Annotated in this window: 43 protein-coding genes (1 of these 43 only partly in view); 18 read left to right on the top strand and 25 right to left on the bottom strand. The window is 45.8% G+C overall.

Annotated features, from left to right (window positions below; all coding sequences use genetic code 11):
- Positions 1 to 99 precede the first annotated feature (99 nt).
- The 4 genes from QGP82_RS09960 to QGP82_RS09945 all read left to right on the top strand — a co-directional run bounded on the left by QGP82_RS09960 (position 100) and on the right by QGP82_RS09945 (position 4,607).
- Positions 100 to 2,598, top strand: a complete 2,499-nt coding sequence (locus tag QGP82_RS09960; protein WP_499058762.1) for a TonB-dependent siderophore receptor — start codon at positions 100 to 102, stop codon at positions 2,596 to 2,598.
- A gap of 85 nt (positions 2,599 to 2,683) precedes the next feature.
- Positions 2,684 to 3,640: an ABC transporter substrate-binding protein gene (locus QGP82_RS09955; RefSeq protein ID WP_499058761.1), complete on the top strand. Its 957-nt coding sequence runs from the start codon at positions 2,684 to 2,686 to the stop codon at positions 3,638 to 3,640.
- Between the two features lie 12 nt (positions 3,641 to 3,652).
- Positions 3,653 to 4,339 carry a class I SAM-dependent methyltransferase gene (locus tag QGP82_RS09950; RefSeq protein ID WP_499058759.1) on the top strand — a complete coding sequence of 229 codons (687 nt, stop codon included), beginning with the start codon at positions 3,653 to 3,655 and terminating at the stop codon, positions 4,337 to 4,339.
- A 79-nt stretch (positions 4,340 to 4,418) separates the two neighbouring features.
- Positions 4,419 to 4,607, top strand: a complete 189-nt coding sequence (locus QGP82_RS09945) for a hypothetical protein (RefSeq protein ID WP_499058756.1) — start codon at positions 4,419 to 4,421, stop codon at positions 4,605 to 4,607.
- Between the two features lie 45 nt (positions 4,608 to 4,652).
- On the opposite strand, the gene QGP82_RS09940 is transcribed toward QGP82_RS09945, so the two are convergent.
- The 5 genes from QGP82_RS09940 to QGP82_RS09920 form a co-directional block, all read right to left on the bottom strand.
- On the bottom strand, positions 4,653 to 5,423 hold the full coding sequence (locus QGP82_RS09940) for a 3-oxoacyl-ACP reductase (RefSeq protein ID WP_499058754.1): 771 nt from the start codon (positions 5,421 to 5,423) through the stop codon (positions 4,653 to 4,655).
- Positions 5,424 to 5,544: 121 nt separating this feature from the next.
- Complete coding sequence (locus QGP82_RS09935; RefSeq protein ID WP_499058753.1) at positions 5,545 to 6,144, bottom strand: class I SAM-dependent methyltransferase; 600 nt, start codon at positions 6,142 to 6,144, stop codon at positions 5,545 to 5,547.
- Positions 6,145 to 6,338: 194 nt separating this feature from the next.
- Entirely contained in the window at positions 6,339 to 6,716 is a 378-nt protein-coding gene (locus QGP82_RS09930; RefSeq protein ID WP_499058751.1) for a DUF2834 domain-containing protein, read from the bottom strand.
- Between the two features lie 270 nt (positions 6,717 to 6,986).
- Complete coding sequence (locus QGP82_RS09925) at positions 6,987 to 7,820, bottom strand: siderophore-interacting protein (protein ID WP_499058749.1); 834 nt, start codon at positions 7,818 to 7,820, stop codon at positions 6,987 to 6,989.
- 183 nt (positions 7,821 to 8,003) lie between these two features.
- The gene (locus QGP82_RS09920) at positions 8,004 to 8,711 is read right to left on the bottom strand and encodes a class I SAM-dependent methyltransferase (RefSeq protein WP_499058747.1); all 708 of its coding nucleotides are present in this window, start codon (positions 8,709 to 8,711) and stop codon (positions 8,004 to 8,006) included.
- Between the two features lie 485 nt (positions 8,712 to 9,196).
- On the opposite strand from QGP82_RS09920, the gene QGP82_RS09915 reads away from it, so the two are divergent.
- The 3 genes from QGP82_RS09915 to QGP82_RS09905 all read left to right on the top strand — a co-directional run bounded on the left by QGP82_RS09915 (position 9,197) and on the right by QGP82_RS09905 (position 11,939).
- Positions 9,197 to 9,550 (top strand): nucleotidyltransferase domain-containing protein, encoded by a 354-nt coding sequence (locus tag QGP82_RS09915; RefSeq protein ID WP_499058745.1) that lies wholly within the window; start codon positions 9,197 to 9,199, stop codon positions 9,548 to 9,550.
- A gap of 137 nt (positions 9,551 to 9,687) precedes the next feature.
- Positions 9,688 to 9,933, top strand: coding sequence for a hypothetical protein (locus QGP82_RS09910; protein WP_499058743.1), 246 nt, complete (start codon positions 9,688 to 9,690; stop codon positions 9,931 to 9,933).
- Between the two features lie 137 nt (positions 9,934 to 10,070).
- On the top strand, positions 10,071 to 11,939 hold the full coding sequence (locus QGP82_RS09905) for a S9 family peptidase (RefSeq protein ID WP_499058741.1): 1,869 nt from the start codon (positions 10,071 to 10,073) through the stop codon (positions 11,937 to 11,939).
- A 299-nt stretch (positions 11,940 to 12,238) separates the two neighbouring features.
- On the opposite strand, the gene QGP82_RS09900 is transcribed toward QGP82_RS09905, so the two are convergent.
- The 13 genes from QGP82_RS09900 to QGP82_RS09840 form a co-directional block, all read right to left on the bottom strand.
- Positions 12,239 to 14,569, bottom strand: a complete 2,331-nt coding sequence (locus tag QGP82_RS09900) for a PPC domain-containing protein (RefSeq protein WP_499058738.1) — start codon at positions 14,567 to 14,569, stop codon at positions 12,239 to 12,241.
- A gap of 63 nt (positions 14,570 to 14,632) precedes the next feature.
- Complete coding sequence (locus QGP82_RS09895; RefSeq protein ID WP_499058736.1) at positions 14,633 to 15,712, bottom strand: hypothetical protein; 1,080 nt, start codon at positions 15,710 to 15,712, stop codon at positions 14,633 to 14,635.
- 6 nt (positions 15,713 to 15,718) lie between these two features.
- Complete coding sequence (locus QGP82_RS09890) at positions 15,719 to 16,153, bottom strand: hypothetical protein (RefSeq protein WP_499058734.1); 435 nt, start codon at positions 16,151 to 16,153, stop codon at positions 15,719 to 15,721.
- 550 nt (positions 16,154 to 16,703) lie between these two features.
- Positions 16,704 to 17,033: a type II toxin-antitoxin system PemK/MazF family toxin gene (locus QGP82_RS09885; protein ID WP_499058732.1), complete on the bottom strand. Its 330-nt coding sequence runs from the start codon at positions 17,031 to 17,033 to the stop codon at positions 16,704 to 16,706.
- Positions 17,021 to 17,281 carry an AbrB/MazE/SpoVT family DNA-binding domain-containing protein gene (locus tag QGP82_RS09880; protein WP_163698888.1) on the bottom strand — a complete coding sequence of 87 codons (261 nt, stop codon included), beginning with the start codon at positions 17,279 to 17,281 and terminating at the stop codon, positions 17,021 to 17,023. Before QGP82_RS09880 ends, QGP82_RS09885 begins: the two co-directional genes overlap by 13 nt.
- Positions 17,282 to 17,397: 116 nt before the next feature.
- Entirely contained in the window at positions 17,398 to 17,730 is a 333-nt protein-coding gene (locus QGP82_RS09875; protein WP_499058730.1) for a DUF4291 family protein, read from the bottom strand.
- Positions 17,727 to 18,896, bottom strand: a complete 1,170-nt coding sequence (locus tag QGP82_RS09870) for a virulence factor (RefSeq protein ID WP_163698883.1) — start codon at positions 18,894 to 18,896, stop codon at positions 17,727 to 17,729. The genes QGP82_RS09875 and QGP82_RS09870 overlap by 4 nt, the downstream gene beginning before the upstream one ends.
- A 184-nt stretch (positions 18,897 to 19,080) precedes the next feature.
- The gene (locus QGP82_RS09865) at positions 19,081 to 19,404 is read right to left on the bottom strand and encodes a hypothetical protein (protein WP_499058727.1); all 324 of its coding nucleotides are present in this window, start codon (positions 19,402 to 19,404) and stop codon (positions 19,081 to 19,083) included.
- A gap of 42 nt (positions 19,405 to 19,446) precedes the next feature.
- A complete protein-coding gene (locus QGP82_RS09860; RefSeq protein ID WP_499058725.1) occupies positions 19,447 to 19,842 on the bottom strand; it encodes a bleomycin resistance family protein in 396 nt (131 codons plus the stop codon).
- Positions 19,843 to 20,096: 254 nt separating this feature from the next.
- Entirely contained in the window at positions 20,097 to 20,903 is an 807-nt protein-coding gene (locus tag QGP82_RS09855; protein WP_163664987.1) for an ABC transporter ATP-binding protein, read from the bottom strand.
- Positions 20,900 to 21,961, bottom strand: coding sequence for a FecCD family ABC transporter permease (locus QGP82_RS09850; RefSeq protein WP_499058723.1), 1,062 nt, complete (start codon positions 21,959 to 21,961; stop codon positions 20,900 to 20,902). Before QGP82_RS09850 ends, QGP82_RS09855 begins: the two co-directional genes overlap by 4 nt.
- 4 nt (positions 21,962 to 21,965) lie before the next feature.
- Positions 21,966 to 22,991 carry a FecCD family ABC transporter permease gene (locus tag QGP82_RS09845; protein WP_499058721.1) on the bottom strand — a complete coding sequence of 342 codons (1,026 nt, stop codon included), beginning with the start codon at positions 22,989 to 22,991 and terminating at the stop codon, positions 21,966 to 21,968.
- 5 nt (positions 22,992 to 22,996) lie between these two features.
- Positions 22,997 to 24,418 (bottom strand): energy transducer TonB, encoded by a 1,422-nt coding sequence (locus tag QGP82_RS09840; protein WP_499058719.1) that lies wholly within the window; start codon positions 24,416 to 24,418, stop codon positions 22,997 to 22,999.
- A 445-nt stretch (positions 24,419 to 24,863) separates the two neighbouring features.
- Here QGP82_RS09840 and QGP82_RS09835 point away from each other — a divergent pair, with 445 nt between their 5' ends.
- Together QGP82_RS09835 and QGP82_RS09830 are read left to right on the top strand one after the other, a co-directional pair.
- Positions 24,864 to 25,514: a MotA/TolQ/ExbB proton channel family protein gene (locus QGP82_RS09835; RefSeq protein ID WP_163664980.1), complete on the top strand. Its 651-nt coding sequence runs from the start codon at positions 24,864 to 24,866 to the stop codon at positions 25,512 to 25,514.
- Positions 25,501 to 25,935, top strand: coding sequence for an ExbD/TolR family protein (locus QGP82_RS09830; protein ID WP_163664978.1), 435 nt, complete (start codon positions 25,501 to 25,503; stop codon positions 25,933 to 25,935). The genes QGP82_RS09835 and QGP82_RS09830 overlap by 14 nt, the downstream gene beginning before the upstream one ends.
- Positions 25,936 to 26,074: 139 nt before the next feature.
- Here QGP82_RS09830 and QGP82_RS09825 read toward each other — a convergent pair whose 3' ends face one another.
- Positions 26,075 to 29,773, bottom strand: coding sequence for an NACHT domain-containing protein (locus QGP82_RS09825; RefSeq protein WP_499058716.1), 3,699 nt, complete (start codon positions 29,771 to 29,773; stop codon positions 26,075 to 26,077).
- 1,032 nt (positions 29,774 to 30,805) lie between these two features.
- Between QGP82_RS09825 and QGP82_RS09820 the strand changes: the two genes are divergently transcribed.
- From QGP82_RS09820 to QGP82_RS09795, 6 genes are all read left to right on the top strand, one after another.
- Positions 30,806 to 31,291, top strand: coding sequence for a GNAT family N-acetyltransferase (locus QGP82_RS09820; RefSeq protein ID WP_163664974.1), 486 nt, complete (start codon positions 30,806 to 30,808; stop codon positions 31,289 to 31,291).
- Between the two features lie 1,141 nt (positions 31,292 to 32,432).
- Positions 32,433 to 36,779, top strand: coding sequence for an amino acid adenylation domain-containing protein (locus tag QGP82_RS09815; protein ID WP_499058714.1), 4,347 nt, complete (start codon positions 32,433 to 32,435; stop codon positions 36,777 to 36,779).
- Positions 36,780 to 36,833: 54 nt separating this feature from the next.
- Positions 36,834 to 37,604, top strand: a complete 771-nt coding sequence (gene gntF, locus QGP82_RS09810) for a guanitoxin biosynthesis pre-guanitoxin forming N-methyltransferase GntF (RefSeq protein ID WP_499058712.1) — start codon at positions 36,834 to 36,836, stop codon at positions 37,602 to 37,604.
- A 229-nt stretch (positions 37,605 to 37,833) separates the two neighbouring features.
- Positions 37,834 to 40,560 carry an ATP-binding protein gene (locus tag QGP82_RS09805; protein WP_499058710.1) on the top strand — a complete coding sequence of 909 codons (2,727 nt, stop codon included), beginning with the start codon at positions 37,834 to 37,836 and terminating at the stop codon, positions 40,558 to 40,560.
- Between the two features lie 120 nt (positions 40,561 to 40,680).
- Positions 40,681 to 41,997: a hybrid sensor histidine kinase/response regulator gene (locus QGP82_RS09800; RefSeq protein ID WP_499058708.1), complete on the top strand. Its 1,317-nt coding sequence runs from the start codon at positions 40,681 to 40,683 to the stop codon at positions 41,995 to 41,997.
- A gap of 267 nt (positions 41,998 to 42,264) precedes the next feature.
- On the top strand, positions 42,265 to 43,566 hold the full coding sequence (locus tag QGP82_RS09795; protein WP_499058706.1) for a M74 family metallopeptidase: 1,302 nt from the start codon (positions 42,265 to 42,267) through the stop codon (positions 43,564 to 43,566).
- A gap of 20 nt (positions 43,567 to 43,586) precedes the next feature.
- Here QGP82_RS09795 and QGP82_RS09790 read toward each other — a convergent pair whose 3' ends face one another.
- The 5 genes from QGP82_RS09790 to QGP82_RS09770 form a co-directional block, all read right to left on the bottom strand.
- A complete protein-coding gene (locus QGP82_RS09790) occupies positions 43,587 to 44,066 on the bottom strand; it encodes a chemotaxis protein CheW (protein ID WP_499058704.1) in 480 nt (159 codons plus the stop codon).
- Between the two features lie 98 nt (positions 44,067 to 44,164).
- Positions 44,165 to 47,173, bottom strand: coding sequence for a hybrid sensor histidine kinase/response regulator (locus QGP82_RS09785; protein WP_499058701.1), 3,009 nt, complete (start codon positions 47,171 to 47,173; stop codon positions 44,165 to 44,167).
- An 87-nt stretch (positions 47,174 to 47,260) separates the two neighbouring features.
- Positions 47,261 to 50,893 (bottom strand): GAF domain-containing protein, encoded by a 3,633-nt coding sequence (locus QGP82_RS09780; RefSeq protein ID WP_499058699.1) that lies wholly within the window; start codon positions 50,891 to 50,893, stop codon positions 47,261 to 47,263.
- Between the two features lie 120 nt (positions 50,894 to 51,013).
- Entirely contained in the window at positions 51,014 to 51,559 is a 546-nt protein-coding gene (locus QGP82_RS09775; RefSeq protein WP_499058697.1) for a chemotaxis protein CheW, read from the bottom strand.
- Positions 51,560 to 51,728: 169 nt separating this feature from the next.
- Positions 51,729 to 52,655, bottom strand: coding sequence for a response regulator transcription factor (locus tag QGP82_RS09770; protein ID WP_499058694.1), 927 nt, complete (start codon positions 52,653 to 52,655; stop codon positions 51,729 to 51,731).
- Positions 52,656 to 53,267: 612 nt separating this feature from the next.
- Here QGP82_RS09770 and QGP82_RS09765 point away from each other — a divergent pair.
- Both QGP82_RS09765 and QGP82_RS09760 read left to right on the top strand, forming a co-directional pair.
- A complete protein-coding gene (locus QGP82_RS09765) occupies positions 53,268 to 53,882 on the top strand; it encodes a cysteine hydrolase family protein (protein ID WP_499058692.1) in 615 nt (204 codons plus the stop codon).
- Positions 53,876 to 55,261: a sensor histidine kinase gene (locus QGP82_RS09760; RefSeq protein WP_499058690.1), complete on the top strand. Its 1,386-nt coding sequence runs from the start codon at positions 53,876 to 53,878 to the stop codon at positions 55,259 to 55,261. The genes QGP82_RS09765 and QGP82_RS09760 overlap by 7 nt, the downstream gene beginning before the upstream one ends.
- Before the next feature lie 137 nt (positions 55,262 to 55,398).
- Here QGP82_RS09760 and QGP82_RS09755 read toward each other — a convergent pair whose 3' ends face one another.
- A complete protein-coding gene (locus QGP82_RS09755) occupies positions 55,399 to 56,712 on the bottom strand; it encodes a J domain-containing protein (RefSeq protein ID WP_163702654.1) in 1,314 nt (437 codons plus the stop codon).
- 833 nt (positions 56,713 to 57,545) lie between these two features.
- Here QGP82_RS09755 and QGP82_RS09750 point away from each other — a divergent pair.
- Positions 57,546 to 57,671, top strand: partial view of a BCCT family transporter gene (locus QGP82_RS09750; RefSeq protein WP_499058688.1) — the 5' portion only. 1,548 nt of this gene lie beyond the right edge of the window; the window shows 126 of its 1,674 coding nt (coding positions 1-126); its start codon is at positions 57,546 to 57,548; its stop codon lies beyond the right edge, outside the window.

Raw genomic sequence — 57,671 nt, 5'->3', positions numbered from 1 at the left:
AAAAATCCGTTTGCGACAACCTTAAATTTATCAAATCCCGTATCGTCAAGTTTATTAGGAATCTTTCTTGATTGACTTTAGATGTGTGGGTGTGAGGCTATGGGTAAACAGGCTATCGGGTATCGGATTGCGCCGCTCTTGGCGTTGAGTTTGGCACTGGTGGGCCAGTCAGCATGGGCTGAAGAGACTGTCCGACCCAATCATCTGCCAGATTCCTCCATAGTCCAAGGGGAGCGCTCCCTGGCTCAGGCATTCGTCCAGGTGATTGATGTCCAGGTAAATCCCATAGAGGTAGGGGTGGAGGTAGTTCTTAAAACCGCCGATGGGGCATTAGAGACTGCTGACACATCTGTTGTGGGCAATGCCCTGATTGCCGATATTCCCAACGCGGTGCTGGCCAATGGCGAAGCGTTTCAGGCGGTGGACCCGGCGGCGGGGATCGCTTTAGTTTCTGTCGATCCCACGGCGAACGGTCTGCGTGTCACCATTACAGGAGCTGCTGCCCCTCCCATGGCAGAAGTGCGGGTGGAGGAACAAGGACTCGTGCTAAGCATCGCTATAGGGGAGACAGCTGGTGATGATTCGCTGCGGCTGTTGGTGACGGGTGAGCAGGAACAAGACTATGGTGCCACCCAGGCCACCGTTGGCACCCGGACGGTAACGCCGATTCTGGAGGTGCCGCAATCAATTCAGGTGGTGCCTGAGCCTGTGCTCGAAGATCAAAATGCACTAACGCTTAATGATGCGCTCAGAAATGTTAGTGGTGTGCAGCCATCCTTTGCGTCAGCGCGTTCTCCCGTTACAGCTGTCGTTATTCGAGGGTTTAATGTCGATAACTTATTACTCAACGGGTTGAGAGACTCAACATTTACAGATTTGGGGATTGGGCTAACTAATGTTGAGCGAGTGGAAGTGCTTAAAGGTCCGGCTTCTGTATTGTACGGTTTAGGGGACTTAGGCGGCACGATCAATGTTGTTACTAAACAGCCGCTGAGGGAATCATTTTATGAACTAGAATACACCGTAGACAATTTTGGCCTGCATCGCCCTGCCATTGATCTGTCTGGTCCTTTGAATGCGGATCGAACCGTATTGTATCGGTTCAATGCGGCTGGCGAATTTGGCGAGAACTTTGTGGATTTTGAAGATATTGACTCTCGTCCTTTTGTTGCACCTGCGCTTACCTGGCAAATTGATGACGATACAACCTTGACGCTAGAAGCCAACTATTTGAGAAATAATACAACGGGGGATGCACCCTCTTTACCGGCTGTGGGCACGGTGATTGACAACCCCAATGGAGAGATTGATTTAGATGTCAACCTGGGGGAGCCTGATCTCACTGAAACTCAGGAACAGGTAACTCGTATTGGCTATCGTCTGGAGCATCAGCTGGATGCTCACTGGGCCATTCGCAGTGAGTTTAGCGGAGCCTTTTTCCGCGAGTTAACCAACACGATTGCCTTTCCTTTGGGCCTGCTGCCCGACCAGCGCACCCTACTACGAGCCCTGGTGGATGTGGATACTGACCGCGATAGCTATGTGCTAAACAACAGCGTCGTGGGAGGGTTTAATACTGGTTCCGTTGACCATCAGCTGCTGGTGGGGGTGGAGCTAGCCAGGGAAAATGTGACGGATCGATTGGTGGCTAATTTTCTAGATCCGATTGATATTTTTGATCCGGTGTATACCCCTGATAACGTTGGTTTTGAAGTACTGCGGCAAGATGTCTTTAGTCGTACCGATTCGTTGGGGATCTATGCCCAAGATCAGATTTCGTTTACGGATGATTTAATCCTGGTGCTGGGGGGGCGATTTGATATTGCTGGGGTGAGCAATGATGATGCGATCGCCCAAACCGATGAGTTTCAGCAGGATGAAGCCTTTAGCCCCCGCGTGGGTTTAGTCTATCAGCCCAGCGATGATGTCTCTCTCTATGGCAGCTATACCCGATCCTTTACCCCCCAGGCTGGACAAACCTTTACTGGAGACTCCTTTAGACCGGAGCGCGGTACCCAATATGAGCTGGGCGTTAAGGCAAATTTGCTACAGGATAAGCTGTTTGCGAATCTTGCCTTCTTTGATCTAACTCGCACCAATGTACTCACTAACGATCCAGATAACTCGCTGTTTCAAATTCAAACTGGGGAACAGCGTAGTCGAGGCATTGAGCTAGACGTGCAAGGCGAAATCTTACCCGGCTGGAATGTGATCGCCAGCTATGCACTAACGGATGCTGAAATCACCGAAGATGAAGTTTTTGAAGAGGGAAACACTCTCTTTAATGTGCCGCGTCATGGGGGCAGTTTATGGACAGTGTATGAGCTACAGCAGGGTTCCCTTGAAGGATTAGGCTTTGGCTTGGGACTATTCTTTGTTGGAGAGCGAGACGGAGATCTCGACAACACCTTCGAGCTACCGTCCTATGTCCGTTCCGATGCGCTGGTGTACTATCAGCGCGATCGATTTCGAGCCCAACTTAATGTTCAAAACTTGTTTGATATTGACTTTTTTGAGGCATCTCGCAGCGGTAATGACCTAGAAATTATTCCAGGTCAGCCCTTGACCGTATCGGCAAAAGTGTCATGGCAGTTCTGATGATGGGTCTGGAGAGACGTTGCATGCAACGTCTGTACATCCAATAGAGAAACCTAATTAATTTTGTTTACTAAGGGTTTTATCAATGCGCAAGCACCTAAAGCGTTTTATCTGGCCAGTGCTGATTGGTTTGACATGCTTAATTACAATCGCCTGTCGGCCTGATGTGTCTTCTGCGCCCGTCGCTAACTGTCGGCCAGTTCAGCATGCCATGGGAGAAACCTGTGTTCCCCGGACTCCTGAACGGATTGTGACGCTGACGATGCCTGCTTTGGCCAACCTGATTGCCCTGGGGATTCAACCAGTGGGAACGGCTACCTATAATGCCTTTTACGGGATTACGGTGCAGCCCTATCTACAAGACAAAGTAGATGGAATTGACTGGGTTGGCAGTAATGATCAGCCCAATTTAGAAAAGCTGATACAGCTTAACCCTGATCTGATCCTGGGTATTAAAAAGCAACATGAACCCATTTATGACAAACTGTCTCAGATTGCCCCAACGGTATTGTTTGAGCTGGGCGATCGCAGCCAATGGCAACAGCTTGTATTAGACCTTGGTGCGGTCCTAGATCAGAGGCCCGCCGCAGAACAACTCTTGCAGGTCTATGGCAAGCGCGTTAGTGAGTTACGAGAACAGCTAGGGGAAAAAGGTCTACAGCAGGAGATCTCCATCGCCTATGTGATGGGAGGTGATATCTATTCGGAAGCAACTAACTCTTTCTCAGGCAGTATTTTGGCCGATGTGGGTCTACGTCGGCCACCAGCTCAAGCGAGCGTCGATCCAGATAATGGCAGGCTGATTTTCTCGCAAGAGCGGATTGACACCATTGATGGGGATGTGTTGTTTGTCCCTAAAAGTGGCAACCAGCTGGACCAAGACCAAGACGCATTTATGCAAAAACCGCTTTGGCAAACCCTAAAGGCGGTGCAGCAAGGGCGAGTGTATCGAGTCAATCTTTGGGATTGGACAGGTTTGGACATTCTGGCTGCCCATGAGGTGCTGAATGATTTATTCAAATATTTGGTGATTGAGGAGTAGACGAGTATTGTTATGGCAAATTATTCCCCAGGGATCAGAGACAATTCTGGACAGCTCTTGTCACATCTTTATAACTATCTGCTCGCTGTTTCTTTGCGCGAGTCTCAAATTTTGACCCAACTGCGCCAGGAGACCGCCCAACAGCCCATGGGTGGTATGCAAATCTCCCCTTACCAGGGTCAATTTATGGCCCTACTGCTGCGGCTGATGGGGGCTAAAAAAGTGTTGGAAATTGGTACGTTTACCGGCTATAGTGCCCTGTGGATGGCGCTGGCGTTGCCTTCAGATGGCACCCTCACAGCCTGTGATGTGAATGAAGACTATGGTGCGATCGCACACCGCTACTGGCAAACTGCAGGTGTTGCCGACAAAATCACGCTTCACCTTGCCCCAGCCCTCGATACCTTAGACAATCTCTTGGCCACAGGGCAAGCAGATACGTTTGACTTTGTTTTTATAGATGCTGACAAGGTCAACTACGGTTACTATTACGAAAAATCTTTAGATTTGCTTAGACCCGGCGGACTCATCGCTATTGATAATGTCCTCTGGTCTGGGGCAATAGCCGATCCAACCATCACCGATCCCGATACGCTGGCGCTGCGGAGTCTTAACCAAGCCCTGTATCAGGATGACCGCATTGAGCTAAGTTTGCTGCCCATAGCGGATGGATTAACCCTGGCACTTAAGCGTTTTTAGGCAAATGCTCTAGGAGTCACGAGGACAGGGAGATGAGGAGACGCGGAAAACACGTCAGGCGGGCTTCAAGGAGGCTCGCTTGGCCTTAGTCCGGTCTAGTGAAGAAGACCATCCCCACTTTGGGAGTACCTTTGGTGGGGTGGATGAGGCCGGTGCCCAATTACTCAATAGTGCCATTGCCAAAGGCATGGGTACGACTACCCAGGTCCACGGAGTAGGGGATGGAGCCCCATGGATTGCGGCTCAAATGAAGACTCAATTCGCTTAACAGGGCACCTACCTCGTCGATTTCTATATGTGTATGGAGCCATTCTTATGGCATTGTCAGACCGCCATCCACAGCAATTGATTGGCCTGTGATCGCATTACTCCAGTCAGAGGCAAACAACAACACAGATTGGGCAAACTCTTCGACTGAAATTGTCTGGCGCAGTGGCGTATTTTTCGCCACCAGCTCAAACACCTCATCCGTTGTAGCGCTGCTAGCGTCTGTTGTGCGCAGTAGGCCGCCTGCAATTAGGTTTACTCGAATACCGTACTGCCCCAGTTCTGCGGCAAGGTTGCGGGTTAAGCCTACTAGACCAGCCTTGGCTGTGGTGTAGTCGTAGTAGGTAACAACTGGGTTATAGACCAGGTTGGTTGAGATATTAATTACCTTGCCAAAGTGCTGGGCTTTCATAGACGGCACCACCGCCCGCACCACATTGAAAACACCTTTTACGGTTCCCTCAATTTGTTGAGAAAAGTTATCCCATTGAACTGTTTCAATACTTGTATACGGCGCTGTTGGATCAAACTTATAGGTAGGTAGGGCATTGTTGACAACTACATCAACCCTGCCATAAGTCTTAATTACCTGCGTCACCATAGCTTCCACCTCTGATGAGACCGTAACGTCGGCCTGATGGGCAAAGGCTCTGCCCCCTTGCCCGATAATAGAATCTACTACCTGGCTAGCTTGATCAACACTCTTCAAATAGTTCACACAGACAGCAGCCCCCTCATGGGCCAAAACTTGAGCAATACTAGCACCCACACCACGACTGGCCCCTGTGACAATGGCAACTTTGTTTTTGAGCAGCATAAAAATAAATATAAACTATGGAAATTGTTAGCTATGTACTTGACACATTTAGAGGTCTCTTATTAATCACCTTAGCTGATTGTTTAATAACGAAGCTGTTGTTAAACAATCAGCCGAGAAATTAAGAGGGTTTACTAAAAATAGTTAGAACCACTGGGTCAGGCCCTAACAGATGTTGATGTCTAATGCATTCTAATCCCACTTGCATACCCATTTTCTGACGTTTTTCTCGACTGTAGAACCTCATCTCACCATGCCAGATCTTAGTTAATGAATGATTTGCCAGATCCACTAGATAAAACATGCCACCTGGTCGCAGCACTCGATAAACCTCAGCTAAGACTCGCTCAGGATCAGGATAATGGAGAAAGCTAATTGTATTGAAAACTGCATCAAATTGGTCATCGACAAAACGCAATGGAGCAGCATTCCCCTGTACAAAAATCAGACGGGGCCGATGGCGGTTAGAACGACGTGCCTGGCGCAACATTTCAGCGGAAAAGTCCAGTCCCGTGCCTTGCAAGCCAGGATATTTGGCCGCCATACGATTGAGCAAACGCCCAGTACCACAGCCAATATCAAGGACATTGGCTTGTTCAGGCAATTCAACATAGTCTAACAGCCGTTTATGGATAGCCTGATAAAACACTGAGGTAAAAATGAAATCATAGAACGGTGCCCAATAGTCAAATAATTGTTGTTTCTTGTTTGACACATTCATGAGCTGACCTGATTTTGATTTCACGTAAAATCTTAGCGTGAGTCCTTGATGATGGGCATATCTCCAAAAACAACGGCGTTGCTGATCCTCGGGATGATTCCATCTGAGAAATTCTGATACACTGCATTAGCAGATCGGTTCATCCTCTAAATCAGCCATGGCCAAACGGCTGCTGAAGTCACTTTTGGGCGTTACTAAGCCTTTGCTTCAACAGGCTCTAGCGATTCTGCCAGTTTTCGTTCTCGCACAAACATGAAAAGGCTAAAGCCAAAGGCGAAGGAAATGGCGAAAATGAGAGCGATGTAGATACCCCAAAATTTTAGCTTGAGGCGTCGGCCTTCAGTCACCATCAAGGCAATAGCTAGCACGAGCACAATAGTGAGGTCTGCTGCAATAAAGCTAGAGGCTGCATTTGCCCACACTTGTTCAATAAACGTGGGCAAATCAAAAGGCAGAGAGTCTACAGAATCCTTAGTTGCTGTTATAAACTGCGTCAGGAAATAACCTGGCCAAATAATGCCAGCCACGGTCATTACAGCATAAATTGCTTGTCGAACACGGTTCCAAAACATTGACAATTAACCAAATCAGTACTCTTTAGTATTGATACCAGATATGCCCTGGCCGATAGCCATCTCCTTCCCCAGGTTAGCGACAGCTACTTTATCGATGCCCAAGCTGCATTGCAGGAACATCTGGACAATCGAAACCCAGACCAAACCAGACCCTAGTCCCTTTAAGCGATGAAACCCATTCTGCTGAAGATGTTGCTATCTGCTCGCGGTCCTTACTGACCGAGCACGCTGGAATGCGCTCGGAAAGAAGAAAAATGATGTCACCACTTAAAGGGGTAACATCTTCTGAAAATTTGTTTTCAGATTCCACAAAATCTGAATAAACCAGGGTGCCCCTGCATCAATTTGCTTATCTATTCTGTGCTGTTCTTCAGTGCGATCAAACTTCCAGTAACTACTGATGTACACGTTTTCTGATTCAATATTGCGTGAATCTTTCATGTACTGCCTGATTCTCTTCATGCTTTCAAATTCACAAGCCACCCAAACATAAGGCTCTCCATCTTTCCAGGGAAGAGATTTTATGGCATGTAACAGAGCATCGGGGTTTTCACCAGGTTTATCACTGACAACCCACTTCACATCAATACCGTTAGGCACCTTAAGGGATTGTTTGTCCGCTTCACTGGGCACCTCAACGACAGCATAACCCTGGGCCTGACTTGGCAGTAGTTCTAAATTGCAACATAATGCGGGTAACCCTGACATATCACTCGCCAGCAAAAACCAGTCAGACTTGTAGTTAACTAGCTTTGTGGGACCAGGCCCCCCCATAAGTATCTTGTCACCGGGCTTGGTTGATTCAGCCCATCTGGCCGCTGGACCACTTTTAGAACCATGTAAAGAAAATTCAATCCCTAATTCGTTGTCTGCTCGATTAAAGGTACGTACAGTATAGGTGCGTTTTAGATGCTTTTCCTGCGCCCGGTTTTTATCACCTATGGCTTGACCATCGTCAGAAAATAACAGCTTTACATAGCCACTCTCGTAATTTTCAGGAAAATCGGCCAAGTCATCCCCTGTAAAGATGACTCTCTGCATGTGGGGAGTGATTTTTAGAGTTTTTTTTACAACTATTGTTCGATAATCTGGCCCAGCCATAGGTCTATTTAAAAGAGATTCTACATTTATAAATATTATCACTTCCTTTCTCAATTGAGAAGTGTTCTCAATAACGAAATAAATAATTGATAATCATTGATAATATTAAGTCTCAATCCCCATGCTCCCAAGTTGGGTTGATTCAAATATTTAACAGGTCTGATGGGGTAATAGTGAGCTTTATCATTCTGCCTTATGTGCACTGAGGAGTAGCGAACCCGCTTTGCAGTAGGCTCGATAGTTATCATAGTCTGGAAAGTATGGAGACGGCGTAAAGTCACTGGCAGCCGTCTGAGTGGGAAGGGGAACGTGGCGATAGGCTGCATTTGCCCAACCAGCCGATGACAGTAGCGTCTGCCACTCCGCTGCTGATAGGTTATGTACCGTAATTGGTAACGCGTCAACCCAATACGTTGCAGCTGGATTTCCCTGGTAGAGGTCAATCACAAGACCTAGTCGACCGCCGGGCATTGCTATGCGCAGCCATTCTTTCAAAGTTTCGAGCGGTTGGGGCGTGTAGTAAATAGATTCCACAGAGACAATATGGGAAAACTTGTCATTCTCAAATGGAGTGTTGGCACTGTCTGCGGTTAAAAAACTTATATGCGGTAGGGTACGGCGTGAGGATGCGATCTCAATCATCTCAGTGGACAAGTCGATCCCGACCCCAAGGGCAATGTGAGGGCCAATCAGCTTATTAAGGACCCAGCCGATGCCACAGCCTGCATCAAGGACAACAGAGCTATCAGAGATCACAAAATCCTCCAGTAGCTGCTGAGTGGCAAAGAGATGACCGGCAGCCATAGCGTCACCTCGGCCCGCGTCGGCCCACTGATCAAATTCAGAGGCAACATCACGACTACTGGAGAATGTATTCTGTTTTGATGTCATAGTCTCGAAATCTTCACCTATTCAGTTTCTTTAGCAGGCGCAAAGGAAGCTGTACGCCATTATATACGAGAGCAGAGGGGAAATCACTCAAGTGGTCAGTCTAAGCCGAGAGGTTGATATAGGTCGACCACCCTTAGGGTTACCACACTTTCTCTTATGAGATCGATTTATCTCATAACGCTCTGGATTGAATGGTTTGGGGTTGAAACAGACGCTCGACAGCATGACTATCTTGGTATTTTTTTCTGCACGACCCTGATCGTTAGAAAAGTCAGACACCACCCGCTCATGCGGGTGGTGTCTGACTACCAATCTGTCCGATTTTGAGGGGCTGTGGTTTGTAGGGACCAGCAACAGTCAACATGCGAGCGTAGGGTTTACGGATCATGTCTGTCAATACTCACCACTAAGTCTACTCCGATGCCAAGATTGGGTAAAACTCTTTACTATTAAGTTTGTACTGGTTCAGCATAGTAAACGTCTCTATGACAGACGAGTTAATTGAGATCGCAATCAACCTCCAAAAACAACACTATCCAGATGCAGAGATTATCTTTTTAGCGGGCTCTATCATTCGTGGTGAAGCTACCGCCACTTCGGATCTTGATCTTGTTGTTGTCTTTCAACAGCTTCCTGCGGCATATCGAGAATCTTTTCAGTTTGAAGGCTGGCCCGTCGAAGCATTTGTCCATGATCCTGAAACGCTGAGGTACTTTTTCTTTGAGGTCGATAGCCCCACAGGGATACCTTCTTTGCCCGCTATGGTGAGTGAAGGAATCGAGATACCCCAGCCGAGCGAGCTATCCAGAGAGCTGAAGCAGCTAGCGGACGATATTTAGATGACGGCGGTCCACCGGTCTGGGACAAAGACGCCATCGATAGGTCACGCTATGCCATTACAGAGCTGATCGATGATATTCGAGCACCGTGCTCAAGGGCAGAACTGATAGCTTCTGGTACTTAGCTATATGATGCGGTGGCAAATCATTATCTGCGTAGTCGGAATCTCTGGTCTGCCACAGGCAAGACAATTCCCAAACGATTGCAGCAAGTTTCCCCTCAGTTTGCTGCTCAGTTTGAAGACAGCTTTGCAGCTCTCTTTGCCCATGGAGAGACTGATCAGCTTATAGGGGTAGTAGAGAATATGCTAATGCCAGAGGGTGGTTGGTTATTTGAGGGGTATAAACTTGTTGCCCCTGTTTCCTGGAAAAAACCTATCTAACCCCTATCTAAACAGGTTATTGGCTCTAAACCATAGAGTACACCGTCATCAAAATCAGCTAGCTACCCTGACAATCTCCAGAAAGCAACCCATAAGGCAAGATAGAAAAGCAAACATAACTTGAAACCACGGTCACGATGAGCCTACCGCCCCTGATTCCGCGCGCCACTCTGTTTGGAAACCCCCAGCGCACCAGTCCACGCCTGTCCCCGGATGGCAAATACCTGGCGTATATTGCGCCGGATGCCAATAACGTTCTACAAGTGTGGCTACAGGAACCAGGCGGCGATGATCGTCAGCTCACCCAGGATAAAAAACGCGGTATTCGGTCATATTTTTGGACATACCAGGAAAATCAGTTAATTTATCTGCAAGATGCCGATGGTGATGAAAACTTCCATCTTTATTTGGTGGATGTCACCACTAGCATGGTCCGTGACCTCACCCCCTTCCAGGGCGTTAAAGCTAACCCTATCGAACTAGATCCTGACTTTCCCGACCGAGCTCTAGTCAGCCTTAACCTGAAGGATCGTCAGAAGTTCGACGTTTACAGCATCAATCTCACCACGGGTGCAGTGGAGTTTGACACCGATAATCCTGGCAATATCGTAAGCTGGACCGCCGACCATCAGTTCCAGATCCGTGCAGCCACGGCAGCCACCCCCGATGGCGGCTCCGAACTGCTTTATCGCGCTACTGCCGATGATGCCTGGGAGAGTCTGCGCCGCTGGGGACCAGATGACGAGGGCGGTGCCGTTGGATTCTCTAAAGATGGCAACACTCTTTACGTTGTGGGCACCCACGATGCCAATGCCCAACGCTTTATTGCCCTCGATCTAGCGGCTCGTACTGAAACTGTGATTGCCGCAGACCCCCAGTACGACATTAGTAATATCGTCACCCACCCCACTGAGCACACCATCCAGGCCGTTTCTGTCTATAAAGCCAAGGAAGAATGGACGGTACTTGACGAGGCTATTCGAGGAGATTTTGAGGCCTTGGCCCAAGTGCGTCCCGGTCAGTTTGTCATTAGCTCACGCACTACAGCCGATGATATATGGCTGGTGGCTTATCTCACTGACGATGGTCCGGTATACTACTATCGCTATGATCGTAATCGTAAAGACGCCACCTACCTATTTAGTAACCAGCCCAAACTAGAAGATCTGGCCCTGGCGTCGATGGAACCCATCGAATACCAGGCTCGCGACGGTCTCACCATCCACGGCTATTTGACCTTGCCGGTGGGCATCGAAGCTAAAAATCTACCCACGGTGCTGTTTGTCCATGGCGGTCCTTGGGTGCGGGATATGTGGGGCCTAAACCCGCCTGTACAGTGGTTGGCAAATCGAGGCTACGCTGTCCTACAGGTGAACTTCCGAGGGTCCAATGGCTATGGCAAAGACTTTCTTAACGCGGGCAATCGCCAGTGGGGCAAAACCATGCACGACGATCTGATCGATGCCGTAGATTGGCTTTGTAACCAGGGCATTGCCGACCGTACTAAAGTGGCGATTATGGGCGGTTCCTACGGTGGCTATGCCACCCTGGCGGGGTTAACCTTTACCCCAGATGTGTTTGCCTGCGGTGTAGATATTGTCGGCCCATCCAATTTGATCACCCTAATTCGCAGCGTGCCCCCCTATTGGCAACCGATGATGGCCATGTTTGCCCATCGTGTGGGCGATATTGAAACCGAAGAAGAGATGCTCAAAGAGCGATCTCCCTTGTTTTTTGTGGACCGCATCGAGAAGCCTTTGCTCATTGGTCAGGGTGCTAACGACCCTCGCGTTAAAGAAGCGGAAAGTGAACAGATTGTTGAGGCCATGCATAGGGCTGGCAAGCCGGTTGAATACGTCCTGTATACCGACGAAGGTCACGGGTTTGCGCGCCCAGAAAACCGCTTGCACTTCTATGGCATCGTGGAGGCGTTTCTGGCGAAATATATCGGTGGTCGTGCCGAATCTGCCGCTGAAGTTGAGGGACACTGCGGCGTGGTGAAATAGCGGGCTAGGGAGATCGGTGCCAGGGAGACTCGGAGAATGTCAGCAATGATTATCTGTATGTCTCCCCAGCACTTTTATCCTTTATCCCTTCACTGACCTTATCCCAAGGCTTAAGCTTGACAGACCACGAGGTTAGCAGACCATTTAGGGCAGTTCTGGTCTTATGCTAAGGGCAATTACCAAGAAAGTGGCTGTTTAACGTTGAGCTGAGCAGCGGCCAATATTTTTGCATCAATGCTTGGATTGTAAATTCCGTCCGCTCCTGCGCTATGTTATGGGACCTTACTCTGGACAAGCACTTAAGGCTCAATTCTTAATCCGATTTTATAGGTTGAAGAAGCCTGACCACCTATTACATCTATTGTGTATGTACCATCTTTAGGAAGGTTTCCTGCCCAAGACGTTGAGCTATTTTGCTGATTGGTAAGTTGAGCACCATTTGGAGCAGTAACAGCTAATCGAACTTGTTGCGAAGAAGAGTTCATTAAGATTGCTGTATTTTGACCTGCGGAAGCTGAAAATGTATATCGATCAATGCTGGATGCGGCTAAATTACCTTCTATCTGAGTTTCAATAGCCCCTGCAGGAAATTGAACAGCTCCCCTATCAAAAATTTTGGGCGATGAAAATGAACTAGACTCGCTAGCATTTCTATCAATTTGGGTTGGCTCTCCAACTTCTGCTCCAGTGAAATAATTTGATAGAAAATCTTTAAAGAGTTCGGCTTTCTGTCGACTCAAGAAAGATGCCACTTGAATGGAGGTTTTACTAGTATTTTCTCTTTTTTTCTTAATCGCATCAGCACATGCTTGAGTCTTTACAACATTCAGAGTTTCCTCATCATAGTCAACATAAACTGGGTATAACTGAACTGGATAAGCACTTAAATCACTAGGCAATGGATCCCCACATACGTCTTTTGGAAAACTTTCGCTGAAAAATGGATTCTCTACCTCAGATAACTCTGGATCTAATTCTGGTTCTACTAGAGGAGGAGAACCAGAATTGGATGATGGATTTGATGAAGGCTCAGGTGGGGTCGGGAAAGATTCAGAGTTTTCTTTGACTGCGGCTCCAATTGAAGCAGTGACTACATATACTAAGAATAAGAACCCCAAGCTTAGAGGAAAAAAGAATTTGGAAAGCCATATTGCTCGTCCAAGAAAACCAGACATATCAGCTAGTGTAGGGTCAGAATTCTTCTTCAGCTTATTGAGTAAAAAATCTGTTTTTGAAGAATTTACCGAGCGCTGTTTCGCTGCTTCTGGTAGAAGGTTGCTTATACTAGTACGATAGAATACTGATTTTTGAGTGGCTAACCAAGGAATAAACCTTGAAAGATACATACTTTCTTGTGGACGTTCTGGTGTCACAGGAGTATTGACAAGTGACATATCTTTCTTGTCCGAAGACTCCTTACGGAGGTTAGCTTCCTCGGTTTTGAGTTTTTCTATGGCAGTGATTTCTTTATCCTCAAAATCAGCGACAAAACTCATCAATGCTTGAGCAGAGAACTTCTGCCTTTCTTGGCTACTATCATCCTTCAGCCATATCATTAAATCACGTTCAATATCTGTCAGCTTACGTTTCTTAGTATCGAGCCATACAGGATATTTTTGGCCATCGATTTCTATAGTCCGCTCTCCATCCTTCAATACTGAACGCTGAACCAGATAAACTTCTGATAGAACGTTCATTAAAGCCTTATTTTCTTGCTGTGATGACAAACCTATGAGGTCTTTAAGATGAGAAGAAAGTGCTTGGAAATCTTGCTTGATTAACTCTGCTATTGCTGTTGCAACAATTTTTCGAACCTTTTTATGTCTTTCGTATTTAAAGATCTCTAGTAATCTGGAAAAAGCTGTCTCAACACTAATTTTCTCATCGCTTTCTGAGAAATCACCATAGGAGATTTTGCAGTATGTAAGAGCAACAGTTAACAACAGAGATTCTCGTTTATCCAACTTTCCAAGAGTAGCAATTTCTGTATATTCAGTTTTGCAATCTGAGCGCCATTCCTCAAGTAGAGATAATACTTCAGCTGCGTTAAACCCGTATGCTAATGCTAAACTTTCAGCCACTGGTGGGATCAAATCAGCATCTTGAACTATTGTGATTAAGAAATCACGAACTGTTGAGAGATGACGATTAATAAAGAAGGGAATTGTGTAGGTCTTGAATCGATCTCTAACTAAACGATTTTTATCTTCCGAGAGTTCTTCAAAGAGCTTATAAAGTTCTTCTGAAAGTTGATTTGGGAAATCATATAATGATGCATAAGCCACGGTTATGGCCAAAGTCGAGCGGATATAGTCTGCGGGCTCTTCGCTATTCTTCTTGGCTTTGTCTTTGAGCAAGAAAGAAATAAACTTGCTTATTCGTGTTTCTGTTTGCCAATTCTCTAGTACTGAAAACAGCTCTTTATCTAAGTCTAAATTAGGCTGGCTCTTTAAAACAATGGTTTGGTAATCTTGATCACGCCACGCAGCTATTGATCTCGCTGCAACCGCTTGCACCTCAATTTCTGAACTAGCTGCAAGCTCTAGTAATTTGTCTTCTACTGCTTCCCGCGAACCTAATCGTGAAATTAATCCTACTCCACTAATAGTTTCACTAATAGATTGACGCATTTTGTCCCGTCTGAGGGATGAGCCATAAAGCTCTCCACTATATTGATTAGTTGTTGCTTTTACTCAATAGACGAGAACAGGCAGAGCCGCAAGAATTTGTCTTCTATGACTTTTCCAAGCAATCTTGAGACATGTAAAGCGTTGTTTAGGAAAACGTAGTTTAACAAGCGTTTTTTGATCATCAGTGTCAATAAATTCAAAATAGCTACGCAAATTATCCAAATCACAATAGTCTAAGGCTTTTAGGTTAGCATCTCTATTTTTCCAAACATTAGTCACTAAAATTTCGATAGCGGCAAAAAATTGATCATCAAATAACCCATCAAAAAAACTTAAACTTATTGCCAGAAGTTGCTCTCTTTGGTTGAGCTGATTGTAATACCAAGTATTCAAAGCATCTTCATGAGAGAGCTGATTGATTAATTTATCATTATCGCTGACATCATTTTCTGTTAGGTCATGCCACCATGATTGACAAGAATCGGGTAAACGCCACGCGGCAAATGGAAGATCTGTTGTAACAATAACAAAGTGCCTTTTCTGGGCAATTGCTTGCTGTAACTTAGGTAGTGTGTAACTAAGAAAATTTTGTGGTGCAGCCTGATTAAGAATTAAGATTTTACGTAGTTCAGATTCTTCAACTTCATATTGAATAGAACCAGAATCTGAGCTGATATACCATTCCTTTGTAACTACCTTCTTGCCCCTTGGTTGTAGCTGTATTGCCATCAAGGCTGCTACATGTCTAGCCAAAGTCGATTTATCGACATTGATACCATCACCTAAAACTAAGAAGTTTTGCTGTTCTAAAGTAGTTAGTAATTTACTAGTAATTTGGGGACTTTGAAAAGTTGGGGGGCTAAATAATTTAAGATCAGGCTCAAAGAAATTGACCTCTCTATTAAATTTATTGACTACTGTCTGATAGCCGATTTGGGTAAAGTTATCTATACTGACATCACCTTTGATATTACTGTCAGAGATAGCAGTTTGAGAGACACTTCTATTAGGAGTCTCATTTTCTGTATCATCATTCAGGATATTTGTACCATTATTGGTATTTTCTTTGTCAGGATTTGCTTTTTCAGAATCTTTTACAGTTTTATCTTCAGTTCTGACTGTATTAGGATTTCGATTAACCATGAATATTTATCCCTCCTGGGTTGCATCTGAAATTCTTATGTCACCTTCTACGTTAACGTTACTAATAAGCGACTGTTTAGTTATCGACTGTTGGTCAATTTTTACTTGTTTGACTCTTTGAAGGATTATGTTCTTTGCTTGCGCATACTCAATCATGACCTGCTTAGCTGCTTCATCCGACTGAACAGTGTTCATAACTAGTTGTGCTTGTTCGGCAAGACTCGCATCTTCTTGAAAGACTTCTAGAATTTCTCCCTCAAGGACCTCAGGTTCCATCGCACCTGGAAGTTTATTCTTTTTTATGATTTTCCCCCACAGTGCCTGTCTGAGCTGTGAGGTTAATTCAGAAGCTGACTTACCTAAGGCTTTTCCTCCTTCTTTAGATGCTTCTTTCAAAATGAGTGCAAGTGTTGTACCGGCAAGAATTTCTAATGGTTCCATATTTCAATTTTGTTTTCAATAAAAGACTCTGAAAACCTTAATAATCTTTTGGCTATTCGAAGGCCTACTGTTGTAGTTTTGGCCAAACTGTTCTATTAACTGCTAAATTCTATCGCTCTTCACTCTGTATAGTTAGTTGTTTAAGACTTTGAAAGTATCTGGGGGCTTACAAAATTTCCAATATCGAATATGACGTGGACACAACAGTTTATAGATAGCACCTTGTAATTGAGTTTAAAGCAGCGTACTGCTTAGTTGGTTATCTAGCAGGTACCCTGGGGGGTACTTAGGAGATTAATTGTCAAGACCCTTTGACTTAATATCAGTTCACAAACTGATCATTCATATTACGAACTTTTGGCTAAATTCCATTAACCGTCATCATAAAGTATTCGTTCCCGACGACGAGTTTGTAGAGGTTGTAGATCATCGATGGTGCGCCATCAGGTTTGCAACATAACGGCTTGGGCTTCAGCAGATGAGGATATGATTATTTTGCATCATAATCTAAATTTATTCTCCGTTCCGTTGCAAGCCCTTGTTAGGCAACCTATTCAGCAAACATTTCAGCCAAGATATCAAGAAGCATTTTTTGCTCATCTTGACTGATTCGGCCAAGCTTTTTGACCAATCGATTTTTATCTACTGTACGGATTTGATCCAAAACAATTTGCCCATTTTTGCCCTGAAATTGACAGACAAGACGAGTGGGATATTGCTTACCTTTTGTAGTCATTGGCGCAATGATAACCGTAGCGATATAGCGGTTCATCTCATCCGGTGAGATAACAACACAGGGTCGCGTTTTCTGAATTTCACTACCAACAGTGGGGTCTAGGTTGACCAGAAAAACATCGAAACGTTTGACTACCATTCCCATTCAGATTGATCCCAATCAGTAGTGCTGACATCATCTAGAAGTGCATCATCTTGATTCTTAGCCATTGCTGCAAAAGCCTCATCCCATCCGGCACGCCAACAGTGTGCTGTGCGAATAGTCAGACAATCACCCTGTACTTCAATCTCAACGTCTTCATGAATACCGCTTTGCTCTAAGAGAAGCTTAGGAATGCGAACGCCTTGAGAGTTACCAATTTTGACGATCCGAGTTCTGATAACTGTGCCCATAGTTTAGATACTTGCGAACACGAACATGTAATTACATCGTAATCACAGGTCAAGGGACTGTCAAGCAGTGCGAAATTGACCTCGTCTGCCTCAGGGCGTATTTATGTGGCGTTTGTTTACGCCAGAGTTGACAAACCGAGTTTCCCCGCAACGTCTCCATTCGTTACAGGGTAAGCAAACTCAGTGGGCGTGAACAGCCGATCGTAATCGCGGGACTTCGCATGTGAACGTTGTTCGGCAACAAAGCCAGAAATATCTTGAATATCAGGTATCCATTCGCGAGCGTATTTTGCAATCACATCACCGCGTAAGCCCAGTTGAATTGGACGATCTTTCCTACTAATGGATTCAAGACTTAGAGCAATTTCACAAATAAAAGATTCAACATCTTCATTTTCTATCCTGCGACATAATTCTCGATATTCATTACGAGCATCGACCTTAATCATGCCTCCATTCCCTGGGTCAGCCGCATCCACATGGGCAGTTGGGTATCGCCACCGTCCTCAATGCGTTCCAGGGCTGTTGCCATCTCCACCCGCACATCAAATTCAGATTCTTGACCCACGGCCTGGCGCAGGGGCTCAATCACCGTTTGATCGCCCAGCTCGGTCATAAATCGAGCCGCCCGCCAACGGACTAATTTAGACTCATCGGTCAGCACCTCAGCCATCGTCGCCAGGGCACTGGCATCGCCAATATCACTCAGGGCATCCCCGGCGATTCGACGGACCATAGCTGACGGATCCTGCCGCACCACACGGCACAGGGGGGCAACCGCAATCTCTAGAGTACTGGCCCCCAAAAGGGCCGCTGCCCAACGGCGAATAGCGCTTTTCTCATCATCGAGTACTGCTACTACGGCGGCAAAGTTATCGGTGGTCACATCAAGCTGCTGTAGTGCCTTTAACCGCTTTTTCCAGTCAGGATCGTTCAACTCAGCCACAAGCATCTGTTGCTGAGCCGCGTGGTCAGGGGACTGAGCTATGGCGCTAACGGCGGCGGCTTCAATCCGGGCCAGTTCTTCAGGGTCAAACAAACTATCGATTTCATCGGCCACCAGCTGAGCCACTTGCTCAGGCTCACCGGCTGGGGCCTGATAGGGGTCCCAGCGTCGTTCCATTACATAGTCAGCGCCCGTTTCACTGATGGCCCTTTGGAGTGACTGACTAAAGCGGTCGGGTAATGCAACTCGGGCCTGTTGTCCATCTGTTGCGGTGGCCTTGACCTGTATCGGAATGCCGCGAAACATCTGGACTGCCACTTCGAGCATGCCTAAATTTGAGCTGGTGGCCTGATTGTTAACTGGCTGTGCCGGTTCAGCCACCTGGGTCAGGAGCTTCGCATCCGCATTGTCGGCTATACCAATCGCCTTAGCTGCTTTTGCCAAAATGGATTGCCAGTCTGAGCTGCCCTGGCGGGTAAGGGTGATAAAGTCCTGGACTGCAAAGACAGACTTCACTCCCTCAATGGTGAGCAGTTGTTGAATGACTGCAGGGGTATCGGGTACGGTGCTGCCCTTGTCTAGGGTTAGGGCTTTGGGGCTAATGGTCCCATCCAGGTTGAGCTTGATGCAGTTGGGGCTGGGGGTGGTTTCGATGGAGAGCAGTTGCATGGTCTTAATGGTACTGGGCTCAGTTAACCATATTAAATATATCGATGGAGACCATGGGGTTGCTGGCCTAGATCATCAGCGAGATAGTGCATGGCTAAGGGGACTGCACAAGAATAAAGACCCAGGGTGGGGCTGTAGATGGGTGGATAAGTGATGGGGTAATGGTGTTTCCAGATGGCTCTATTTATAACGCTTGAATCTCTTTTTTTATAGCTGTTAAGAATGTTGGCACTATCTCATGGACCCACTGGGGTTCGCGGTGTCGGATCATCAACCAAAACAAGTTTTTAACATCCCAGAATGTGGCATCTAGAAGACCGGGTTCTTTGCGATCGCGCTTAAAATGCCAGTGTACAGAATTGGGATATTTCTTACGTGAGTAACCGCCCACATGGGAGATGTACATGCCCACAGTCTCTGCCGCTTTTTCTAAAACCCCATGCATTTCATCCGTAGAGATACCCTCCGGTAGCTCTACGTAATAGTCATCTGATTTTTTACGCTTCATGCTGAAACCTCGTTCCCTTAATCCTAGCTACGACGCACTGAGCTACTGACTGACCCGAAACACATGACCATCGGGATGTCTTAGGTGACATTCCCTGGCTTTCCAAGGCATATCTTCGGGAGGAAAAACAACCTCAATCCCGTTCTCAAGAGCAAGGGCATAAACCTGATCCACATTCTCCACCCAAATGGACATCCAGGCCCCCTTGTCTTGGGTTTCATCACCACCAGGGCCGAATGTACTTGAGTTGTTGCCCTTACCACGGCCACCCTGACCATCCTGACATAGAAAAATCTCACAGTCTCCAGAACCCACGGCTCCATATCCAGGGGGATCGCCCCAATCCCAGAGCTTCTGCCAACCTAATTTCTCGAACCATTCCAAACTTTCCTGTAGACTCGAAACATTCAGAATCGGGGTGATTACTTTAGCTTTCATATCCTCAGTTTCTGTGATTTTAAGTTGGTGCTAAGCGATCGGCACTAATCGACATGACAAAGAACGATAGTTAGCCCAGCCCATGATTCAACACCCAGTGGCTCATTAAAAACCGAACATCTAGATCGTAGTATAGTAAATTTGTACTGTGGCAGCCTGCTTTACATAACTTATATGGGATTAGCAAGCCGATTACCTTAATGGTTTGCAGGCATGACGAGCCCATAGGGCAATCCCTGAGTAACAGAGCAACATTAGTATTGTGAGACCGAGACCTTACGTCCAATGGGAATACACAGAGGTGTGCCCGCTACCGGATCGCTGACAATTTGACAATCGAGACCAAACACATCTCTCACCAATGTTTCGGTCATCACCTGGTGAGGCTTTCCTTGGGCACATACCTGGCCAGCTTTGATGGCGATGATGTGATCGCCATAGCGACAGGCCTGATTGAGTTCATGCAACACCATAACAATGGTGCGCCCCTCTCGCTGGTTGAGGTCATAGAGCAAATCCAACACCTCAATCTGATGGGCTAAGTCGAGAAAGGTGGTGGGTTCATCCAACAGTAAAATCTGGGTGTTTTGCGCTAAGGTCATGGCAATCCAGGCACGCTGGCGCTGTCCTCCAGAAAGACTGTCCACGGGTCTTTCTGCAAATTCTTGGAGTTCTGTCATTGCCAAGGCGGCTTCGACTTCTTTTTCATCGTCTTGGCTCCACTGCTGTAGCCAGCTCTGGTAGGGGTAGCGCCCCTGGGCTACAAGCTCTCGCACCGTCAATCCTTCCGGCGCAGTAGGCCCCTGGGGCAATAGTCCTAACTGTTTTGCTACATCTTTAGTAGGCAGTTTGAAAATGGAAGTGCTATCTAGATAGACAATCCCCTGCTGTGGTTTGAGCAGTCGCCCCAACCCTTTAAGTAACGTGGATTTGCCACAGCCATTGGGTCCCACGAGAACCGTAATTTTGCTTGAGGGAATGGCCAGATCCAGCCCCTCAATAATGGGGTTGCCATCATAGGCCAGGGTCAGTTTACGGGTGGTGAGAGCGGGATCTGTCATTTGCGATCGCGAATCAATAAATACAGAAAATAAGGCGCACCAATCACAGCGGTGATGATGCCACAGGGTAATTCAATGGGAGCAAATAACAGCCGACCCATCAGGTCAGCCACCACCACCACCATTCCCCCGGTCAGAGCTGCCGTTGGCAACAGCCCCTCATGGGAAGGCCCCACCAGCTGACGCGCAATGTGGGGAGCCATCAAACCAATAAAACCAATACTCCCTGCCGTGGCCACCGCCGCCCCAGCCAAGGCTACCGAACTCAGTAACAACCAGCCACGCTGCCATTCCAACCGGCTGCCCAGACCACGGGCTACATCATCTCCCATTTGTAGAGCATTCAGCTCTCGGCTCAGCACCAGTGACAACAAGCCAAAAACAATTAGCCAGGGCGTAAAGGCAAACACCTGGGCCCAGCTGCGACCATACACACTGCCTGCTAACCACACCAGCGCCTGACTAACATCGTAAATATTACCAAAGGTAACCATGAGATTCGTTAAGGCACCCGCCACTAAGCTAAAGCCCACACCCACTAAAATTAGCCTGACTGGAGAAGCCCCTCCATTCCAGGCCAGCAGGTATATTAAGACAGCAACTGTGAGGGCTCCCATAAAAGCGGCCAGGGGGAGTACGGCTATCGGCACCCAAGGGAAAACAACAATCAGACTGACCGCAGCCAGAGTGGCTCCGGCATTCACACCGATAATACCAGGGGCGGCCAGGGGGTTCCGGGTAATCCCCTGGGTCAGGGTACCTGCCATACCTAAGGCCATACCCACGCCCCAGGCCACCAAGGTTCTTGGCAAACGCAGTGTATTGACAATAAATCCGTAGTCTGGGTTATCCGTTGGTAATCCCAGCACCGTGCGGATCACATCTAGCGGGGGCACTGGATATTCGCCTTGACCAACGCTCCATACCATGGCCAACAGAGTCACTAACATCAGACCCAACAAAACTTTGGGAACTCGCCGATCCAGGCGTGCAGACACAAACCCTGTGCGTAGTATTAGCCACTGTAGATGGTCTTGGGACTGCCTTGTTTTTTGCATAATGCTATCGCCTCACCCGAGAACGCGTGAGATAAATGAAGAACGGTGCTCCTAGTAGCGGCATAACAATGCCCACCGGTAGTTCTTGGGGTTGAATAATGAGTCGAGCACCAATGTCAGCCAACAGCAACAAAATTGCCCCACATAGAGCTGAATAAGGAAGAATCCAACGGTAGTCGGCCCCTGTCCAGAATCGAACAATGTGAGGAACAATCAGGCCTAGAAAACCAATGGGGCCTGCGATCGCGACCGAACCTCCGGCTAATAAAACAACACTAATGGCGGCAAACACCTTGACCCAGATAGTCTTTTGACCTAACCCTTTAGCAACAGCATCCCCCAGACTTAAGGTGGTCAACTGTTTGCCCATGGCTAAACCTAAAACCAGCCCTAACAGCAAGAAAGGCATCACCTGGAGCACGAGTTCCATATCTCGCCCAGCCACAGACCCAGCTAACCAAAAGCGAATCTCTTCTAAGGTCCGCTGGCTAAGGATCAAAATCCCCGTCGTTAACGATGAGACCAAAGCCGTCAGGGCAGCTCCAGCAATCGTTAGATTAAGAGGATTCAGTCCCCCTCGCCCTAGGGACCCCAAACCATAAACCGTAACGGCTGCAATAGCTGCCCCAACTAATGCAAACCCAGCATAGACACTCAGCGATGTGGAGTTAAACCAAAAGACTGAAACAACCACGGCTAAAGCCGCACCAGAGTTGATCCCTAAAATACCAGGATCAGCCAAGGGATTCCGCGTCAGTCCCTGCATGATGGCTCCAGATACTGCTACAGCGGCCCCAACCAACAAGGCCGTTATGGAGCGGGGTAATCGTACGGTACGAATAATTAAGTGTTCTGTAGAACCATTGGGAGAGACTAATGCCTGATAAACATCCATGGGTGCAATGTCAGCAACGCCTAAAGCGATACTGGCAATCAAGCATGTCAACAACAGCGAAATTCCAATAACATATCCCGCTGTGAGTAGGGTTGTTCGTGAGGGAATGAACAATTGATTTTTAACTCTCTCCATGTGTACTAGCTTTCCGGTACTGGTGCACTAGTAGGCGGTGGATCTGCCGCCGGTTGTGGCCTGGGCTGTGCCGCCGGTTGTGGACTCGGCTGTAGTGCTGGTTGTGGACTCGGTTGTGGGGCCGCCGGTTGAGCACTCGGCTGTGCCGCCGGTTGTGGACTTGGCTGTGGGGCCGCCGGTTGAGCACTCGGCCGTGGGGCGGGAGACGTTGGGGTGCTTGTTTCGGGCACCGAAGATGCTGGCGTAGTCGGTTGGGGATTGCTGGGTGCTGGCGTTGATGGTGTTGTCGATGGCTGTGGTGTTACAGGAACAACTGGTTCAGCTGTTTCTGGGCTAGCATTGCTAGCAGGGGCAGACGTATCGGGAGACTCTAATGCCGCATCTGTCTCCTGCTCTGAAGACGATTCATCTTCATCTGTTTCATCTGTTTCATTAGAAACTGGTGCCGGACCAGCTGGCTGACTATTGTTATCAGTTTCATCGCTGGCATTTAATGGCGGCGTTGCATTTGATGGATTTTCTGCTTCAGGAACAGGCGTTTCTGGCTGAGATGTTACAGGTGAAGGGTCAGCTACAGGAGCAGATTCCTCCACTGTCTGTCGTTCACCTCGTCTCCGCGCAGCACGATTACGTTCAGAACCTTCAATGGAAAAGTCCACCTCAATTGTACGAGCACGCCCTTGACCACCTGAGGTAAATGTTGATTCTCTGACGGCTTCCAAGGCTGCTCGATCTAAAGCTGCACTACCGCTAGATTGAGTAACACGGGCATTAATAACGTTGCCGTCCTCATCCACCTCAAATTCGATTGCTGGTTGTCCTTCGACTGCATCGTCTAAGGCTTCGTCAGGATAGTCGGGTCGGATACAATTGCGACAGCCAAATTGAGTACTCCCTCGCCCCGAGGGGCGCGCAGCAGGCCCCCGTCGTGCTGCTGTTGTTGTTTCAGAACCTGTTCCTGTGCCCTCTGAACCTGTTCCTGTGCCCTCTGAACCTGTTCCTGTGCCCTCTGAACCTGTTCCCCCGGTGGCAAGAGTAGGCACGGCAATGCTGGGCCCAGAAGTTCCGTCCACCCTAGTCGGCCCATTGCCTTCGAGTATGGGTTGCTGAACGCTTGGACCTTCGGCAGGCTCGTTTTCGGCAGGAGCGCTATCGGGCTCTTCTGCCACCTCGGCCTCCGGCTCCGGCTCTTCGGTAACTTCAGGTTCTGCCTCAGCCTCAGGTTCTGTGGCAACTTCACGCTCTGTTGGCTGCTGGACGTTCTGAGGTAGAGGTTTGGGTGGCTCTGGTTCCGGAAGCGGTTCTTCTGGCTCTGGCTCTATCTCAGTTTCAGGTTCAAGTGGAGCTGTGACTATCAGCTCAATGCGCTCCGGTTCACTCTGCTGGAGAAAACTTGGCCTAAGAGCTAACAAAGGGACCAGTGCCATATGACTTCCAGCAGCACACACTAACCCCCAGCAAACCCATCTGCGCGCAATAGCTTCTTCCCGATTATGTTGCTCTATACAAGATTGAGAAAGCGCCATACAAAAGCTATTGATAACCTTTGTCAATTAAGACTCGGTGTGGACTGTTTGATTTTAGCTCTATTGATAAAAAAAGGAAAATAAGTCAGTCAGTTTAATTACGATTGACTCCATCTAATTTCTATCTAAGTCTTAACGGTTCCAAGCCTTACAATCAAATCTATTCGGTCTTGTCAGGGAAATGTCCTTGGTACGTTTAGATTTCATCTATGTATATTAGAATGAACTGCTATATGACATCTAATGTCATCAACAGTTGATACGCCCTACCAGTTTGTGTCATGGTAGCTTTCTGTGGACGGCAGCAACGATGATTTTTGAGATTTAGGCGTGATTGGGTTTTGTTATGTCTTTGACTGAGATTTTTCAAGCAGGTGGAATTGTGATGTGGCCACTTGCGTTGTTCTCGTTAATCGCGATCGCACTTTCCGTTGAGCGTTTAGTTTTTTGGATACGTATTAATCGCAGCCAACGAAAAGTCGTAAAACAAGTTTTGGCAACCTACCGTCGCACGCCCATGGATGTGTTTACACTCTTGCGACAAAATATTCACCTGCCCATCTCTCGTATTTTTCTTGAAGCGCTAGAGCTTGAAAAGCCTTCTCCTAGCCAGTTTCGTTTGGCACTGGAAAGTGCTACCCAAGCAGAATTACCCATTCTGAAGCGATTTAATACTGTTTTTCAGACAATTATCACAGTCTCACCACTGTTAGGTCTTCTAGGAACTATTTTAGGCCTCATTAATTCGTTTGGCGCGATTGAAATTGGTGGTATTGGGACCAATGCGAATGCGGTCACTAGTGGCATTAGCGAAGCATTGGTATCAACAGCAACGGGAATGGTCGTTGCCATCTTCACATTACTGTTCGCTAATTTATTTCGTGGTCTTTACAAACGACAGATTTCGCTTTTGCAAGAACATGGTGGTCAGCTTGAATTACTGTACGAAAATCACTACACCAACAAGTTAGGAAGCCAAGAATATGCACATCCTTGACAACGAGCAAGAAGATGAGTTTGAGATTAATATCCTGCCGATGATCGATGTGATTTTTGCAATTCTTGCATTTTTCATCGTTTCGACGCTTTTTCTAACTCGCACAGAAGGACTACCCGTCAATTTACCTACAACCGATACGTCTGAGCCACAGGATCCGGCTGACTTCACGGTCACAATTCAGCCAGATGGTAGCCTTTTTCTTGATGATGCATCTGTTACAGAAGAGACTCTGCGTGAGCGAATTCAGGTTCAGCTTGAACCTGAACAAGCGGTGTTGATTACTATCAAAGCAGATGAACAGACTTATCATGGCAAGGTGATTACAGTCATGGATGAATTAAGAACCATAGAAGGAGCCAGTTTAGGTATTGCTACTTTACCTAAGCCGGCTTCTCCTAATGCAGTTGAAAATCGCTAGTACTTTGTGGCGTAAGTTTGCCCACTATCCAATGTGGATGCGTCGATGGGTAAATGGGTGGATGCAGTAGTGGCCAAATTGCTGCCATCGAGATCTTGTTCTCTTATGTAGAAAGACTGTCGTCAGAGGTCGTCTTTAATTAAGCACTTTTAGATTTCCTTAGCATCTGGAACCACTGATGTAATAACAATAGCTGAATCCGATAACAATCATATCCGTCTGGATGTTCCGTCTGCTCCACAATGCCAAAATTTTGTAGGACATGCACCGCATCCAAACATTGGATCTCTGAAAGATTTAATTTCTTAGATAGAAATCCTAACAGTGTCCTTGCCCGCAGCCAACCATCCGTACTATTAGATGCCGTTGTCATGATACTCAGAGCATTCAACACATGATGCACCTTAGGTTTTGACTTATACGCCCTAAGCTCACCAATAATGCCATGTTCTACATAGGCTTTCAACGACTGATCGCGAAAGACTTTTCTCAGATGTTGTTGAGCAAAGTCAAACGTTATATACCCTGTCGAACCTGCCTCAGTCTGAGTGGTGGCCTTTCGAACTAAGAATCCAGCGACCTTTCTAATCAAAAAGGGATGGCCACCACTCAGACGGTGAATAGCCTGGGTCGTTTGATAGTCAAACTCCCACTGCATAAGGCCGCCAAGACCATTAACTAAAGCCAGGGTCTCATGGATCGAAAATGGCTTTAGAAACGTCTCTTTAAAAAACCGATGCAGTGGATTCTCGGCGGTGTCAGAAAAGTTCCACTGCTTAATCCGATTACACTGCGGTCTTACAGCAGTGACAACTAAAGATACCAGTTGTTCTTTCTGGCTCAAACCTTGTAATGCGCTGAATACAAAATTAAACTCTTCTGCCTTCTCCTCAAATTTTTCATTGGAACGTGGGAAAATCTTATCTAAATTGTCCAGGCAGCAAAGGATAGGTAGCTCATAGCCAACGCCTTCAAGATCCTTGGATAATTTCTTGAAGTGCTGGTAAAAGTCACGCGATACGTCTTTGATGGGTTGACCACTTTCTGAGAAAAGAGGGGGCTGCTCTAGCAATGGATTTCTATTTTTTACTAAAGCATAGAGGGTTTGCAAAATATCATCTAGTAACTCAACGCCATAACCAATGTCGGTGTACTTCTGCAAGTCTATATAAATAACAGCGTGATCCTGGCACATCAGAGATAGCTGATGGAGGACAGATGACTTTCCTGACTTACGCAGGCCAAATAAACCGATGTTTTGATTGTCCTTTAAATCGGTCGCTAGTTCTTCCAGGAGTTCAGCGTGCCCAAAAAACAGTAGTTTGTCATGAATCGGCTTTTTGCCCCTGAAGAAGTCAACCGTATCAGTATATTGACGAGCATAGTTTATCAGTACTTCTTTGCAGCTATCGACATCAGTTAAAACATGTTCGACTTCCGCCAAAGCAATGGGAATCACCTTAAAGTTTTGATGGGCTCTCAAATCGGCAATTAGCTTTCTCGGTGCGTTCTCAGGTAGCGCCTCATACAGGATGATCCCAGTTAAATCTGCGTTATGGGCTTTGATCTCATCAGATTTATGGCATAATTTGTTGAGGATATCTTCCGTCAGATATTCTGCTACTGCGGCCACAAAAAATGGTGGGTTTAAGCCAAACTCGTCTGAAATCTTGGTGACTAAGAGATTCTCATCATTTTCCTGTTTTGATATTGCGCCCACCTGGTCTAAAAAGCTTTGAGCTGTCAACATGGCTGTTCGATACCCCCCTGTGGTGAGGGAGAGAATTTGTTCCTGAACAGATTCCCACAGCTCGGGCGATATACGTTTTGCTTCCTGTCTGCACTTCAACATCAACAGTGTTACGTATAAGCAATCTTGACAGGCCTTGGCTTCCTGGCGAGTCAGCATCAACCAGGCTTCATCGATCTTTAAAATGCCTAGACATACTTGCTTAAGCTCATCTAGAAACTTTTTATGAATATGGCTTGGAAACTGGGTGCCTGGTATATTGAGACTCAATCGGTTGAGCTGTTCGAACAGTGATAAAAAGTCAGAACCTGAGAAAATTTCGTTGTTCTTTAAATCTTCATCGAGGGAAGAACGCTGCCCATGGTTCTTCAGGTAGCGCATGCTGCGAACACTGGCTCGCTTGCGGATTGTGTTAGCTAAGGGTCTCGCTAACTGAACAGCTTTTTTAAGTTCGCTTTGAGCGCGTTTTCTTGCTGTTGTTTCGCTGAGTTTTCCTGTTTTTTTAACCTGTAAAACAACACTCTGGAATGCATTGATGAGATGGGTTGTCAGGGTTAAATCACTTGATGCTCTCAGATTATAGATAAAGGGTTGTAGTAATGCTTGGACGATTTCCAACTCTCCTTTGAGTTTGGAACTTTGGGCTAAAATTCGACTGTAATGGAATGCTCGGTAGAGGGCATTAGCACGTTTTTCGATCAGCTTCTCAGGTGTAGGTTCATCCGCTGTTACTTGGGCAGCCCACATCCATAGCGAGCTAAGCTGTTCTGTGTTGATATAACCTTGGGCTACCTGGTTGAGGTAGAGCAGCAGGTTAATAACGTTACTTTCGTCGTACTTGAGACCAGCAATCAGTAGAAAAACTTCTTCCCACCGCTTATCATTTGCGTATAGCCGTACCATCTCTGAAAGAGCTTGGTTGCTGTAGTTTTCGTGGATGTACTTGGCAACTAAAAATTCTTGAAAGGTAAGGTGTGAAAATGAATAAATGCCCTCAGACTGCTCGACCAGGATGCCTTGCTGAATTGCGATCGCATCTAATATATTCTCTCCACTCAGGTTACTGGGCGCATTCAATTCTCTGAGCAAAAATTCCCGAATATGCTCGACTAGATTGACTTTAGTGAATAGAATTTTGTCATCTCTAAAAGCCTTGTAGGCAATTTCTGCCAACAGTTTCTCCTCAAGCTCTACATGCAGACCTTCATAAATGACTTCGTTGGAGACCCGCTTTTCATCAAACCATTTCTCTAACAGAATGCGCAGGCCCTCATGGTAAAGGATGCTTCTGTTACCCGAAAATGTTAAAGAACGGCTATAAACCAGACATAAAAATGTCAGCAGCAGCGGCGTACGGGCAAGCTCTCTAACCGCAACATTATCTGATTTCCGAATGGACTTCCAACACTTCTCCGCTGCTTCAGAACCATCTTCCCGATCGACAGTGAACCAGTTAAAAATAAAATTTTTAATCTGATCTTGACCATTACCCGCCAAGGTTATCTCTCGAAAACTTGGCGACGGACTACGATAAGCAGCTGCTCGACAAGAAATAACGTAGCGATTTTTCTTATAGCGTTCTACAAAGGCCTCAATTTTATCAAGGACTTTATAACGACGCTTTGATGAGACTTCATCTAGACCATCAAATAAGATTAAAAAACGTCCTTTCTTTAAGGCATTTTCAGTAATTTCTAAGCTGCTTGGAAAGTCAAATGATTCTAATTCATTGGCAATATAGGCTTGAAACCCGACCGCTCCCTCAGTAAATTTTTTTAAATCAATCCAAAGGGGTATACAGGCATGATGAAACTCAGTTTCATTCGCATGTTTGAGGGCTTCTAAACCAATTTTCCGAAGCAGCGTCGTTTTACCAACACCGGGTGCACCAATCACTGATAAATACTGAAGCTCGTTGGCAACATGTATGGCTGTTTTCTGCCGTTTTGAACTGGAACGTAGCTTGCGCTCGTTGCGATCTCGACAAGCCTTTTCCATGTCATCAATTGACATAGATTTATTAATTTCGCTTTCTTCCAAAAAACGTACAGGAACGTAAACCGAGTCGAGGCTTACGGGCTTGCTCATGCCCAGAACCTTAAGCTTGCCATGACGTTGTCTAAATCTGTGCACATATGCCTGAGAGGCAGTCAAAATAGCTTGCCTCGTCTGTGGATTAGGACGCTTTTTGAGCAGGCCGAAGAAAAATCCTCTCCTGGTTCCCAATGCGTCAATAATTAGGCTAGATAACGATTGGGCCTCTTCAGACATGATAGGACGATCATTCCTTTTTAAGAACTCATTGTGATGATTTTTACATGGGACTATGCTGTGAGTCTACCTTGATCCACTCTGAACGTGATCTAGTCATTTTAGCGTATCTATTCATGTTAAGAAATTCCAACTAGCTAGGTGTTCAGAATCCAGACGATCAGTAAGGCACTGGATTTTTGAACCCAATGCCTAATTTATACAGTTGAGAAAACTTTGTACTTTGATTCTATTACCCTTTATATAGGGATTAGTTTATGGCTAAAGGTGTTTACAGTTTTGCTTTCTGAAGCTTCAGGACCCCTTGGCGATCGGTACCCATCATGGGTACAGTCTTCTGTACATCAACCTTGCTTGGCTGAGAAACCCATGGTGCTTTTTAAACCCATGTTCACGCCCAATGACTCTGCTCTGTTCCCCATCAAGCTAGATACGCAAAGATCTTTAAAGTGCCAATAACCCTCTGAGCTTCAACTTATCCCTGAGTAATCATGGGATTAGGGGACTGTACAAAAATAAAGGCCCAGGGTGGGGCTGTAGAGGGGTGGATGAGTGGATGGGGTAATGGAATGCTTATTTAAGCGTAAGTGCCTTCAAACAATCTAGACATGGCAGATGAAACAATACTGAGGAGCGGCAACGCCCAAAATAACTTAAAAATTGTTATATCCATACTCCACTTCAATAGAGAGCTATCTAGATAGATAAAGCACGCGTACGGAATATTCACTGTGAATCGCAAATACTATACCCATATATCTAATGCTAAGGTTAACGCTCTGTCAGAAGAAGTTTAAGATAGCTTCAGAAGCTGATTAAGCTTATGACAACAATTAGGTGCAATCAGTAATGAATATTCGCCTTGCTAATGAAACAGATCTATTGGAGCTGTCAGCTCTGTTTCGACAGACAGTGTTAGTACATGCCCCCAAATACTACACAAAGGCTCAAACGGAAGTGTGGGCATCTTCCCCTTTAGATGTTGAACATTTTCGTCAATTTATTCTAGAAGTTACCACGTTTGTTGCGATTGATAAAACAGGTATCCTAGGATTTTCAGGCATTGGAGACAATGGTCATGTGGCATCAGCCTATGTTCGATACGACAGTCTTCATCAGGGTATTGGTTCTAAATTAATGAAAACTGTACTGAACTATGCCCATGAACATCGCATGCCAAGACTTTACGCGGAAGCCAGTGAGTTTAGCTTAGGGCTATTTAAGAAATTTGGTTTTCAACTGTATGACACTGAAGTGGTTTCTCGGCAGGGTGTAGAGTTCGAACGTTATCTGGTTGAGTTATTCCTACTAGAACTTAAAATTGATCACCGTTAATGTAATGGCATTAACAATCTATCTTGCTCAAAAGATAACACGATCCTCTTGACGTATGTTTTCTAAAAACAGAACAGAAAAAATTGTTTAACAGATACCCTGCCAGATTATACGACATTAACGTGGGGATACATAAGCCTATTAGTATAAAATTAGCGTTAAGTGCATTTTATTCAGTACAAAAACCTAAAAATCAAAAAATATTTTCCTCTCACTCGCCCAATATAGCACCAATAAATGGTTCAGAAAGCCTTTTGGCGCTATGAGCATTGTCTTTAGCAAAAGAGAAGCTGTAATGTAAACAGAGGAAATACGGAATGAGAACAAAGAAAAAGGTTTTTCTTTGTTCTCATGACCATACTCCGATGTTCTGGAGTACATATCGTGAAAAAGCTGTAGAGTACGACAGGTTAATTTGTAGGGGGAAATCTCAGTATTCACACCTAAGGACCTATGGCACAGCCCTTGGGACTTAAGGTTTCTTTAATATTTTAATTGGATATAAATTTGTGGCAATGGAGCTATTGTATTCTTTGATACTACACAAAGCGTGGAATACGGTTTTTATCAAGGTAGGATAAGGCGTAAAACAAGATCGGAGAGAGAAGCCCCGTTTTGGTTTTTCGACTGAATTGTCCTTTGTCTCAGATGATTGATGATTGGCGATTTTAATCCAGTCGACCCATCAATGCAGAATATTACTGTATTGAAAATTAGCGCATGTCAACGTTTGATTTGAGATAATACGTTCACTAATTGCCAAGTCTATGGATGTCAAAAAGTCTTTTTTGAGAGTCATGGGAAGTATGAAGCCTATCCATTTAGAGGGATTCACTGTTCTGTTTGCTCGATAAAATGTTCACTCTTTAGAATTATACTTCCCCAAGGTCTTTAGGGATTTTGGGCGTTTCGGCAATGACTTTGTTGTCGGGATAGGCAAGGCCATTGATCACCGGTATCGGCCTGGTGGTGGTCAATAATAGTCCTATATCATACCTTTCACAGTCCCTGTTAGATAAGGGCTTGGTTTTTAGTGTCACTATCTAGACCAACGTGGGTGTCTAGTGATACAGCAGCCCTAGAGTCGATTTAGGAACCAAAGTTGTCAGGCCTGTTGTCAGTGTTTGGGGGAATCAAGTAAATGGTTTTTGTAGATCTTAGGAATCGCTCATTGGAGGGTTCTGTTGAGAGCCTAAAATTTGTTGTTCGGTTATTTGAAACCCAGGTCAATATCAGACCTACCGCGACGGCAATTGAATTTATGGGTCAGCATTTGAGTTATCAAGCCTTAAACTCCCGTGCTAACCAACTTGCTCATTACTTGCGTACACAAGGTGTCAGACCTGGTGTATTGGTGGGGCTATGCATTGATCGCTCTTTTGAGATGGTCATAGGGGTCTTCGCTATTCTAAAAGCAGGTGGGGCCTACGTTCCCTTAGATCCTACCTATCCCGAAGAGCGTCTTAATTGGATATTGAAAGACTCTCAAGTTTCATGTTTACTGACGCAAAAATCTTTAGTCTCAGCACTTCCAGTTAATGGTGCAAACACTATTTGTTTAGATGCAGATTGGCCTATTATTGCCCAATATCCTGTTTATAACCTCCCATCTTTGACAGCAGGCTCATTAGCCTATGTCATCTACACATCTGGTTCCACCGGGCAACCCAAGGGGGTTCTAGTTGAGCACGTTGCCTTAGCAAATTTTGTCTCTGCGGCCAATCAAGCCTATGGAATTGTCGCTGACGATCGCGTATTGCAATTTGCATCGATTAGTTTTGATGCGGCTATCGAGGAAATTTTCCTGACCCTGACCCAAGGGGCAACATTAGTCCTTCGCACCAAAGATATGCTGAAATCCATTCCGGATTTTCTGCAAGCCTGCGAGAGATTGCAGATAACTGTGTTAGATTTGCCAACTGCTTTTTGGCATCAGCTGTGTGCCTCATTAGATACTCTACACCTATCGCCAACTATTAGACTCACCATTATTGGAGGAGAGCGAGTGCTGCCCCAATGGGTCAATATCTGGAAACAGTATGTGAGCCCTCAGGTTCAGCTAGTGAATACCTATGGTCCAACAGAAACGACAGTGGTTGCAACGTATTGCCATTTAGCTGGGCCCTATACAGATAAGGATGTAAATGATGGTATTGCTCCCATTGGCAGGCCATTAAGCCATGTCCAGGCGTATATTCTCGATGAGCAGATGAGACCTGTTCATGCAGAGAGTTCGGGGGAGTTATATATCGGTGGACGAGGTCTAGCATCAGGTTATTTAAATCGCCCTGATTTGACAGCGGATAAGTTTTTAGTGACAACGTTAGACGAAAATAATCAAACGATTCGACTTTATAAAACAGGTGACTTAGCTCGTTATTGTAAAGACGGACAGTTAGAATTTTTGGGGCGTGTCGATCATCAGATTAAAATTCGAGGTTTTCGGGTCGAGTTACAAGAGATTGAATCTATCCTAGAGCAGCACCCTGCTGTGCAAGAAGCTGTTGTTGTCGCTCAAGAAGATAATTCCGGCAGTAAGCGGCTAGTTGCCTATGTGGTCAATCATGTACCGTCTTCAACGGTGGGCCAGTTGATTGACGATAGCGTCAGCGCTGACGAGTCAATTTGCACCCAACTTGAGCAAGAACAAATCAAACAGTGGCAAGTTATCCATAACGATGACCACTTAAATGCTGTCAACACAGAATGGGATGAAACATTCAATATCAGCGGTTGGATTAGCAGTTACACAGGTGCACTACTGCCTGATATTGAAATGCAAGAATGGGTTGATACAACCGTTGAACGAATTCTAAACCTTAAGCCTGACCATGTGTTAGAACTTGGATGTGGTACAGGACTCTTGCTATTTCAAGTGGCACCCCATTGCAAGGGCTACGTTGGCACAGATATTTCAGATGTTTCGCTGGCACATATCAAAAAACAATTGACAGGCAGACAAGATCTAGCATCACGCGTTGATCTTAAACTTTGTGCTGCAGATGACTTTAGCAGTATAGAACCGGCTTCCTATGACACAGTGATTCTCAACTCTGTTTTACAATACTTTCCCAGTATTGATTATTTAGTCCACGTTCTAGAACAGGCTGTACGTTTCATTAAACCGGGTGGCTCTTTATTCATTGGCGATGTTAGAAACTACCTCCTACAAGAGGCATTCGCCACGTCTATAGAATTATTTAAAGCCCCTGATGATCTGCCTGTAACAGATCTCTGGCAACGTATTCAAAAAAGACTACGTCAGGAAGAAGAACTCACCATCGATCCGTCCTTTTTCTTAACCCTGCAAGATTATCTGCCTCAAATTAGCCAGGTTCAAGTTTTACTGAAACAAAGCCAGTTTCATAACGAACTTAGCCAATTTCGGTATGACGTTGTCTTACACGTCGGTGCAACACCCCAATTAATGGTTGAAACCAGTTGGTCAGACTGGACATCTCAATACCTTGATCTTGCAAAACTCCGACAACGCTTAAAAAGCTATACCATGAAAGCCATAGGTTTCCGAGATATTCCTAATGCCAGGGTTTCAGAATCCATCAAAGCGGTGGATGTCCTTAAACAATGTCAGCTCTCTGGCAACGTTGCAGACCTAAAAGGCTATCTGACACAAACCAAAGATATTGATGGCGTAGATCCTGAAGAGCTTAGACAAATTGCCGCTGAGCTATCCTATGACGTTACCATTAGCTGGCCCAGTGCAGAAAATAGTGGTTCTTTTAACGCCCTCTTTAAACCCCAGGCGAATATGGCTGACTATAAATTAGGTAGCATTGAGCCTTTGCCAGCAATGGGTCCGCAACCACTGCCCCAGCCTTGGAACGTCTATGCTAATAATCCGTTGCAAGCCAAGATAACTCAAATCCTTTCGAGTCAGCTACGCTCCTATGCTGCACAAATATTACCCAACTATATGGTACCTTCCGCGTTTGTGATATTAGAGACATTTCCTCTCAATGCGAACGGCAAAATTGATCGAAAATCATTACCATTGCCTGATTCTTCTCGGCCAGAACTATCGGTGTCTTTTGTTGCCCCTCAAACCATTCAAGAAGAAAAGCTAGCAGAGATTTGGTCAAGCATTCTAAATGTATCCCCCATTGGCATTAATGATAGTTTCTTTGAACTGGGGGGTGACTCGTTACGGTTGATGCAGCTGATGGCACAAGTTGAACGCTCCTTTAAACTAACGCTTTCCTTTGCCGATTTCTTCCAACGACCCACTATCTCAGATCTATGCAAACAGCTGGGCCACACACAAAAATCTTCTACCGTTACTGAGTTCATGCCCCTAGCTCAGCTGGAGGCTGAAGCATTGTTTGAGGTCAACTTATATTCTTCAGGAGGTCCTTGGTCAAAACCTGAATCAAATTGGATCAATCCCCAGTCGATTTTACTCACAGGTGCGACAGGATTTATTGGTACGTCGTTATTGTATGAGCTACTAAAACAGACAGATGCAACTGTTTACTGTTTGGTGCGCGCACAAACACGTGAAGAAGGTCAAAAAAGGTTACATCAGGCGTTGCAACAAAATTTACCAGGCTTCGATATTCCCTATAACAGAATCAAACCTCTGATTGGTAATATGGCCCGTCCTGGATTGGGCTTAGACCTTGAAGACGTTAACTATTTGGCTGAGACTATAGATGTTATCTACCATAGCGCTGCCAATGTTAACTTGTTTTATCCTTATCGAGCATTAAGGGCAACCAATATACTTGGGACCCAATCTGTCTTGAACCTCGCTACTCATACTAAGCTCAAACCAGTGCACTATATCTCGACTTTAGATGTCTTTGAGTCTTTGGTAACAACAGGACCATCGATTATTTATGAGAATGATAATATTGCCCAAGGTTCTGGTATTTCGGGAGGCTATGCTCAAAGTAAATGGGTGGCAGAGCAACTCGTTACGCATGCCATAGCATCGGGGGTTCCGGCTTGTATCTATCGCCCAGGCATGGTAACTGGGCACACCCAAACAGGAATATGTAATCCAACAGATTTAATGTGTCGCTTTTTGAGTAGTCTTCTTCAGCTTGAAAGTGCACCGGATTTAGATTGGATGATTGATATGACACCGGTTGATTATGTGAGTAAAGCAATCGCTCATCTATCCCTGCAACCGGACTCTTTCACCCAAGCTTTCCACTTAGTGAACCCCAACCCCTATCCATTAGGCCAGCTGGTCTATGGGCTGAACCAATTGGGCTATTCTGTTAGAACATCCCCCTATGAACAGTGGCAACGTGAAGTAATTAATGTGCATAATGCCCTTAGCCCCCTAGCTAAAGTCTTAATGGAGGTGGTACAAGGACATTCTCTTACTCGCCTAGAAATCTGGTTAGCAGGCACCCAAATGTTTGATTGTCGAAATACCCTACAGGGGCTAAATCAAACCCAAATTGCTTGTCCAGCAGTTGATAAGCAGATGTTAATGAAATATTTAGAAAACATTAGTTAATGTTTTCTGCTCAAACTAAACACGACTATTCATTAGTAAATTTGGAGAGAACCAATGCAAGCTGTTGAAACGAAGTACACAGATTATTCTGCCTGGGATCCGAAACAGTATTTGCAAGAATACTATTCTGGAATTATGCCTGACGAACAATACTGTTTGGAGTTTTTGGTAGAGTCTTTAAAGCGAATCGAGTCTGTCCCAGTTGCATTAGATTTTGGCAGTGGACCTATTATTTCCCATATTTTACCTTTGGTAACTAAGGCCCACGAGATTCATGTTTCTGAATATGTTGAGTCCAATTTAATTGAACTAAAGAAATGGTTTTCTGGAGATCCAACAGCCTACGATTGGCAGCTTTTCACTCAAAAGGTATTACAGCTTGAAGGCCATCAATTGCCTGAACCTCTAGAGGTTCAGCAAAGAGAGCTAGACGCACGTCAAAAAGTTACCCTAATTACCCCGGGTGATGTCAGAGAACCTAATCCTTTAGGGGAAAGCAAACGCACGTTTTATCCATTGGTGACAGCCCATTATTGTGCAGAAGGTATTAGCCTCAATAAAGACGAGTGGCGTACCTATATGCGTAATATTATGGGCATGGTGCAACCTGGTGGCACATTGATCACCTCAGCCTGTGGTTCTGGTAACTATTATCGAGTTGGTGACAACTGTTTCCCATCTACGGAACTGAATCCCCAAGATGTACTGAGCTGTTTTTTAGACAATGGGTTTGTCAATCTTGACATTCGTGTTAGAGATTTACCTGAATATTCAGAACAGGGATTTTTCTATACCATCTTTGCTTGTGGTGTTAAATCTTCTTAAATCTGAGTTTTAACAAAAACAAACCTGACAACTTTAAACTCTTAAGTCGTCTCAATGAGCCACTTGTTTCATGAAAAAGTGATGATATAGCCATCTATGGCCTGTGGTTAGCCATTTTTTTCCTGGGCACTCTAGCGGATATAGCTGAATCGAGTCTTTTCCAATAACCTTACAGAAGTTGGTAAAGTACATCGTCATCTATTTCCCTACAGTGTTGAACCCAAAACCTATGGCTATGGACAGAAAACACAGTCAAATGCCCCATGGGACGCCGTTAAGCCTTGTGCTTGTCGTCCCATTCGTTTTGCAAATTTTTTCAGCTGTAGGGTTAGTGGGATATCTGTCCTTCAGAAATAGTCAAAAGGCTGTTAATAGCTTGGTTTTACGTCTTAGTAATGAAATTAGTGGCCGGGTTGATCAGCATTTAGACAGTTACCTATCTCGTCCCCATGAACTGGGTGCCATAACCGTCGATGAGTTACAAACTGGAGTCCTTGATATCAAAAATTTTGAGCTGACCGGTCGTAACCTATGGCAAAGGGCACAAACCTATCCAGATATCAATTTTATTGGGTATTACCTGGAGTCAGGAGAAGGGGTGGGAGCTGGACGCTGGCTAGCAGGTCAAGGTGTCACTATCGTCGAACATTCATTAGCAGATGGGAAAGACTATACCTATGGCACCGATGCTCAAGGAAATCGTACCAATGTATTAGATGCTACTGAATATTACGCTCCTGAAGACCAGTGGTATCTCGATGCTGTCAATGCAGGGCAACCAACATGGAGCAGTATTTATAATGCAGAAGGATTCGAAGACTATGTTGCTGCATCTGCTTCGTTCCCCCTTTATGACACTGAAGGTCAGCTTTTTGGGGCATTGAGTATTGATCTGCTCCTGAGTGATATTAGTAATTTTCTGAAAAAACTAGATATCAGCCCCAATGGCAAAGCCTTTTTGATGGAACGGGATGGTCTGCTGATAGGTAATTCTAGTGAAGCCAAAACTTACAGTGTAGTCGATGGAGAACCCCAGCGCCTGAGTGCCCTAGAAAGTTCTGATTCAATTATTCGAGCAACCGCTCAATATCTGGAAGCGGAATTTAATGGCTTTGAAAATATCCAGAATGGCCAGCAACTAGAATTTCGAACAGACGGCAGCCGACAGTTCGTCCAGGTGTCTCCCTGGCAAGATGATTATGGGTTGGATTGGCTGGTGGTGGTTGCCATCCCAGAGTCTGACTTTATGGCAGCAATTAATGCCAACACCCGTAATACGGTCATGCTATGTGTTGCAGCCCTGGTGATTGCAACTTTACTAGGATTTCTGACGTCTCGCTGGATTAGTGCGCCGATTCAGCGATTAAATTTGGCTAGTCAAGCGATCGCAACGGGAGATTTGGACCAATCGCTGCAAGTTAGGGGAATTCGCGAACTACAAGGGTTATCGTCTGCGTTTAACCAAATGGCAGAACAGTTGCAAGATGCCTTTGAAATGCTGGAAACCCGAGTTGCAGAGCGTACTGCTCAGTTAGCTGAAGCGAAGGATCTTGCAGATATGGCCAACCATGCTAAAAGCGAGTTCTTAGCGAATATGAGCCATGAGCTTAGAACACCGCTGAATGGCATTTTAGGATATGCCCAAATTCTGCAACTTCAAAAAAATCGCCCTGACAAAGACCGTAAAAGTATTCGGACTATTTCCCAATGCGCTGGTCATCTCTTAACTCTAATTAATGATGTTTTAGATATTTCTAAAATTGAGGCGCAAAAATTGGAATTAAATCCTAGCCCCTTTCATTTTCCTTCTTTTGTACAAGGAGTTGTGGAAATTTGTCGGATTCGTGCCGATCAGAAAAATTTACCCCTGATTTTTGAGCCTCTCGATACCTTGCCGCCAGGCATCGTTGCTGATGAAAAACGGTTACGGCAGGTTTTGTTAAATCTCCTTGGCAATGCAGTTAAATTTACTGACGCGGGTAGGGTCACACTGAAGGTGGAAGCGCAAGCTGATCCCCAGAATCCATTACTTACGCAGCTTCATTTTGCTGTTGAAGACACCGGTGTTGGCATTGCAACTGATAACTTTGAGAAAATTTTTGCGCCTTTTGAGCAGACAGATAACACCAAATATGTAATTGAAGGCACTGGATTAGGTCTTGCCATTAGCCAGCAAATTATTCAGCTGATGGACAGCCATATTCAGGTTAAAAGTACCTTGGGCGAAGGCAGTGTCTTTGAATTTGACGTAGTTTGTCCCCTTGCTGAGGACTGGCTTCAAAGTAACCTTGAACAGCCAGGTTTAGGTGAGCTGACGGGATATGACGGTAAAGGTAGAAAAATTTTAGTCGTCGATGATCGATGGGAAAATCGCTCTGTGATCGTCAATCTTTTAGAACCCCTTGGATTTGAAGTATTGGAAGCTCAGGATGGCCAGGATGGCATCACTAAGGCTAAATCATTTCTACCAGATTTAGTGATTACAGACTTGCTGATGCCCAACTTGGATGGCTATGGACTTCTCAAACAGCTTCATAATTTGAAAGAATTCCAATCTGTGCCTATTATTGCTTCTTCGGCACACTTATCTGGTGGAGATTTAGAAGCCAGCATTGAGACTGGATTTAGTGGCTTTTTATCAAAACCGATACAGGCACAAGAGCTTATAAATCAGCTTCAACAGCTCTTGCGCTTAGAGTGGCAATATGACTTAAAACCTGTAGAAGCTGTGTCGCCTAATCTTGGGGCTGAGATGGTTGTGCCATCCTCAGATATCCTGATGCCTCTCTATGAGGCAGCTGAAAAGGGGTATATTGCAGATATTCAAGCTGAAGTTGCTCACCTAAAGCAGCTTAGTTCAGACTATGCTCCATTTGTTGATCAGTTGTTGAAACTAGCTGATGACTTTGATGATGAAGGGATTGTCCAACTTGTGAAACCCCATATAAACTTTTAAACCATAGGATGTCCCTTTAGAGACAAACTAACTTTTGGGAAATCTAGAGTAACTAGACTCACCAGATTCAACGCTTACTTTAAATACCTCGTTAATTTTTTCTTTGGACCTCGCTAGATTATGTTGAGCTCCCAACGAAGTGAAATTTTGATTGTTGATGATATTCCAACTAATATTAAACTCCTCTATGAATTTCTTCAACAGTCTAATTACAAAGTTTCAATTGCTAAAAATGCAGAGAGTGCTTTTAAGAAATTAGAAAAAATAGTTCCAGATCTTATTCTACTGGATGTGATGATGCCAGGGCTGGATGGATTTGTAGTCTGTGAAAAACTCAAGCAGAATCCAAGGACCCGAGATATTCCAGTTATCTTTATGACAGCCCTGACCGATGAGGTCGATAAGGTTAAAGGCCTCAGCATAGGTGCCGTTGACTACATTACTAAGCCGATCCACCCTGATGAGGTGCTAGCACGGGTTAAAGTGCACCTGACATTGCGACACACACAAATGCAGTTACTCAGTGAAATTACTGAGAGAACGCAGGCCGAGAGAGAGCTACAGCGGGCCCTTGAGGAACTTAAGAAAACACAAATACAACTGGTACATAATGAAAAGATGCTGAGCTTGGGGCAACTTGTTGCAGGGGTTGCCCATGAAATCAATAATCCAGTGAATTTTATCCATGCCAATCTTCACCACGCTGAGCGCTATGTGGAAGATCTATTGAGCATTATCTCACTCTATAAGCAGCATATTCCCAACCCTCCAAAGGCAGTTGCTGACAAGATCGATGAACTGGATCTGGACTATCTTGAGCAGGATCTAATGAAGATCTTAAACTCTATGAGCCTTGGCACTAGTCGGATCTGTGACATTGTGCTTTCTCTGCGGACGTTTTCGCGACACCATGAGGCAGAGATTAAACTGGCTGATATCCATGAGGGTATCGATAGTACCCTCACCATTTTGCAAAGTCACTTGCAACGTAGCAATCACTATCCTGATATTCAGGTTGTTAAAGATTACGGAGTCTTACCTCTGGTTGAATGCTATGCAGGGCAGCTCAATCAGGTATTTATGAATTTGTTGAGTAACGCCATTGAGGCTGTGAATGAGCGTGATGCTCACCGAACTGTGGAAAATGCGATCGCAGATCCCGGCATGATTAAAATTTCGACAGCGATCCAGGATAGTCGGCTGCTGATCCGAATTATGGATAACGGTATGGGCGTGCCGGAAAATTTGCGATCGCAAATCTTCAACCCCTTCTTTACGACCAAATCCGTCGGCAAAGGTATCGGTATGGGGTTGTCCATCAGTTACACCATCGTAACTGAAACCCACAAAGGCAAACTGTGGTGTGAGCCCATTCCAAACCAGCCAGGGACCCAGTTTCTGATTGAAATTCCCATTGCCTCAACTAAATCAGTTTAGGGGATGAACGGCTCTGTGAAACTTGCCAATAGCCTGGATTGGCAAGGCTAAATCATACTCAGGAGCGGCAAGGCTGGGTTTCAGGAAACTAGAGAGGATTTTAAATTGATTTAGATTCATTGAAATTCACCTGAAAATCCACCAAAAACCCAACAAATAGATATCTATTTAGATATCTAACCGCATAGTCATATCCTGCTAACATTTGCAGGGACCTGAGCTTGGTTAACATTTCGCTTTCCTACATCAGCATCGTTTGGAGGACCTATGGGGACTTGGATTAAGGAAACTGATAAAGCCATTTATTTAATGGAGGGTGGTTACTACCGCCAGAAAATTGACAAGTCCCCACGTCAGGGTGATGTAGAGGGTGAAACCTTTTTTCGGACTAAGGTGCTCAAGGACTGGCTTAATAGTGATGATGCACCAGGGTTTTTCCTGGTATCCGTAGGGACCGGGGTCGATGAGCCGCAACCCAAGCCGCAACCCCCCGCCCCCCCGCCGATTTCCAACCCTCAACCGGTGACCCCCACCCCTGAGCCGCCGTCTAGTCAGGGTATCAAAATTACCAAAGTTCCTAACCAGGTGAAGATCTACCATCCCTATCAGCTGGCGGGCACCACCAGTGATGATTTGGTGGGTAAAACGGTGAACCTTTATGTGGACAACAACCAAAAGCCCATTGCAACAACAACGGTTAATGGGAATAACCAGTGGGCTTTTCAGTCCGTCTTTTTAGCCGTGCCTAAGCCCCAGATGCGTCGGCTTAAGGTTGTTGCAGGTGAGGCTACGGATATGGCGTCCCTAACCCTAACCCCCTACATTGAGAAACATCCAGGGGGCCAGAAGCTTGCGCTTAGTGCCAGTGTTGGGTCTGGAGGGTCAAATCGAGCCAGTGATGTCAAACTTGTCCGCGACCGTTTAGTGGCCCTGGGATATGACTTTGCGGCAGGCAACTCCATTAATAATCTGATCCAGGCTATTCAGCTGTTTCAGTCTGCGATCTCAGGCAGTACCACGCTTCGAGGTGATGGGCGAGTGGATGTCGGGGGTAAAACCCAGCAGTTTTTAGAAGCCGCGAATGCACCCAAATGGATGCGGATGCCAGGCCAGGGGGTGGGCTTTTATAACGTGGAAGTGTTAGACCAGCCAGGGGATAGCCATGACTATGGTATTGATTGGATTAGCAATGTAATTCGCTCAGCCGGTATTCACTATGAGCTGGCCTATCGTAAAAATCGTTCAGAGATTGCCCCCATGGCCGTGAATGATGTCAGTCTCCCCAAGGGAGGGCGCACGCCGGATCATTCTGGTCATCAAAGCGGCAATGCGGGGGATATCGTGCTACCCCGTAAGGGAGGACGGTTTGGCGGTACAAGATGGTCTAATGCTAACTACGATCGCAATGCAACCGAGGCCATCTTAAAGGCGTTACGAGCACAACCTTGGGTCGATAAGAGGACTCTGTATTTCAACGATCCCGCTCTGATTAGCAAAAGGCTATGCCGACGCGCAGGCGGCCATGATGATCACATTCATTTTGAGATCAATGTGCCCCCGCAGGTCTAATGTGGTTGCTAGTGAGGGCGCTAGGCGCTGACAGGTTGACCAATGTCATGTTGAAAGACGGCATGAACATCTAACAATAGCAGGGTGCGATCGCTGTCCTTATCCTTTTCAGACACAATCGCCATGTGACTAATCCAGTTTGTCTTGTGGTCAAACGGGGGTTCCAGGGATACTGGTTTGAAGAGGGTCAAGGGGAGTTCTATCAAGTCGGGTGGCTCATCCAAGGCAATGCCCCATAGCTCCTTTTGAGGGGTGCGAACAACCACTAGAAAGGGAGCATGATCAGGTGAGGCTTCAGCCGTCTTACCGACTTCTCTATGTAAATTTAAGAGTCGGACTGTGTGGGAGCCCAACTGCACTAAGCCAATGCCCACAGTTCCCCCTTGAGTAGGGGGTGGGCAGTTAACAATTTTCAGAATGGACATCATGGGCAAGGCAAACCAGTAGCCACCCACGTCAAAGGTAATAAATCGTTCTATCTCTGGTGTGTTGTTATCCATAGGGGGGAGTACAGGGGAGCGGTGGGTCTTCAAGGCGTTTGAAAACGCCCTATCGATAAAAGATGGGGCTATGCTGCGGAATGTTAGCAATTTAATGCTTAAGCGTCCGGCGTTAAGACATTGTTAATGGTTTCAATCAGCTGAGGCATCAAATAGGGCTTGGTTAAATAGTTATCGGCCCCCAAAGACTGAGCCAGGTGACGATGTTTATCCCCTGTTCGGGATGTGAGCATAATCGTTGGCACCGATGCAACGGTTGGGATTCTCTGGCGCGCTCTTAGAAAATCAAAGCCATTCATGCCTGGCATTTCTAAGTCACACAAGATAACTGTCACTGGCGTGTGCTCTAGTTTTTGTAACGCCTCATTGCCTTCTTTAGCTTGGATAACCCGATAGCCAGCCTTTTGTAATCCCTGGGCTAGGGTATTACGCACCGTAATGGAATCATCAACGATTAAGATCGATTGTTTCTCTAGAGTCGATGGTTCAGCTTGATGGTGTGGTGGTGGAGAACTTACGGTTGATGTTTGAGAAGACTGTTGTAAAACATTCACCGTTAACAGACTACCATCAATGACCAGGCTGAGACGACCATTGGGGAGAATGCTACAGCCATAGAAATACTCGGGGGTAAAGGCCATATCTCCCAGGGAGCGAATGACGAGTTCTTGTTCTCCCAAAAGATGATCGCATTCTAGACCCAAGATCTTATCTTGGTGTCGCATAATCAAAATTGGACTGGATATATCGGCTGTCTGGTCTGTTCTTTGCCAATGGCTATGGGGAAGTTTGGCGTTGTAGTTGAGGGCATCTGCAAGGGAAATGACGGGCACTAAATATTCTTTACCTTCCAACTCCCAGCTCAGCATTTTTCTCTCATTACGGGTACTTAACTGCTCAGGTTTAGGAACGAGAATTTGCTCAATGGCATCGGTCATAAAGGTATATAGTGTTTCACCTGTTTGACAGAGTAACAATCTGGCAATTGTTAAATGAGTCGGAAGCTCCAGGGTGAAACAGGTTTCTTGGTCAGGTTTATGGGTGACCGTCACCCTGCCGTGGAGGGGATATATCTGAGCCCGTACCGCATCGAGTCCAAACCCTCGCCCTGAGATGTCATTAACTTGCGCTGACGTTGAAAAACCTGGCTCAAAGATTAGTTCGCTGATTTGGTCAGATGTTAGTTGTTGAGCCTCATCTGCTGTGATCAGTTGTTGGGAGATCGCTTTTTCCCGAATGCTATCAAGGTTAAGACCGCGACCATTATCTCGCACAGTGATGCTGAGGTGGTGCCCTTCTTGTTTTGCGGATAGCGTGATTTTAGCGTCTTCTATCTTTCCCTGCTGTTTACGCTCTGATGCTTTTTCGACACCGTGGTCAAAGGCATTGCGGATCAGGTGCAAGAGGGGTTCATAAAGCTTGTCAGCGATCATCTTATCGACAAGGACATGACCACCTTCAATCAATAGCTCTACGGGTTTGCCTTGTTGAGCCACTAAGCGACCTAAAACTTGGTGAAAACGTTGAAACACATTGTCGATGGGCTGCATTCTCGCTGTGACCACAGTTTCTCGTAGAGTTTTAATTAACCGCTGCTGTTTTTCAACGGCCTGAGTGTTCTGGCGCACAAACAGTTCAATGGCTTCAGCGTTTTCTATTTGCTGCACTAAGGTGTCCAACGACGCCTGGACTTGCAGCTGAAGTTCGCTGTAGTTGTCGAATTCTAATGTATCGAACTGGTATTCAGTGCTGCGGGTGGTGGGGTGGGCGAGGGTGCTATTGCTGGCTTGGTTGAGTAATTTGGTTAACTGTTGTTGTTGCTGCTCTAGTCGGTTGAGTAGAGCCTTACTGGCGGTTGCTAATTGCTGATTGTGAAGGGCCTGCCGATTTTGCTGGGTTAATAAATCACCAATGGCATAGTTAATTTGGTCCAGGTGAGCAACGGATATTTTAAGGTTGGAGACATTTAAGGTCGGAATACTGGAGGTTTTAGGAGCCGACTTAGGAACAGGTAAGTCAGATAGTCGGGGGGCATCTGTCCTGGAGTCACTGTTGTCTAAACCAGCCCCCCCCTGCTGGGTTGTGAATAAAGCATTCTTTTCTGCGATCGCAACTGATTTTGATGTTGTCAATAGATCGTCCAATGTCCCTTTGTTGGCTGCTCTTTGCTCAGGAATAGACGGAGGTGAGTTGGGGGGGCGGCTGGGGGCGACTGGGCTCTGCGATTTAGTCGCAGTTTGATGTTTCGCTGTCGTCCCTGGAATCGGATGGTTTAAAGCATTCCACACCTGTCCTAACCAATTGTTCTTGGCGGACTTGGGGGGAGTGGCCAATTTTTTTAGCATTAAGCTGGGTTCACCGCCGCGATTGCGATCGCCGTCCAAGACAAGCTGCTGGCCAGCGCGGTAGTCGTCTAGGGCAATCTGGGCAATTTGCACCACCAGATCAGGCCGACACTCCAGTGCTTTGAGCGTGGTTTGAACAATTGCTCCAAACCCTGGCAGATTAAACGACTCGGCTAAACCACCAAAAACATCCGCCTGGGAGCGCAATAAAGACCTAAGATTTTCTGGATCTGGCGTTTCCAGGGCCACTTCTAATTGCCGGAGACGTTGCGTGATGCCTTTCTCAAAAACTGACCGGGTAATATCCACCCCCAGCTCACTCGATGTGGGTAAATAACCATCTTGTCCAAACCGACTGCCCAGATGTTTTTCCAACTTAGAGACCACATCTGCCATGCGCTCCAAAATGCTGGGCTCATCAATCTGGGCCTCTGCTATTTGGGCCGAAAGTAGCAACTGTAAGCAGCCATAGCCCTCAAAAATGAGTGATTCTATGGCAGGAGTGAGGGAGGCATTGGGACTACACAATGCCCTAAACACATTCTCTAGGGAATGGGTGGTTGTTTTAATGTGGTCTAATCCGACACTGGCGGCGGCTCCTTTCAGAGTATGGGCTATTCGCATCAATGCATAGACCTTCTGGACACCAAAATCCTGGCTGAGGGTTTGCAGCTCACCGTCCATTTGCTGAAGCAACTCGGAGGCTTCTTGCAAAAAGTAAGAGGGTACCTGCTGGGAATGCACGGAATCAGAAGTCATCATTCACTGAAAACGAGATTGTTATGGCATGTAAAAATCTGGTAGCGCCCTGGGGTTAGGTTAAACAAAGGACGCTACGATGTTCGACTGTTAGAACACTGATTCAGTGCCCGTACTGGCTTGAAGCGCCTTGGCGGTCGTTAACAGTTGATGAATGGATAAGGTTAACTGTTCTGAATTTTTCGAGGTTTGAGCAGCGGTGGTGGTGGCTTCTGTCACGGTGGCCGTCACCCCCTTAAACTCATCGGCCTGTTGGTGTGTGGCTTCGGTGATTTCCTCAATCAAGTTACTGATCTGGCCGGTAGCTTCTACAATTTCCGTCAAATTACGACGGGTGTCGGTGACCAGATTGGTGCCTTCCGCCACCTGCTGGATACCCGTTTCCATAGCGGTTGAAACCTCTGCGGTACCCACCTGAATTTCCTGCACTAGCTGTTCAATTTCGGTGGCTGCTTCAGCAGATTGTCGGGCTAGCGATCTCACTTCGTCCGCGACAACGGCAAACCCACGACCATATTCCCCTGCGCGGGTGGCTTCGATAGACGCATTCAGCGCCAGTAGCTGGGTTTGAGTGGTGAATTGACTGATCAGGCTGACCACCTTCGAGATTTTTTGGGACGACTCACTCAGCCGTTTAATGCGCTGGTTAGTATCGGCTACGGTGGAACGAATGGTCATGATGCCATCAACCGTGCGGTTCATGGCGGCATCGCCAATGCGCACGGTTTTGTTCGCCTGCTGGACAACAGCTTCCACTTGTTGGGCATCACCCACCACCCCTTCAGAAAGGCGCATGAGATCTTGAACACGCTTGAGAACCTGGGTTAGAGACTCAGTTTGCTGGGTGATGGAGACGGCGTTTAACTGGGATGTCTGCCCCACTTGATCCGCCGCTTTTTGCACCTCTAAAACAATTTCAGTCAGGGCTGTATTTTTAGCCTTGAGCTGATCTAAATATTCACCCTGCTGCAGCGCCAGGTTAAGCTGGGCACCAATGCGATGAATAAATTCCACTTCAGACTCTTGCCATTCACGGGGTCCCTGGCACTGATGAATGGCAAATAAGCCCCAAAGCACATCGCCTTTGAGTAGGGGAACGACTAAGCTAGCCCGGACCTGTAGGTTAGCCAGTAGATCGACTAAGCAATTGGGCAGATCCAGGGTTTTAACATCATTGACGACCCAGTAGCGGCCTTTTTGATAGTTTTCTGCTTGACCTTCAGCAAAACAGTGATCTTGTATCCTGGCGGCCATCGCAGACCGTACCCCTGGAGCAACGTCTTCTACAACAAACGCTCCGACACTATAGTTGGTGGCTGGATCAAATTGGTACAGCCCTACTCGATCAGCTTGAAGCATTTCACGAATGTCACGGGCCACTGTTGTCAGCGCCTGGGGTAAATCGGTGGCTTTGCGGAGACGATCGATAATAGTACTGATTAATTTTTCCTGCTGGGCTATGCGGGCCAAGCGTTTGAGGTAATCTGCTTGCTGCATTGCAGTCCCCACCTGTAAACCAATTTGTTTCAGGGCATTAATCTCTGCGTTAGTCCATGAACGGGGTTTCTCATTTTGATATGCACTCAGCACACCCCAGAGCTGACCTTTATTAAAGATGGGTACTGCCACATAGGCATTAATGCTAAATTCCTCCAGCATTTCAATCTCCAAAGGTGCATGGTCAGCGGCATAGATATTGTTAATGACTAAGCTGTCTTGGTTGCGATAAGGCCCTCCCTGGGTTTCCTGCAAATTGTGCTTTGGCCAAATTGCCTGCAGATTTTCTTCTAAGTCTGAACTGGCCTGACTTTTTGCACTTGATCCATAGAGTAGTTCGGTACTCCAGTCAGGATTGAAGCGATGGAAGGCGACGCGATCGCATACCAGCAGTTGCCGTACTGCTCGCTGTGTTACTTTCAAGATTTGCTCAGCGTCCTGGGCTTGCAAAATCTTTGGAATGATAGTGGACACTGAACGACCAATTTGAGCCGCTTTAGTCATCTGAGCCGATTGCTCTTGTAACTGGGCAACATAATTAGCCCCTTTCAGACTGACTTCCATCTGGCGGCTGATATCTTGTAAAACGTTGATATCACTCTCCAGCCAATGGCGAGGCCCACTATGTTGAAAAGCACCTAATAGCCCCCAAAGTTTACCTCCCTGTCTAATGGCGACGATCAAGAAGGATTTAACGCCAAAATGCTCTAAAGTTTGAACATGACATTCACTTAACCCAGCGGAGTAAATGTCATCTGCGAGAAACGGTTGCTCAGTGTTGCGGAATCGCCCCCCTTGATTCTCTTGAATGTAGGTATCTTCCCAGGCGCTTCCCACCAATGATGGCCACCCACCGGTACCAGATTCATAGATAAAGTCGCCGAAATAATCTGGGCGAAATTTGTAAATGCAGACGCGCTCTGCATTCAGGAGATTACGAACCTCTTGTACAGCGGTTTGATAAATGTTTTCAGCATAGGCCGTATTGCTAATTTTATTAATAATGTCGGGCAGGGCTTCCTGGTTTTTAGAGGCTTTGGCTTGATCCTCCATGAGTTCTGATTGATGCAAGCTGACCCCGACCAAGTCACCTAACTGAGTCAACAATTTGACTTCATTGGGGTCCCAGTATCGGGCACCATTATGTTGATAGGCCCCCAGCAAACCCCACAGTTTCTGTCCTTGATAAATCGCCACAATGGCACAGGCTTTAATGTCAAAGTCGGTTAGAGTCTCGACATGGCAAGGGGTGAGCGTGGGATCTTTGGCGACATGGTTGACGACAAATGGGTCAGATTGCCGAAAGATTCCTCCCTCATGCTTTTGCAGATGGCTATCTGCTAAAACAACATCACGCATCGAGGCTACTGGCCCCACTTTTGATTCAAAGACAAATTGAAAACTGTAGTCTTGACGAAACTGGCAAATAGCCACGCGATCAACATTTAGGAGTCTCCTAAGGTCTCGAGTGATGCCCCGAAAGAGGGTTTCTTGATCGGATAATTGACGGAGTTTGTCACTGACACTAGCAAGCAACTGTCGTTCAGCTTGCAGTCGTAATGGCTGAAGCTTTAAGATGAGTTCGGTGCCGACTTGATAGAGTAGGGCAATTTCAGAATCTTTCCACTGACGAGGGGCTGCACAATTTTGAACGACCAACAATCCCCATAACTGGTTTTCTAAAAAAAGAGGTAAGCCGAGACTAGCCTGCACCTGAAAGCGTTGGGCGGTTTGTGCCTGGTAGGGGGTGATAGCCTCTTCTGCAATATTACTAATGCTAATAACGGCTTGTTGCTGATAGTGTTGAGTGGTGGTTGCTCCAAAGGATAAGGGGGCAATAGTCTGTCCCAAAGCAGGTGTATAGCCGGACGTGAGTGACTCGGCAATGACAGTGCCTTGGGTTTCAGATTGAAACTGATAGATCAGGACTCGCTCTACATTAAATCGTTTACGTAATTGACTAACCGTAACCTGGTAAAGGTTTTCTAAGTCAGTGGCTTGAGCCATGGCGTTTGCGATCGCAAACGGTCGTCTACTCTGATTCTGTGAAAAGGGAATGGACTCTACTGCAAGGGTGATCTCAGTAGACTGGTCTGACGCAGTTTGACTTAGCGTCAACTCCTCAGCGGCTAGCATTAGTTCTGGAGACGAGTCCTGCTCTTCTGGAGATGGGGTATCAACGGTTGTCAGTAGCTCGTCTGAATTATTGTTAGCGATGTTATCCATGAATAATTTTAAACCTTAGTCGTGTGTAATTAATGTGTAATTTCAGTGTGTAATTTCAGCCCATAGCATCGAGTAATGCTGAGGTGAACTCCTAGGTTAGAAGAGCAGGAGCTTAGGGTATTAAGGGGGACCTTGTAGAGAGCGTTCAACAATGACATCCACATCCAATACAGTACCTCCATGGTTTGGCAAATAGCCCATGACAAAAGGCGCTATTGCCGTCGAGTCAAATTCGGTTGGCAAGTGAATTGTCTCAGGAGCCACCATTTCCACATCATCCACCTGTTCTACCGCCAGACCAACCCTGCGATCGCCAGATTCGATAACAATAACTAATGGCTTTTCTAGGGATGGAGCCTGCTGCCACAGCGGCGGTGAGCCAACTAACACATTTAGATCCGTCAGCCACAGAATGGCACCGCGCCAGTGGCATACGCCCAATAAATAAGCCGGTACCTCTGGTACAGGTAAAATCTCTACTGGCTCTAATTGCAATATCTCAATAATCGTTTCTAGGGGCAATAATGTTCCGTTCTCTCCGGAGAGTTTAAATCTCAAAAAACGTTGACGCGTATCTTCAGGAATGGGCTCCAGTCCAAGTGGATCCGACAGTGCCGCAGTCTCCTGAAGAGATGACTGTAGCTGACTGACAACAGTTGATGCCATGGCTGATGTGCTCAGGTGGATATAAGTTCTATAGTGTTGATGTTCACGCGAGGGCCTAAGTACTGATACTGAGAACAGCATCAGAATCAGAGTATTTATTGACTAATTAGCGAACATGACGGCCACTAATTAGCGAACATGACGGCCACTAAACACATTAGAAAAAAGATCAAAATTCACTTGGAGAAAGACTTTGGATGGTTTCTTCACGACTAGCACCCAAGTATTTGTTGAGTACCTTGAGGACGCGCTTTTTCTTGACCGGCTTGCTGAAGAATCCTGATGCACCAACGATTCTGGCGCGAATTCGATCGATAATACCATCATTATTAGTAACAATAATAATAGGGGTTTTTCGAAAGGTAGATATGCGTCGAATCTGAGCACATACCTCATAGCCATTGGTAAATGGCATCACCAGATCTAGAAAAATAACCTTAGGTCTAAGCTCCAATAATATAGGAATAGCGTCTAATGGTTCAGTAATATTGTCATATTCATAGCCTGCACCCCTGACAATTTCTGCCATAACTTGGCTATCTACCGGACTATCATCAACGTACACCACCCTTGATTGACTTGATGTTGTTGGGTTAGTAGCATTTGCCACCTGAGCCCAACGCTTGGATATCTGAGCTTCTCTTGAACGTTGAGAAGCTGGCAAATGATCCTGGAATAATGGGCTTTCGAAACCATAAGATATGGCTGAAAGAGCAGATGCATTTTCAGGACTTAAGAGAGCCTTGATTTTATTCAGGACACTTGTTAAATCAATTGGTTTCAGCTCATAATCGTCACAGCCTGACTCGGATACTTTACCCCATTCGGCATCTGAGGTTAGTGCCATCAGCGCCATAATCGGGATGTTCTGAGTGACGGTGGAAGCCTTCAGGATCTTAATAGTTTGCCAACCATCAATTACAGGCAGATCTGTTGCAATTAAGATCAAATCCGGCAGCTCAGTGACCGCCATTAAAATCCCTTCATCCCCTCCATCATTGGCCAGCACCACCTCATATCCGTACTGTGCAAGTTGTTGTTGTAACATCCTACACATTGGCTCATCATGTTCTACTAATAAGATTTTCCAAGTCATAAAAGAGATTCAAATGAATATGGGTGTCTGGGCTAAAAGGCTTTGAACTTATTGGACTATAGTCAACAGCGCAGAGCCAAAGTTGCTGTTGACCAATGCCAAATCACAATAACCGTTTGACGTGAACCAAAGAGGCTATTGCTGCGACCCTCCATCCATTTGACTAATCAAGCTTTCCTGGGTGGAAATAGATTGAAAAAAATAGACCAGTTGCATAGATACACTCAGTTTCGACAACGAAATAATTTTTCTATTCGTTCTTATGGTTATAAAGATGTTCAGGAATAGGAAAAATTACTGGGGCGTTTTTTCATTAAATTGTTGATGTTCACTGGAATTAATCAGCATATATAGGGATTGATTGGCCCAATTATGCGTTAGACCAGAGCGCTACTGACCAAGACTGGATATAACCAATTACAAAATTCATATATGTGAGGTGGTTATCTAATTTTGTTTAAATATAATTTAAATTATTCTGAATGATTTGGAGTGGATGTAGGTAGTCGCTAATCGCGACCATTATTTACTGACTACACCGAGAATTCAACTCGTCAGGATATGGATTTTTAGGTATCAGACCTTACAGACGTGTTTATCCGATTTCGGCTTATGGATCCTCAGCGTACCGCCTTGCTTCTCATTGGTTTTCAAAACGACTATTTTGCTCCGGATGGAATTTTGCACGGAGTGATTGATGCATCAGCTAAGGCTGTCAAGACAGTTGAAAATGTGACCAGGCTATTGTATTCCTTAGAAAATACCGCTGTTTTATTAATTTCTACCCCCATCTGCTTTACCCCAAACTATGAGGAGTTGATGGAACCCGTGGGTATCCTAAAGACAATTAAGGATATGAGAGCTTTTCAAGAAGGCTCTAAGGGCTTTGAAAGTATTCAGGCACTACTACCGTTTAAGGATAAAATTTTAGAGGTTCCTGGCAAGCGTGGATTTAATGCGTTTATCAATACTGATCTAGACGGAATCCTGCGAAAGAATAATATTGTTCACCTTGTTTTAGCGGGTGCTGTAACGTCTATTTGTATTGACTCTACTGGTCGCTCAGCCCATGAAAAAGGCTACCATGTCTCTATTCTTAAAGACTGTACATCAGCACGCACAACCTTTGAGCAAGACTTTTATTGCGAAAATATATTTCCTTTATATAGCGATACCATCACGTCTTCAGAGTTTTTGGAAAAGCTAGCCGTTGAATCGTTATGCTAGAGCCTGAAAAAGTCAACGAACTCTACACCCAAATTCAGTATCGCTTAATTGAAAAGGTTACAGAGTCAGAGCGACGTTATCGTACTCTAGTCGAAAATTTACGGGAGATCGTGTTCGAATGTGACTATTCGGGGGTACTGACATTTATTAATCGAGCCTGGACCGAAACGTTAGGGTATGCGTTTGGAGATGTTGTCGGTAAGTCCCTGGATCAGTTTATCAATGAGGATGACATTCATAAATGGCAAACAGCATTACAAATGCAAATCGACTGCTATTTAGAGCTGCGGTTTTATGCTGACAATGGCTCTCTATTGTGGTTAGAGCTTGCCATGCGGTTTGAGGATAGTAATAGCCTCTCAGGTGCACTGATTAATATCACTGAGCGTAAACAGGCTGAGACTTTTTTAAGACAGGCAAATGAGCAGCTCGAAGATAGAGTCAGACAGCGTACATTGGAATTGATAAGCGCCAATCAGAAATTGCAGCATACGATACGGCAGTTGCAGTATGCCCAGGGACAGCTTGTGCATAAAGAAAAAATGTCTAGCCTGGGCCGGTTGGTAGCTGGCGTAGCCCATGAGATTAATAATCCCGTGAGTTTTGTACATTGTAATCTTGAGCCAGCCCAAGCCTATGCCCAGGAACTATTGAGTTTGCTTGGACTCTATCAGCAGCACTATCCTCAACCTGCTGAGGGTATCCAATCCATGCTTGATGATTGTGATATTGAGTTTATTAAAGGAGATTTTCCCAAGTTACTAAGCTCTATGGAGTCAGGCACAGAGCGCATCAGAAAAATTGTCGATTCCCTACGAGGCTTTTCTCGCGTAGATGAAGCATTAATGACAAAAGTAGATATCCACAAGGGCATCGATGATACGTTATTGATTTTAAACCATCGCTTTAAGGGAAAAAACAGTGAAGAGAAAGGGATTCAGTTAATTAAAAGCTATGGTGAACTGCCATTGATTGATGGTTTTCCGGATCAGCTTAATCAGGTGTTTATGAATCTGTTGAGTAATGCCATTGATGCCCTATTAGCTGTTGAGAAAAATGATGCTAGCGTATTAGGTAACACGTTGCTAAATTCTGTGCCTGTGTTGACAATTTGTACTCACGCACAGAATGGTTTTGTTAATGTTGAAATTTCTGATAACGGGCCTGGTATTTCTGAGGATATTATCTCCCGGGTGTTTGAGCCATTTTTTACAACTAAGCCGGTTGGAAAAGGAACTGGGCTGGGGTTATCGATTAGTCATCAAATTATTGTTGAAAACCATCATGGGCAAATAAGCTGTAGCTCTGATATTGGCCAGGGAACAACATTTAAAATCCAGATGCCGATAAACGATGCGGGCGTTGCGGATGCTCGATAGGGTTTAATTTATAGCCGTTACTGATCCTCTCAAGGATCAGTAACGGCATTTGTGGCAGTTCCCGGTTGGGATGAATACAGCTTGGTGGTGTCAGTGATTGGTGAGTGGGGGTAATGTTTAACGCTATGTCACTAAAGCTAGATCCAGATACGCCAGACTAAATAGCCGATGCTCAAACACGTAAAGAACAGGCTGGGTGTTAGCCAGGTGGCAGCAACTACAGAATAATGTTGAATTTGGTGACAGCCGCTGTGGAGGGTTAAAAGTGTGTGGTGCAGAGCGATACAAAGCAGCAGCAACCACAGCCAAGGGATACCAATGGCCACAGGACTGATCAAGATAAAGATACCCATGGGCAATAACGTGGCACCAGCGATAAACGTGTCGTCGGACCAACTGCCGTGGCGTCGTAGACAAAGACGGGAAACGGCCAACATCATAATTAAACTTAAAAAAGCGGCAGAACCCGAGAGCCAGAATGCGCCCAGGGCAATATTGCTGCTGGTTGCGCCTGAGGCAAACGGCAGCATGTAGCCGCCTAAGGTAAAGCTGCTCAGGGCCAGGGTGGCGAGTAAACAGCCGACGCGCAAAGCCTGGCGTTGATTAAGATGGCTATAAATGGCAGGCAACTCTTCTGCTGGGTTGCTCAGTAGGCCGAATAGTAATCGATTGAGCTGCCCCAGTAGGCCCCATCGCTTAGCGACAATTCTGCGGGAAGGGGTGCTGAGTTTAAAGCGCCGCTGTTTGCGGAGAGCGTGGATGCGATCGCAACTCCGATGATAGCCTTCCAAATCTCCCTGGGCTTGGTAATACATGGAGGCAGTTTGAAAGTCAGTGGTGGCCTCGTCCCATTCCTGGATATCTTCATAGGCCACTGCCCGTTGAAAATAGGCTTGGGGATCATCGGGTTCAAGGACAATGGCTTCGGTAAAGGCAGCGATCGAGCTCTCCGTATAGCCCAGACGATAGCGCGCCAAACCAAGGTAGTAATACGTCTGGGGTAATGTATCTGAAAACTGTAGTAGCCGCTGACAGTCTGCCAGTACCCCAGCATCATCTTCTAAAATGTAGCGCACCTGAGCCCGTCGTAAATAGGCCTCAGCTAAGTTTGGCTGTAGCTCAATGGCTTGGTCAAAATCTGCCAATGCTGCTTTATAACGCCTTGCTAAGGTTTGCTGAATACCCCGCAGGTAGAAATCATGGGCTGTTTGGGGTCGAGTGCCATCATATTCAGTGGTGCCTGTGCAGTCATAGCGCTGTCGCCGCACCTGGTCCGTCAACACTTCATAGGCCTCATGCAGGGCTCGAAACTTTTCCAGGGCTCTTGGATCGTTTGGGTTTAAGTCGGGGTGATAGCGTCGTGCTAATCGTCGAAACGCCGCTTTGATTTCTGTTTGAGTGGCATCGGGCGATACCTGTAACCGGGCGTAATAGTCGTCAGGAATGGCCATAGACAACCAAACAAGTGGGATATGGATGGGGTGATGATGTAGGAGATGTCCTTATTGTAATCATTTAGTCAGGTGAATCGTAACTCACGACGCAATACTCCCTACCAACGACGCACCGTCCCATCCGATGATAGACCCTCTCTGTAGGTCCCTAAGGATGTCATGGGTGACCCTACAGATATGTCTGGTTCTTACAGCTCGACAGAATCGCAAACGGATTTCGAAACAACACGGGGGATTCATATTCTGCCTCAATTGTCATGGACCCTGTCTAGATCAGTGACCGTCAAACTTAATACTTTTTAGTCTGTAAATCACAAATTTGAACTTGTAATTACAAGTCTTGAAAATAGGGAATATGGAGTATTTTTTCAATTTAGACTGTCATATTTTCGACAATTTTTAGATTTTTTCTAGAAGTCGTATTCAGTTTCTGGTGCATCATAAAATCTGAAACTTTTATTAAGATCTTCTCTATAACTCTCTATAAAAGGACATTAGCCTTCTAAAATTTCTAGGGATGTTTAATTTGAATCCAGGGTATCTAATCTAAATATTTTCAAGGTCTTCAGAAGCCTGGATTGTTAACCTACACAGTTGAAACATCCTCTAATAGTTAAATTTCAATCAGCAATCTATGGCATTCAAAACATGTAGTGACAACTGTAGAGATAAAGACAGAGGCTTAATAATGTGCCCTTTATCGTGCAGCTAACGTCGAAATCTGATGATGCGCTGCTGCTTTTAAGAACATCATCATTGTTGATCGAAATTTATGAATTTTTTCTTAGGGCACATAGCTATGTGCTCTAAGCATTGGAGTAGTACTACTTATGACCCATCAAGAACCTGGTGCTCAAGGGCAAGAACCCTTGAGCACACCGAGGTCGCATCGAAGTCGTCGTCAGCCTGGCGACCGCAACGTCACTGGCTATGGCTTTGATTTCCATCCGGAGGTA

Source organism: Leptothoe sp. LEGE 181152 (assembly GCF_032906605.1).
In the GTDB taxonomy this organism is placed as follows: Bacteria; Cyanobacteriota; Cyanobacteriia; order Phormidesmidales; family Phormidesmidaceae; genus Leptothoe; species Leptothoe turfae.
Note: the sequence above shows the minus strand (reverse complement) of the source record. Positions and strands in the feature narration are given on the sequence as shown.

What these genes read in the sequence shown, in the direction of transcription:
- QGP82_RS09780 (WP_499058699.1), bottom strand. Translation starts at nt 50,893, where the DNA reads ATGGATAACATCGCTAACAATAATTCAGACGAGCTACTGACAACCGTT.
- QGP82_RS09890 (WP_499058734.1), bottom strand. Translation starts at nt 16,153, where the DNA reads ATGGAACCATTAGAAATTCTTGCCGGTACAACACTTGCACTCATTTTG.
- QGP82_RS09935 (WP_499058753.1), bottom strand. Translation starts at nt 6,144, where the DNA reads ATGAATGTGTCAAACAAGAAACAACAATTATTTGACTATTGGGCACCG.
- QGP82_RS09895 (WP_499058736.1), bottom strand. Translation starts at nt 15,712, where the DNA reads ATGGTTAATCGAAATCCTAATACAGTCAGAACTGAAGATAAAACTGTA.
- QGP82_RS09930 (WP_499058751.1), bottom strand. Translation starts at nt 6,716, where the DNA reads ATGTTTTGGAACCGTGTTCGACAAGCAATTTATGCTGTAATGACCGTG.
- QGP82_RS09870 (WP_163698883.1), bottom strand. Translation starts at nt 18,896, where the DNA reads ATGCAACTGCTCTCCATCGAAACCACCCCCAGCCCCAACTGCATCAAG.
- QGP82_RS09920 (WP_499058747.1), bottom strand. Translation starts at nt 8,711, where the DNA reads ATGACATCAAAACAGAATACATTCTCCAGTAGTCGTGATGTTGCCTCT.
- QGP82_RS09805 (WP_499058710.1), top strand. Translation starts at nt 37,834, where the DNA reads ATGGCTATGGACAGAAAACACAGTCAAATGCCCCATGGGACGCCGTTA.
- QGP82_RS09885 (WP_499058732.1), bottom strand. Translation starts at nt 17,033, where the DNA reads ATGGGAATGGTAGTCAAACGTTTCGATGTTTTTCTGGTCAACCTAGAC.
- QGP82_RS09830 (WP_163664978.1), top strand. Translation starts at nt 25,501, where the DNA reads ATGCACATCCTTGACAACGAGCAAGAAGATGAGTTTGAGATTAATATC.
- QGP82_RS09755 (WP_163702654.1), bottom strand. Translation starts at nt 56,712, where the DNA reads ATGGCCATTCCTGACGACTATTACGCCCGGTTACAGGTATCGCCCGAT.
- QGP82_RS09840 (WP_499058719.1), bottom strand. Translation starts at nt 24,418, where the DNA reads ATGGCACTGGTCCCTTTGTTAGCTCTTAGGCCAAGTTTTCTCCAGCAG.
- gntF (WP_499058712.1), top strand. Translation starts at nt 36,834, where the DNA reads ATGCAAGCTGTTGAAACGAAGTACACAGATTATTCTGCCTGGGATCCG.
- QGP82_RS09770 (WP_499058694.1), bottom strand. Translation starts at nt 52,655, where the DNA reads ATGACTTGGAAAATCTTATTAGTAGAACATGATGAGCCAATGTGTAGG.
- QGP82_RS09790 (WP_499058704.1), bottom strand. Translation starts at nt 44,066, where the DNA reads ATGGATAACAACACACCAGAGATAGAACGATTTATTACCTTTGACGTG.
- QGP82_RS09825 (WP_499058716.1), bottom strand. Translation starts at nt 29,773, where the DNA reads ATGAGCAAGCCCGTAAGCCTCGACTCGGTTTACGTTCCTGTACGTTTT.
- QGP82_RS09850 (WP_499058723.1), bottom strand. Translation starts at nt 21,961, where the DNA reads ATGCAAAAAACAAGGCAGTCCCAAGACCATCTACAGTGGCTAATACTA.
- QGP82_RS09775 (WP_499058697.1), bottom strand. Translation starts at nt 51,559, where the DNA reads ATGGCATCAACTGTTGTCAGTCAGCTACAGTCATCTCTTCAGGAGACT.
- QGP82_RS09955 (WP_499058761.1), top strand. Translation starts at nt 2,684, where the DNA reads ATGCGCAAGCACCTAAAGCGTTTTATCTGGCCAGTGCTGATTGGTTTG.
- QGP82_RS09815 (WP_499058714.1), top strand. Translation starts at nt 32,433, where the DNA reads ATGGTTTTTGTAGATCTTAGGAATCGCTCATTGGAGGGTTCTGTTGAG.
- QGP82_RS09875 (WP_499058730.1), bottom strand. Translation starts at nt 17,730, where the DNA reads ATGATTAAGGTCGATGCTCGTAATGAATATCGAGAATTATGTCGCAGG.
- QGP82_RS09900 (WP_499058738.1), bottom strand. Translation starts at nt 14,569, where the DNA reads ATGCGTCAATCTATTAGTGAAACTATTAGTGGAGTAGGATTAATTTCA.
- QGP82_RS09905 (WP_499058741.1), top strand. Translation starts at nt 10,071, where the DNA reads ATGAGCCTACCGCCCCTGATTCCGCGCGCCACTCTGTTTGGAAACCCC.
- QGP82_RS09800 (WP_499058708.1), top strand. Translation starts at nt 40,681, where the DNA reads ATGTTGAGCTCCCAACGAAGTGAAATTTTGATTGTTGATGATATTCCA.
- QGP82_RS09925 (WP_499058749.1), bottom strand. Translation starts at nt 7,820, where the DNA reads ATGGCTGGGCCAGATTATCGAACAATAGTTGTAAAAAAAACTCTAAAA.
- QGP82_RS09855 (WP_163664987.1), bottom strand. Translation starts at nt 20,903, where the DNA reads ATGACAGATCCCGCTCTCACCACCCGTAAACTGACCCTGGCCTATGAT.
- QGP82_RS09865 (WP_499058727.1), bottom strand. Translation starts at nt 19,404, where the DNA reads ATGAAGCGTAAAAAATCAGATGACTATTACGTAGAGCTACCGGAGGGT.
- QGP82_RS09765 (WP_499058692.1), top strand. Translation starts at nt 53,268, where the DNA reads ATGGATCCTCAGCGTACCGCCTTGCTTCTCATTGGTTTTCAAAACGAC.
- QGP82_RS09760 (WP_499058690.1), top strand. Translation starts at nt 53,876, where the DNA reads ATGCTAGAGCCTGAAAAAGTCAACGAACTCTACACCCAAATTCAGTAT.
- QGP82_RS09880 (WP_163698888.1), bottom strand. Translation starts at nt 17,281, where the DNA reads ATGGGCACAGTTATCAGAACTCGGATCGTCAAAATTGGTAACTCTCAA.
- QGP82_RS09785 (WP_499058701.1), bottom strand. Translation starts at nt 47,173, where the DNA reads ATGATGACTTCTGATTCCGTGCATTCCCAGCAGGTACCCTCTTACTTT.
- QGP82_RS09915 (WP_499058745.1), top strand. Translation starts at nt 9,197, where the DNA reads ATGACAGACGAGTTAATTGAGATCGCAATCAACCTCCAAAAACAACAC.
- QGP82_RS09820 (WP_163664974.1), top strand. Translation starts at nt 30,806, where the DNA reads ATGAATATTCGCCTTGCTAATGAAACAGATCTATTGGAGCTGTCAGCT.
- QGP82_RS09950 (WP_499058759.1), top strand. Translation starts at nt 3,653, where the DNA reads ATGGCAAATTATTCCCCAGGGATCAGAGACAATTCTGGACAGCTCTTG.
- QGP82_RS09835 (WP_163664980.1), top strand. Translation starts at nt 24,864, where the DNA reads ATGTCTTTGACTGAGATTTTTCAAGCAGGTGGAATTGTGATGTGGCCA.
- QGP82_RS09940 (WP_499058754.1), bottom strand. Translation starts at nt 5,423, where the DNA reads ATGCTGCTCAAAAACAAAGTTGCCATTGTCACAGGGGCCAGTCGTGGT.
- QGP82_RS09845 (WP_499058721.1), bottom strand. Translation starts at nt 22,991, where the DNA reads ATGGAGAGAGTTAAAAATCAATTGTTCATTCCCTCACGAACAACCCTA.
- QGP82_RS09795 (WP_499058706.1), top strand. Translation starts at nt 42,265, where the DNA reads ATGGGGACTTGGATTAAGGAAACTGATAAAGCCATTTATTTAATGGAG.
- QGP82_RS09960 (WP_499058762.1), top strand. Translation starts at nt 100, where the DNA reads ATGGGTAAACAGGCTATCGGGTATCGGATTGCGCCGCTCTTGGCGTTG.
- QGP82_RS09860 (WP_499058725.1), bottom strand. Translation starts at nt 19,842, where the DNA reads ATGAAAGCTAAAGTAATCACCCCGATTCTGAATGTTTCGAGTCTACAG.